Genomic DNA, 48405 nt, shown 5'->3' on the forward strand with positions numbered 1-48405 from the left:
GCGGCGGCGTGGTGACCACTGTGGACGGTCGGACCGGTGTTGTCGGGTTGTACGCGGCCGGCGAGGTCGCGCGGACCGGGTTGCACGGCGCGAACCGGTTGGCGTCCAACAGCTTGTTGGAGGGACTGGTCATGGGGGCGCGGGCGGCCGAGTCGGTGGCCGCCGACCTTGCGCTCGGGGCGCTCGCCGACCCGCGTGGGCCGTGGGAGGTCGCCGTGCCGGTGGCGCCCGTGGCCGACCGGGACGCGTTGCAGCGGGTGATGAGCCGGTATGCGGCGATCGGGCGGGATGCCGAGGGTCTCGCGGTGGTCGGGTCGGTGCTCGATCTGTCCACTGTGGACAAGGCGTTGGAGACGCGCGAACTGGTCGAGAACGCGGCGCTCACGTTGGCAGCGCGGGCGTTGATCGGTGCGGCGGCCGAGCGGACCGAGTCGCGCGGTTGTCACGTGCGGACCGACTACACGACGGTCGACGACAGTGTGTGGCGGCGCAGCCAGTTGGTGCGCCTCAATCCGTCCGGCCAGCCGGTGCTGGCGGACGCCGGAGCATTGAGGGGTGTGGCATGAGTTTCTCCCCGGAGACGGTGGCCGCGTTGCGTGCGGCCGGCCTCGAGGTGGCGGACGTGCAGCGGGTGGTGACGACCGCGCTGGCCGAGGACCTGCGGTACGGCTCGGACGCGACCACCCAGGCGACGGTCCCGGCAAGCGCGATCGCCGCCGCGGAGATCACGCCGCGCGTGCCCGGCACGCTGGCGGGGATTCCCGTTGCGCTTGCGGTGTTCGACGAGGTGCTCGGCGCCGAGTACGAGGTGCTGGAGCGGAGGGCGGACGGCGACAAGGCCGTGCCCGGCGAGCCGGCCGTGGTGTTGCGGGGGCCGGTGCGCGGGCTGCTGACGGCGGAACGGACCGCGTTGAACCTGGTCTGCCACCTGTCCGGGGTGGCGACGTCGACCGCGGCCTGGGTCGACGCGATTCGCGACACCGGGTGCGCGGTGCGGGACTCGCGCAAGACCCTGCCGGGGCTGCGGTTGCTGGAGAAGTACGCGGTGCGGTGCGGCGGCGGGGTCAACCATCGGCTCGGGTTGGGCGACGCGGTGCTGATCAAGGACAACCACGTGCAGGCGGCGGGTTCGGTGACGGCTGCGCTGGCCGCCGTTCGGGCGCACTCTCCGGAACTGGCGTGCGAGGTCGAGGTGGACAGCCTGGCGCAGCTCGACGAGGCCGTTGCGGCGCGGGCGGAACTGGTGCTGCTGGACAACTTCACCGTGGCGGAGTGCGCGGAGGCCGTTCGGCGGGTGCGGGCCGCCGGCGTGCCGGTGCGGCTGGAGGCCTCCGGCGGGTTGACGCTCGACGTGGCTCGGGCCTACGCCGAGACCGGGGTGGACTACCTGGCGGTCGGCGGGTTGACGCATTCCGCCGCGGCGTTGGATCTGGGGCTGGATCTTCGGTAGGGAGCAGGCCGCGCCGCTCCGACGGCAGACCGTCGGAGTGGCGTGCCCTCGCCCGGTTCAGAGCCTGCGGTTCAGAGCCTGCGGTTCGCGAGCACGGGGATCGCCTGCCGCGCCTGTTCGACGACGTCTCCCGAGACGTCTACGAGCAGCATCTCGGGGGCGGCGGCCAGCTGGGCCACCACCCGACCGAACGGGTCGGCGACCGTGCTGTGCCCGATGCCGGTCGGCGCGGTGCCCTGCGGGCGTTCGCCGGACGCGGCCGGGTCCGCCTGGCCGCAGGCGAGCACCCAGCACGTGCTGTCCAGCGCCCTCGCCCTGACCAGCAGCTCCCACTGTTCCCGCTTGCCCTCGCCGGCGCCCCAGGACGCGGGCAGCAGGATCGCCGTGGCGCCGAGGTCGGCCAGCGCGCGGAACAGTTCGGGGAAGCGGACGTCGTAGCAGGTGGCCACGCCGAAGGTGACGCCGTCCAGCTCGATCGTGACCGGCTTGTCGCCCGGCGCCACCGTGCGGGATTCGGCGAAGCCGAACGCGTCGAACAGGTGGATCTTGTCGTAGCCGAGGTGTCGGCCGTCGCCGGTCACCAGGAGGGTGTTGCGGACCCTGCCGTCCTCGGCCGGGGTGAACATGCCGGCGACGACCAGAACGCCGTGCTCCTGCGCGATCTCGCCCACGGCCGTCGCCCACGGGCCGTCCAGGGGCTCGGCGACCGGGCCGAGCGGCACGCCGAACCGGCACATGGTGGCCTCGGGGAACACCACCACCCTGGCCCCTTCGCTCGCCGCGCGCGCTACTCCGTCCCTGACCAGGGCCAGGTTGGCCGCCGGCTCGGCGGTCGAGGTGATCTGGCAGAGGGCTACTCGGATGCTCACCCCGCCATCTTCGTGCCGACCGGGCCTGCCGGCCAAGGCCTGCGGGCGACCGGAAACGTGGCAAGGTCAGTTCGTGTTCGCCAACAGCCGACTTGTTGCCAATGGTTTGCAGCAGTCTCTAGAGTCTCGCTTCGTGTCCCCGCGCCGCGCCCTGGTGGCCGTCCTGCTCGGCTCCGCCGTGCTGGCGACGGCGTGCACGACGACGGCCACCCCCGCCGCGGACGGCGGCAAGGACGGCACCTCGATGGTGCTCGCCGCCGCTCAGGAGCCGAGCACCCTCAACCCGCTCCTCGGCTACGGCGAGCAGGGCGCGTCGAAGATCTACGACGGGCTGGTCGAGCACCAGGCCGACCGTTCGCTGCGCCCGCTGCTCGCCGCCGAGCTTCCCGAGCCGTCGGCGGACGGGAAGTCCTGGACGGTGAAGCTGCGCGGCAACGTCAAGTTCAGCGACGGCAGCCCGTTCGGCGCGGAGGACGTCGTGGCGACCTATCGGGCGCTGCTCGATCCCGCATTCGCCTCGCCGCTGCGCGACTCCTTCGGGATGCTCGCCTCGGTCGACCAGGTCGACGCCACGACCGTGCGGTTCACGCTCGCCTATCCCTACGCGCCGTTCCCCGACAAGCTCGTGCTCGGCATCGCGCCCCGCGCGGCCCTCGCGAAGCCGGCCCCGCTAGCGGGCAACGAGCTCGGCACGAAGCCCGTCGGCACCGGGCCATACAAGCTCGCCGACTGGCACAAGGGCGAGCAACTGGTGTTGCAGGCCAACGACTCCTACTTCGACGGCGCGCCGAAGATCAAGAAGATCACGGTGATCTTCGCCGGCGCGGACAGCGCACGGGCGCAGCGCATGCAGGCCGGTGAGTTCGACGGGACGATGCTGCCGCCGACGTTGGCCAAGAACTTCGACAAGGCCACCGGCATGCGGGTGATCAGCCAGCGCAGCGCCGAGTACCAGACGGTCGAACTGCCAACCAAGAACGCGGTCACCGGGGACAAGGCCGTGCGGCTCGCGCTCAACTACGCGGTGAATCGGCAGAGCATGGTGGACGGCGCGTTGGCCGGACACGGTTCGCCCGCCTACACGCCGATCCCGGAGGCCATGCCGGAGTTCTTCGAGCCGACCGCGAAGTTCCGCTACGACAAGGCGGAGGCGGCTCGGCTGCTCGACCAGGGCGGGTGGGCGCTCGGTCAGGACGGGGTGCGGGCGCGCGGTGGCGTCCCGGCCAGGTTCACGCTGATGTACCCGGTCGACGACACCGTGCGGCAGGGCCTGGCCACCTCGTTCGTCGCGGACGCCAAGGCCGTTGGCATCGACGTGCAGCTGGCCGGGCTCGCGTGGCCCGCGATCAAGCCGAGGCTCGCCGACGACGCGCTGCTGTTGGCCGGCGGCACCCCGTTCGATCCCGACCTGACGGCGTACGAACTGCTGCATTCCTCCTTTGCCGGCAAGGGGTTCGCCAATCCTGGCTCCTACGCCGACCCGCAGGTCGACGCCGCGCTGGACGCCGGGCGCAGGACCACCGACCCCGCGCAGCGGGCCGCCGCCTACAAGCAGGCCCAGCGCGCCTACGTCGCCGACCCCGGCATGGTGTTCCTCGCCTTTCCCGACCACACGTCCGTGGTGCGCGACAACTGGACCGGCTACCAGGACGTGGTCGACCCGCACACGCACGGCCTGACCTGGGGACCGTGGTGGAACGTGCAGAAATGGAGCAACAAGTGATCGACCTGGACGCCGTCCGTGCCGACACACCCGCCGCGCAGCGGCACATCTTCCTGGACAGCGCGGGCTCCTCGCTGCCGCCGACCCAGGTGCTCGACGCCGTCGTCGACCACCTGCGCACCGAGGCCGAGATCGGCGGCTACCGCGCGGAGGACGACCGCGCCGACGATCTCGCGGCTGGCTACGCGACCCTGGCCGAGCTGCTCGGCTGCGAGGCCGACGAGGTGGCGTTCAGCGACAGCGCGACCAGGTCGTGGCTCAGCGCGTTCGACGCCGTCCCGCTCGGCGGCGGCGACCGCGTGCTGATCACCGAGGTCGAGTACGCGGGCAACGCCGTTCCGTTGCTGCGCAGGGCCGAGGAGGTCGGGGCGAGCGTCGAGGTGATCCCCTCCGACGAGACCGGCGCGGTGTCCGTCGAGGCGCTGCGTGAGCTGCTGGACGAGCGGGTCAGGCTCGTGTCGTTGGTGCACGTGCCGACCAACGGCGGCCTGGTGAATCCCGTTCGCGAGGTGGCCGACGCGGCGCACGAGGTCGGTGCGCTGGTGCTGCTGGACGCCTGCCAGTCGGTCGGCCAGCTGCCCGTGCGCGCGGACGAGCTCGGCGTGGACATGCTGTCCTTCACCGGTCGCAAGTGGCTGCGGGGGCCGCGCGGCACCGGCGTCCTGGTGGTGCGGCGCGCGGCGGCGGCGCGGTTACGGCCCCGGCTCGTCGACCTGCACAGCGGCGCCTGGACGGGTCCGCAGGAGTTCTCGCTGCGCGAGGACGCGCGGGTGTTCGAGCTGTGGGAGAACTCGATCGCGGGGCGGCTCGGCCTGATCGCCGCCGCCCGCTACGCCCTCGACCTCGGCATCGAGGCGATCGAGGCGGCGGTGACCGCGCGCGCCGAACGACTGCGGGCCGGCCTGGCGGACGTGCCGGGAGTGACGGTGCACGACCTCGGCGCCAGGCGCTGCGGCACCGTGACCTTCGGCGTCGCAGGGCTTTCCGCGACGCGGGTGTGGGAACTGTTGCGGGCCAAGGACATCACGGTCACCGTGAGCCGGGCTTCCTCGACGCTGCTCGACATGGGCAAGCGGGGGTTGGCGGAGGTGGTGCGTGCCTCGCCGCACTACTTCGTGTCCGACGACCAGCTCGACGCGTTCGTCGACACGGTGCGCACGATCGCCGCAGGCTAGGCGTTCCATCCCGTGAGGTGCGGCTGGCGGCTGGCCGGCCTGCGAGTGCGGTGCGGCCGCGCCTCCGGTGCCCGCAGGTAGGTCAGTCGTGTCCGGATGTCGGACGGTGAGGCGGCCAACCGGCGGCGGAGGTTACGCCTCGGCGTGCACGGCCTATTCTTGGGTCAGCGAAATACTCCCCGCCACCAGCAGAGGACCTCTTCATGCTGAGCCGTACCGACCTGCGTGGTCGCGTCCCGTCCCCGGCCGAGCTGCGGGCGGCGTTGCCGCGCGCCGAGGTGGACGTGGACGCCGTGCTGCATCAGGTGCGGCCGGTGGTCGAGGCGGTGGCCGAGCGCGGGGTGGACGCCGTGCTGGAGCTGGCCGAGCGGTTCGACCGGGTCCGGCCAAGCAGCGTGCGGGTGCCGGTTGGGGAGCTGCACCAGGCCCTCGCCGACCTGGACCCGCCGGTGCGGGCCGCGCTGGAGGAGAGCATCGCGCGGGCCAGGCTCGTGCACGCCGACCAGCGGCGCGCCGACGTGACCACGCAGGTCGTGGCGGGCGGCACGGTGACCGAGCGGTGGGTGCCGGTGGCCAGGGTCGGCCTGTATGCGCCCGGCGGGCTCGCCGTCTACCCGTCCAGCGTCGTCATGAACGTCGTGCCCGCGCAGACCGCCGGGGTCGAGTCGCTGGTGGTCTGCTCGCCCCCGCAGGCCGAGTTCGGCGGCCGGCCGCACCCGACGATCCTCGCCGCGTGCGCGCTGCTGGACGTCGAGGAGGTGTGGGCGGTCGGCGGTGCGCAAGCCGTTGCTCTGCTCGCCTACGGCGGCGTGGACACCGACGGGGCGGAGCTCGCGCCGGTCGACCTGGTGACCGGGCCGGGCAACATCTACGTCACCGCCGCGAAGCGGTTGCTGCGCGGGCTGATCGGCATCGACTCCGAGGCTGGCCCGACGGAGATCGCCGTGCTCGCGGACGAGACTGCCGACGCGGTGCACGTCGCGGCCGATCTGATCAGCCAGGCCGAGCACGACCCGCTCGCGGCGAGCGTGCTCGTGACGACCTCGGCCGAGCTGGCGGACGCCGTCGACGCCGAGCTCGACCGGCAGGTCGCGGCGACCAAGCACAGTGAGCGGATCCGGACCTCGTTGCGCGGCAGGCAGTCCGGCTGCGTGCTGGTGTCCACTGTGGACGACGGACTGCGCGTGGTGAACGCCTACGCCGCCGAGCACCTGGAGATCCAGACCGCCGACGCCCGCGCGGTGGCGGCCAGGGTGCGCAGCGCTGGCGCGGTGTTCGTCGGTGCGTACGCGCCGGTCTCGCTCGGCGACTACTGCGCGGGCTCCAACCACGTGCTGCCGACGGGCGGCTGCGCGCGGCACTCGTCCGGCCTGTCGGTGCAGACCTTCCTGCGCGGGATCCACGTGATCGACTACAGCGAGGACGCGCTGCGCGAGGTCGCCGACAAGGTCGTCGCGCTCGCCAACGCCGAGGACCTGCCGGCGCACGGCCAGGCCGTCACCGCCCGCTTCGCGGCAGGCGGTCGGGCATGAGCGAGGACTCGTCGGCAGGGGAGGCCGTGGTCGGGGCGCGGGTCGAGTTGGCCGATCTGCCGCTGCGCGAGGACCTGCGCGGCAGCACGCCCTACGGCGCGCCGCAGCTGGACGTGCCGGTTCGGTTGAACACCAACGAGAACCCGTACCCGCCGCCGCCGGAGCTGGTGGCCGACGTGACGCGCGCCGCCGCCGAGGCCGCCGCGCAGCTGCACCGCTACCCGGACCGGGACGCGGTGGCGCTGCGCGCCGACCTGGCCGGCTACCTGGCCGCGTCGACGGGCGTGCCGCTGACCGTGGCGAACGTCTGGGCGGCCAACGGCTCCAACGAGATCCTGCAACAGATCCTCCAGGCCTTCGGCGGGCCCGGCCGCACCGCGCTGGGGTTCGAGCCCTCCTACTCGATGCACCCGATCATCGCGGCCGGCACCCGCACCGAGTGGGCGCCCGCGCCGAGGCGGGCCGACTTCTCCCTGGACACCGCGGCCGCCGCGGCGCTCCTCGCCGAACGACGCCCCGACATCACGTTCGTGACCAGCCCGAACAACCCGACCGGGCAGTCGATCCCGCCCGTCGAGCTGCGCGAGCTGGTCGCGGCGGCTCCCGGCATCGTGGTGGTGGACGAGGCCTACGCCGAGTTCTCCGGCAGGCCGAGCGCGGTCACGCTGCTCGACGAGTTCGCCGACCGGCTGATCGTCACCCGCACCATGAGCAAGGCGTTCGCGTTCGCGGGCGGCCGGCTTGGCTACCTCGCCGCCGCGCCCGCCGTGGTGGACGCGTTGCAGCTGGTCCGGTTGCCCTATCACCTTTCCGCGCTCACCCAGGCGGCGGCGCGGGCGGCGCTGCGGCATGCCGACGCCACGCTCGGCTCGGTCGCGGCGCTGGTCGCCGAGCGGAACCGGGTGGTGGAGTCGTTGGCGGGCCTGGGTTTCGAGGTCGTGCCGAGCGACGCGAACTTCGTGCTGTTCGGGCGGTTCGAGGACGCGCGCGCGGCGTGGCAGGGCTATCTCGACCACGGCGTGCTGATCCGTGACGTCGGCATCGCGGGACATCTGCGAGTCACCGTCGGCACTCCCGATGAGAACGACGCTTTTCTCGCCGCGAGCAAGGAGATCAGCAGGTGAATCGCGTAGCCAAGGTGGAGCGGAGCACCAAGGAGTCCTCGGTCTACGTCGAGGTCGACCTCGACGGCGCCGGCAAGGTGGACATCAGCACCGGTGTGCCGTTCTACGACCACATGCTGACCGCGCTGGGTGTGCACGGCGCGCTCGACCTCGTGGTCAGGGCGACCGGTGACGTCGAGATCGACGCGCACCACACGGTCGAGGACGTGGCGATCGTGCTCGGTCAGGCGATTCACGAGGCGCTCGGCGACAAGACCGGGATCCGGCGGTTCGGCGACGCGTGGATCCCGATGGACGAGACGCTGGCGCACGCCGCGATCGACGTGTCGGGGCGGCCTTACTGCGTGCACGTCGGCGAGCCGGAGGCGTTCAACACCTTCACGATCGGCGGCAACTACCCGTTCGTGCTGAACCGGCACGTGTTCGACTCGCTGGCCTTCCACGCGCAGCTCGCGCTGCACGTGCGGGTGGTGCACGGCAGGGATCCGCACCACATCGCCGAGGCGCAGTACAAGGCGGTCGCGCGGGCGCTGCGGGCGGCCGTCGAGCCGGACCCGAGGCTGGTCGGCGTGCCGTCCACCAAGGGTGTTCTGTAGGAAAACCGTTGTAGGGAAGGCATTTCGTGTCGAAGGACTGGGTCTGGGTTGCCCTGCTCGCGCTGTCGGGGTTTCTGATCGGCGGGGTCTACACGACCTGGAAGACCGCGAAGTTCATGGCGACGGTGCTCGCCGTCTGCGCCCTGCTGGCCGCGGGCGGCGCCGTCGCGTGGATGCTCTCCTAGGCTGCGCCGCGCTGTATTTGACCTAGCGGTACAGAATTCTGCTAGGGTTGGCTCATGGGCAGGCCGAAGCAGTTCGATCCGGACGTCGCGGTGGAACAGGCGATGGCGACGTTCTGGCGAAAGGGCTACGCCTCGACCACGCCGCAGGATCTCGTTGCCGCGCTCGGCATCGGCAAGGGGAGTCTCTACAACACGTTCGAGAGCAAGCACGCGCTCTTCGAACGGGCGCTGCGGCGCTACCGGGACACCGCCGCCGCCGAGCTGGTCGAGATGCTGGGGCGGCCCGGTCCGGTGAAGGAGCGGCTGCGCGCGGCGATGGAGGCCATCGTCGAGTTCGACCTGGCCGACCCGGACCGCAAGGGCTGCTTCGCGGTGAACACCGCGGCCGAGCTGGCCGGCGTCGATCCGGAGGCGACCGGGCTGGTCGCCAGGATGTTCGCCCGCACGGAGAGTGCGCTCCTGGCGGTCATCGAGGAGGGGCAGCGCTCCGGCGAGCTGGACCCCGGCCGGGACGCCGAGGCGATCGCCAGCATGTTGCTCGCCGTGGTGATCGGGATGCGGGTCCTGGCGAAGACGGCGGACGGCCCCGCGCAGTTGCGCCGGACCGTCGACGCGGCCCTCGACGCCTGCTGACCCTCGTTTCTGCTGCCTGCTGACACTCGATTTTGCTGTCACAGCAGGGTTCTGGGCTGCCCATAATTTGTACTCATAGGTCAAAAACGGAGATCACCAAGGAGCACAGCATGGACCTCCACCTTTCGGAGAAGACCGCCGTCGTGACCGGCGCCAGCCGGGGCATCGGGCTGGCCGTCGTCCGCAGGCTGGTCGAGGAGGGCGTCCGCGTCGTCGGCGCGGCCCGCACGATCACCACCGAGCTGACGGACTCCGGCGCGGTGCCGGTGGCCGTCGACCTCAGCACGCCGGAGGGCGCCGACGTGCTGATCGACCGGGCCACCACCGAGTTCGGCGGGATCGACGTGCTGGTCAACAACGTCGGCGGCGGCGACGCGGTCTCCGGCGGCTTCCGCACCATCGACCCGGACGCCTGGCGGCGCACCTTCGACGTGAACTTCTTCAGCGCCGTGCACGTCACCAGGGCCGCGCTGCCCAGTCTGCTGGCCAGCAAGGGATCCGTGCTCACCGTGTCCTCCGTCGGCGCAAGGCTGCCCGGCGCGGGCCCCGCCGACTACAACGCGGCCAAGGCGGCGCTCACCGCGCTCGGCAAGGCGCTCGCCGAGGAGTTCGGCCCGCAGGGCCTGCGGGTGAACACCGTCTCGCCCGGTCCGGTCCGCACCGCCATCTGGGAGGCCGCCGACGGGTTCGGCGGGACGCTGGCCGCCGCCAACGGCGTCGAGCTCGGTGACTTCCTCACTCAGGTGCCCGCGATGATGGGCATGACGACCGGGCGGCTCATCGAGCCCGAGGAGGTCGCCGCGCTGATCGCCTTCCTCGCCTCGGACCACGCGCGCAGCATCGCCGGGGCCGACCACCTCATCGACGGCGGCCTGTCCAAGTCGGCGTGACAGCGGCTCGTCCCGCGCGCACACCCGACTGACCCGTGGATCGGATGCCGCCTTCGGTGCTCGGCTTGAGTTTGGGGCGTCGGGGCTGACCACCTCATCGACGGCGGCCTGTCCAAGTCGGCGTGACGTTTCACCCCGACAGAAGCGGAGGCACGTGGGTCAGATGCCGCCTTCGGTGCTGGGCTTGAGTTTGGGGGCGCCGGGGCCGTTGGTGGACTGCACGTCGTCGGTGTTGTAGAGGCCGCAGCTGCGCAGGGACAGGCAGCCGCAGCCGATGCAGGAGGTCAGCCGGTCGCGGAGCCGTTGCAGCGCGTCGATCCTGGTGTCCAGCTCGACGCGCCAGTTGTTGGACAGCCGCGCCCAGTCGGACTTGGTCGGCGTGCGGCCCTCGGGCAGGGTCGCCATCGCGGCGCGCACGTCCTCCAGGCTCAGCCCGACGCGTTGCGCGGTGCGGATGAACGCCAGCCGCCGCAACACCGAACGCGGGTACCTGCGCTGGTTCCCGCTGGTCCGGTCGGAGGCGATCAGGCCGCGCTCCTCGTAGAACCGCAGCGCAGTGTGCGGCACCCCGCTCCGGTCGGCGACCTGGCCGATGGTGAGCAACTCCGGCAGTCTCGTCACCCGGACAGCTTAGGGTTCCGAGGCTCAGACCTCTACCCTGGTAGAGGTTCCACGGCGGATGTCACGTGCCGGCGCGGGGATCCGGCGGGGCGAGGTTGTCCGGCGGGTAGTCGGGCGTGGTCCAGCCCAGCGTGCGGAAGGCGAGCCAGGACAGCCCCTCGGCGATCTCCTCGACGGACATGCCCTGGTTGTGCCGCTGGAACTCGTACAGTTCCGGCGCGAGCGGCGCGAGCAGCATGTCCAGCAGCGGTGCCGTGCCTGGCACGCCTGCCGCGTCGAGCAGCACTCGGATGTGCGTCCGCCAGAACCCGTAGACGCCGGTGCGGAACCTGGCCCGCCCGGTCTCGGCGCCGAGCGCCAGGTGCAGGTGTCGCTCGAGCAGCTCGATCATGGCCCGGTAGAACGCGGCGAGGCGTTCTGGCGGGGTCGCGCCGGGACCGAGCGGCGGCACGCCGGTCAGGATGCGTTCCTGGAGTTCGCGCTCGTGCTCGTCGAGCAGGGCCTGCGCGATGGAGGTCGGGTCGGGGTAGCGGCGGTACAGCGTGGCCCTGCCGACCCCGGCCGCGCGCGCGATGTCCTCCATGGTGACGTCCTTGGCGTTGCCGTCGGCGAACAGCTTCTCGGCCGCCTCGAGCACGCGCGCGCGGTTCCTGGCGGCGTCGGCCCGCTCCTGCCTCGGCTGCTCGGCGCTGACCGGGGCGACGGCGCCGAGCACGACCTCGGCGACCGGGATCCGGCCGAGGTTGGCCTGGTGCCCGTTGGCGCGCGGCGGAGGCCTGTCGGTGCTGCTGCGACCTGCCATGGCACCACCTTACGTCTTGCCGGGGAAGTGGACGTGTCGTCCGTCTTCACTTCCAACTATAAGCGGACAAGGTGTCCACTTGTGCGCTATGGTAGCCGCATGTACATCGCTCTCCTCGCCTCGGCCCTGCTGGTCGGCGCCCTCCTGGCCGTCCAGGCGTCGGCAAACTTGCAGCTGAACCGGGCTGTGGGGACTCCGTACGGGGCGTCAACGCTGCAACTGACCGTTGCGGCCGTCCTGTTGGCCGTTCTCGCCGCCGTGGTGGGCGGTCTGGGCGCACTGCACGCGCTGCCGGATGTGACCTGGTGGCACCTGCTTGGCGGCCTGGCCAGCCCGCTCTACATCACCAGCGGAATCCTGTTGTTCCCCAGGCTCGGCGCGCTGACCGCGGTCGGCCTGTTCGTCACCGGGCAGATGTTCGCCTCGCTCGCCCTCGACCTCGGCGGCATCATCGGCGTCAAGCAGGTGCCGCTGAACCTCGGCATCGTGCTCGGCGCGGTCGCCGTGCTCGTCGGCATCACGCTGATCGTCCGAGGCCAGCTCGCCGCGCAGAAGGGCGGGCCGGGCACCGCGGTGGCCGCCGACACCAAGCCGGCCGTCGCGCAGGGCGGCTGGATCGTCCTCGGCATCATCGCCGGTGGCGTGCTGCCGTTCCAGGGCGCGATCAACGCCCAGCTCAGGGCGGACCTGCACGCGCCGATCACGGCGGCGATGCTCAGCTTCATCGTGGCCGTCGTCGCCATCACGATCGTGCTGCTGGTGCTGCGGGCCACCAACCGCACGCCGGCGCCGAAGTTCGCCCCGCTCAAGCAGATGCCGTGGTGGGGGTGGCTCGGCGGCGCGTGCGCGGCCGCGTACGTCACCGTCACCTTCCTGCTCATCCCGGTCATCGGCGCGGCGACCACGGTGGCCTTCACCGTGACCGGCCAGCAGGTCGCCTCGGCGGTCATCGACCAGAACGGCTTCTTCCGGCTGCCCAAGCGGAAGTTGACCGGGCCGCGCGTCGGCGGCGTCGTGCTGCTCGTGCTCGGCTCGTTCCTCGTCCAACTGGCGAGGTAGCCCGACGCGACCGAACTGACCGGGGCCGTCACCCCGGTCAGTTCGGTTTCTGCTTTCGCCCCAACCGATCCTCGCTCCCGGCCCGTTCGACGAGTCGACGCGCGCCGAAGGAGATGGTCCGCAAGTCCCTGACCACTGGTCCCCACCAGAAGCGAGACACATCATGCTCAAGCCCTACCTCGCCGCGCCGGACACCTACGCCTTACCGTCCGCGTTGCCCATCGTCGGCGCCGGCGTGCTTCCCGTGCACGCCTACGTGATCCGCGCCGAGGAGCCGGTGCTCATCGACGCGGGCCTGCCCATCGACAAGGGCGCGTTCGAGGCCGAGCTGTGGAACCTGATCGACCCGGCCGACCTGCGCTGGATCTTCGTCACCCACGACGACCGGGACCACATCGGCAGCCTGACCGAGATCCTGGCCGCGGCGCCGAAGGCCACCCTGGTCACCAACCAGCTCTCGGTCGACCGGATCGCCGAGTACTGGAACGTGCCGGCGCACCGGGTCCGCACCGTGAACACCGGCCGCTCGCTCGACCTCGGCGACCGGCGGATCACCGTGGTGCGCCCGCCCGCCTACGACTCGCCGTCCACCCTCGCGGTCTACGACCACAAGCTGGACACGCTGTTCAGCGCGGACAGCTTCGGCACCGTGCTGCCGGAGTTCGCCGAGAGCGCGCAGGACGTCAGCGAGTCCGACTACTTCGACGGCCTCGCGCTGTTCACCAGGGCGAACGCGCCGTGGACCGCGCTGGTCGACCAGAACAAGTTCGACCGGGTGATCGACGACATCCGCAAGCTCAACCCCGGCCGGATCCTCAGCTCGCACGGCCCGATCGCGGCAGGCCGCACCGACGCGCTGCTCACCGCGATGCGGTCCATTCCCTCGATGACCCCCTGGCTGCCGCCGGAGGACGTCGAGGTCGAGGCCGTGCTGGAGCGGCACGAGGCCGAGCTGGCCGCGCTCCGCGACGTCGCGGCTCCCTGACCAACCCGCACGCTCGACAAGGCCCAACCCGGAAGGAAGATTCCATGGCAGCGCAGACCGAGGTCGACCTGACCCCCCAGCCGGGGGTGATCGTCGTGTTCTCCGACATCTGGTGCTCGTTCGCGCACGTGACCGTGTACCGGCTGCACGAGACCCGCCGCAGGCTCGGGCTGGAGGACAAGGTGGCCTTTGACCACCGCGCCTTCCCGTTGGAGCTGCTGAACAACAAGCCAAGCCCGAGGACCGGCACCGACAGCGAGGTCGGCAGGATGGGCAGCCTCGAACCGGGCGCGGGCTGGCAGCTGTGGCAGGACAAGGACTGGCTGTTCCCGTCGACGACGCTGCCGGCGCTCGAGGCCATCCAGGCGGCGAAGGCGCAGAGTTTCGCCGCGTCCGAGCAGCTGGATCTGGCGCTGCGCAAGGCGTTCTGGGCCGAGTCGCGCTGCATCGCCAACCGCAGGGTCATCCTCGACGTCGCGGAGAGCACTGGGGTCGTCGACGTGCCGGCGCTGACCGAGGCGCTCGACGACGGCAGGGCCCGGCGCCAGTTGTCGGACCAGGCGGCGATCTCGGCGACCGACCAGATCAACTGTAGCCCGCACCTGTTCCTGCCGGACGGCACCGACTACGCCAACCCCGGCATCGAGTCGACCTGGGTCGGCGACTACGGCGTCGGCTGGCCGGTCATCACCTCCGACGACCCCTCGGTGCTGGAGGACATGCTCAAGCGCGCGGCTGGCTAGTGCGGACACCGCGCTAGCCGGCAGCGGGGAGGTCGGCCCGGTTCGTACGCGTCACGAATCGGGCCAATCGCCCGATTTGTCCCGGAGTCGATCGATCGCCCGAACCGACCGCCATAACTACCCGAACTGGCCGTCAGAACTACCGGCAGCCGGATGGAACAACGGAGAGGCATTACTCCGAACCAATCGAATGGGCTGATCGCCAATGTTTTCCGTATAGTTCCGATCAATTAGCCAACAAATCAACTTTCCAGGCGTCACCAAGAGATGGGCGGTGACGCCATATTGGCGTGCGCACGTCCTCCTCTTCCGGTGGTTAAACGATTTCATGCATGTAATCTTTGTGAGTCAAGATCATTAACTACGCAGCGTGTGATTCTCCCGAAAATCGAACGTAATCTGTTTGTTACATTGCGAACCGGAGTCGCTGGGTTACTCTTGGCCACGTCGCGAGGCATGGAAGCGTCGAATCCGATCGGTTTGACCGTTGTTGGTTCAAACCAATCAAACAACGCGCCGAACGACGTCGTTGGTCGACTGCACGAGACCGTTTGATCTCTATGACTGTCGGACTGCTCGAACTTACTGGGGGTATTCCCTTATGCATGGAGAAGCTGACACCCGCGAGAACCCGCTGCTCACCGCGTCCGGTCAGGACGGCGCCGTGATCCCGGACGTCGCTGGGTTCGTCGACCTCACCCAGCACGAGATCCAGGCGTTGAAGACCCGGTTCAACCTCGCGGACGCGCACACGCACCAGCACCAGTCGGCGAGCCAGGACAAGATCGTGTCCAAGTTACCCGATTTGTGGTACGAAGCGGAGAACGGCCAGCAGGCCTACTACGAACAGCGGTTCATCAAGGCGTTCTTCCGGCTGCACGAGCAGCCGACCGCAGCCGGCCTGAACAAAACGATGCTCTCCTATGCGGCGAGCATCTCCACGATGGTCGCCGCGATGTTCCTCAGCCAGCGGAACATGTCGGTGACCCTGGTCGAGCCGTGCTTCGACAACCTCGTGGACCTGCTGCGCAACATGCAGGTCGAGCTGAACGCCGTCGACGAGAGCCACCTCGCCGACCCGGCGTCCATCTACGACAACCTCGTCCGCGAGGTGAAGACCGACGCGTTGTTCCTGGTCGACCCGAACAACCCGACCGGCTTCAGCCTGCTCAAGGACGGCCGCCGCGGCTTCGAGGAGGTCGTGCGCTTCTGCGTCGACCACAACAAGGTGCTGGTGATCGACCAGTGCTTCGCCGCGTTCGCGCTGGCCGACCGCGCGGTCGGCCGATTCGACATCTACCAGTTGCTGGAAAGCTCCGGCGTCACGTACATGGCGATGGAGGACACCGGCAAGACCTGGCCGGTGCAGGACGCGAAGTGCGCGATGATCACCGCGAGCGATGACATCCAGGGCGAGGTCTACAACCTGCACACGAGCGTCCTGCTCAATGTGTCGCCATTCGTGCTGAACTTCCTCGCGCACTACATCGAGGACTCGATCGAGGACGGTTTCGCCTCGGTTCGCGATGTCATCACCGAGAACCGCAAGCTGTGCCGCGAGAGCCTCGACGGTGACGTGCTCGAATACCAGGAGCCGTCGGTCAACGTGAGTGTCGCGTGGTTCCGCATCAAGCCGGCCGGCCTCACCGCGACCAAGTTGCAGGAGGAGCTGCTGCAGAACGAGGTTTACGTTCTGCCGGGCACCTACTTCTACTGGAACGACAAGAGCCGGGGCGAGAGCTTCATTCGGCTGGCGCTGGCCCGGGACCCGCAGGAGTTCGCCGGCGCGATGAACGCGATGCGCGAGATTCTGGCCCGCCATGAGCGGTGAGGCATTTATCGACGCCAGCCTGTTCATGGGGATGCACAGCAGCGACGACCGCATCCGGCGATCCTGCAAACGGTTCTTCGTGGAACGCCTGGAAACCGGCGCCGTGATGAGCCTCGAACAGGTCGGGCGTTGCGACGATCTGGTGTGGGGATTCCCCAGGGAGGTCCAGGACGCCTACTACCCGTTCATGGACGTCCTGCACACCGACATGAAGATCGACCGCATCGGCTACGCGGACGCGGACCTCGCGCTGGCCGCCGCGCCGGGCCAGGAACTGACCGGCCTGCCCGTGACGGACCGGCTCACCCTGGCGATGGTACTCAACCGGGGCGCGCGGCTGCACACCGTCAACCCCCGGTTGGTCGGCAGGGCGGGCCTGCCGCTCGACCCGCTGCCCGAGGACGCGGAGTCGGTGTTCCCGCCGGAGCTGGAGCAGCTCTACCAGGACTCCCTGGTGCTGTCCGTCGCTCCGGACGACGTGTGAGGTGGGGGAAGTGACCTACAAGGGAACGATCGTTCCGCTGGTGACGCCGCTGGACGCGGGCGGCGCGGTGTCGGAGAAGAGCGTCGACCGGCTGATCGAGGAGATCGGCGACGAGGTCACCGGCCTGATGCCCGCGCTCAGCTCCGGCGAGGGCTGGAAGCTGACCGAGCAGCAGTGGATCGACGTGGTGTCCTACACGATCCGGCACTCGCGCGGCCTGCCGGTGCTCGCCGGCGTCCAGCTGCCCGACACCGCCTCGGTGATCGCCAGGGCGCGCACGGCGGTGGACCTCGGCGTCGACGCCATCGTCGTGTCCACCCCGTTCGGTGGGGACGTCACCCAGGACGAGATCGTCGAGCACTACCGCGCGGTGCGCGAGGCGGTCGGCGTCGGGATCTTCGTCTACAACGAGGAAGCGGTGTCCGGCAACAGGGCCGAGCTGGACACGCTGCTGCGGGTGTGCCGGCTGCCCGGCATCGTCGGCATCAAGGAGTCCAGCGGCTCGACCGAGTTCACCCGCGCCCTGCTCGCCGCCGAGCCGGGGGTCCCGGTGTTCGAGGGCTGGGAGAACCTGCTCATCGACACGGTCGGCGTGCAGGGCTTCATCGGCCCGCTGGCCAACCTGGAACCCGCGGTGTGCAACGCGATGCTCGCCGAGCCGACCAAGCAGCGGCAGGAGGAGATCGACGACCTCTGCCGGCGGTTCGGCATCTTCGAGGACACCTGGTACAAGCCGGTCAAGGCCGAGCTGGTGCGGCGCGGGGTCATCGAGACCGACCTGACCGCCGGCGAGGAGCAGGGGGCAACGCCATGACGGCGACCGTGCAGAGCGCCGAGCAGGACACCGCGCGGCGCGACCAGGTGCGGCTGTTCCGGCTCAACCGCTCGGTGCCCGACGCCGACGGCTACCGGGAGATCCTTGAGCTGGAAGAGAAGCTGTTTCTCGGCAGGGCCAAGGAGATCGAGGCGGCCGCGCCGAAGTTCGGCTCGCGCGGCGAGCTGATCAAGGCGCTCGGCGAGTTCCTGGCGACCGAGCAGGCCGCCCCGAGCGACAGCGACCGCTACCTCGCCGAGGAGACCTCGCTCGCCGAGTTCAAGGAGGTCGTCGCCCAGTTCGCGGTCGACGGGCTGATCGAGTCGCAGTCGCTGCTCGCGGTCATCCCGAGGCTGCCGGCGAGGTCGCGAATGGCCGTGTTCCGCGTGCTGATCGACGAGTTCGGCTGCGGCAACGACGACCAGGAGCACGCCAAGCTGTACCGGAACCTGTTGGCGGAGCTGGACATGCCGACCGACCTGGACAGCTACGTCGAGCGGGCGACCGACGGCGTGCTCGCCTTCGTCAACCTGTTCTACTGGCTCGCGGCGAGGGCGCCTGCACCTGACTACTTCCTCGGCGCGTACTCGTACTTCGAGTCCAGCGTGCTCTACGCCTTCCGCAGCTTCGAGGCGGCGAGCAAGCGGCTCGGGATCGGCAGCGGCCAGTACTACAGCGAACACCTCTATATCGACGCGTTCCACAGCAAGCAGATGCAGACCGCGATTCGGGAGCTGGACACCGAACGCGGCGTGGACTACGCGAAGGTGTGGGCCGGGATCGAGCTGACCAGTGCCATCGTCGCCGAGGCCGTCGACGCGGCTGTCGCGCGGGCGAGGAGCGTCGCATGACGCAGGTCAGTCCGACCGAGAACACCATGGGGGAGCGCGTCTCCGGCGACGGCGACGCGGTGCTCCGGCAGCTCAACGAGGATCTGCTGCTCGTCGAGGTCGGCGGGCAGCGCATCCTCACCCAGGCGTACTGCCCGCACCGCAGGGGACGGCTGCTGTTCGGCTACGTCAACGAGCGCAAGCTGCGCATCACCTGTCCGCTGCACCACTCGACCTTCGACCTCACCACAGGTGAGCAGGTCTCCGGGCCGCCCTGCGCTCCTCTGCGGGTGGCCGTGTTGTCCGGTGAACCCCCCTATCCGGTCTCCGACCGCACCGGCTGACACCTCCCAGGGGCCACCACCCGGCCACACACGGCGGAACCTCCTTCCTTCCGCCGGCCGGTGTGGGTGGCCCGCTCCCGGGGTCGGCCCCGCCCGCGCGACGGGCGGGGCCGACCCCGGTTCCCGCGTAGCCGAGACTGCCAACGGAGGCGCTCGTGACGACCACCCAACCCACCTCCACGGTCGACGCGGTCGCGTCGGCGAGCGCCGACGGGGCCGAGCTGCTCGTACCTGTCGAGGAACGCACCTCCCCGGCCCGCGAGTTCATGTGGATCTGGCACTCCGCGCAGTTCTCCTTCGGCGTCGTCGTGCTCGGCTCCGTCCCGGTGACCTTCGGCCTGAGCTGGTGGGGCAGCGTCAGCGCGGTGCTCGTCGGCCTGCTGATCGGCACCTTCGCGTTCGCCCCGCTCGCGCGCTTCGGCATGCGGACCGGCGCGACCGACGCGGTGTCCAGCGCGGCGCACTTCGGCGTGCGCGGCAGGCTGATCACCAACCTGATCACCCTGTGCGTGGCCATCGGCTTCTTCGCCATCGCGGTGTGGACCGGCTCGACGGCCGTGCTCGCCGCGGGCAAGCGGCTGATCGGCACGCCGACCGGACCCGGCGCGCTCGCGGTGGTCATCCCGCTGGTGGCCGCCGCCGTCGTCGCGGTCGCCGTGTTCGGCTACGGGGTGCTGCTGGCCACCTACAAGATCGTCACGGTGGTCGGCGGGCTGGTGCTGCTGGCGATGGTCGTGGTGCTCGCCCCGCACTTCGACGCCGGCTACCACGGCGGGCAGCTCGCGCTCGGCGGGTTCTGGCAGACCTGGCTGCTCGGCGTCACGTTCGCCGCCACCATCCCGCTCAGCTACGCCACCCTCCAGGGCGAGTACTCCTCGCACGTCGCGCCGAAGGTCAGCGACCGGTCCGCCGTGCTGTGGAACGGCGTCGGCATGTATCTCAGCAACGCGATCGCGCTGTCCGTCGGGATCTTCGCCACCACCATGTTCGCCGGCTCGACCGCGCCGTGGGTGATCGCGCTGACCGACACCGTGCCGGCCTGGTTCGCCGTGTTCGTGGTGGTGTTCGGCTTCGTCGGCACGCTGCCGCAGGGCGCGCTGTGCATCTACGCGGCCGGCATCACCGCCAACACCATCGCGCGGCGCGCCTCCAGGGTCGCCTGCACGCTGGTGATGTCCGTCGTCGGCGTCGGCGTCCTCTATCTCGGCGCGGTGGCCTACAACGCGATCGACTCGATCTCCACCTTCGTGCTGCTGTTGCTGGCGCTGATCGCGCCGTGGGCCGCGATCATGCTCGTCGGCTTCGGGCTGCGCCGAGGCAGGTACGCGCCGGAGGAGCTGCTGACCCCGCACGGGCGGTACTGGTTCAGCGGCGGGGTGAACCTGCGCGCGGTCGCCGCGTTCCTGCCGGCCGTCGCGCTCGGCCTGCTGCTGACCAGCAACACCATCTACACCGGACCGTTGGCGAACCTGGCCGGCGGCATCGACCTCAGCTCGGTCGTCCCGTTCCTGGTGGCCGGCGGGCTGTACTACCTGCTGTGCCGGATCTCCCCGGAACGGGCGGCGGCGCACGACCTGGTGTGACGCGGCCCGGTGTGACGCGGTCCGGGGCAACGCGGCGGCCCGGCAGGGACGGATCCGTTAGCCTTGCCGGGTGCCTCGGGTCGTCGTGCTGGACTACGGATTCGGAAACATACGTTCCGCCGAACGCGCCCTGCGGCGCGTCGGCGCCGACGTCGAGGTGACCGCGGACCATCGCGCGGCGCTGGCGGCCGACGGCCTGGTCGTGCCGGGTGTCGGCGCGTTCGCGGCCTGCATGGACGGCCTGCGCGCGGTGCGCGGCGACCGGATCATCGGCGAGCGGCTGGCCGGCGGCCGACCGGTGATCGGGATCTGCGTCGGCATGCAGATCCTGTTCGAGCGCGGCATCGAGCACGGCGTCGAGGCGAAGGGCTGCGGGGAGTGGCCCGGCACCGTGGAGCGGCTGGCCGCCCCGGTCGTCCCGCACATGGGTTGGAACACCGTGCGCGCGCCGGAGGGCTCCCGGCTGTTCGCCGGGCTGGACGCGGACACCAGGTTCTACTTCGTGCACTCCTACGGCGTGCGCGACTGGGAGCTGACGCCGTCGGAGACGATCCGGCCGCCGCTGGTGACCTGGGCAACGCACGGCGAGGACTTCGTCGCCGCCGTCGAGAACGGCGCGCTGTGGGCCACCCAGTTCCACCCGGAGAAGTCCGGCGACGCCGGCGCGCAGCTGCTGGAGAACTGGCTCGCCACGACCGTCGACTGAGACGGCGCGGCGGCCGGGGACACCGCCCCGGCACGGTCGCTGGCCGAGGCCGACGTCACGCCAGGCGAGTCTGTGGCGGCACCTCTAGTACGGTGTGCCCGTGACGTTTACGCTGCTCCCGGCCGTTGATGTGGCCGATGGCAAGGCCGTCCGCCTGGTTCAGGGCGAGGCCGGCACCGAGACCTCCTACGGCGATCCGCGCGACGCCGCGCTAGCCTGGCAGCAGGACGGCGCCGAGTGGGTCCATCTGGTCGACCTGGACGCCGCCTTCGGCCGTGGGTCCAACCGCGAACTGCTGGCGAGGGTCGTCGGCGAGCTGGACGTCAAGGTGGAGCTGTCGGGCGGCATCCGCGACGACGAGTCGCTGGTCGCCGCGCTCGCCACCGGCTGCGCCAGGGTGAACCTCGGCACCGCCGCGTTGGAGGACCCGGCCTGGTGCGCCAAGGCGATCGCCGAGTACGGCGACCGGATCGCGGTCGGCCTCGACGTCCGGATCAGCGAGAAGGGGCACCGGCTGGCCGCGCGCGGCTGGACCGAGGACGGCGGCGACCTGTGGGAGGTGCTCGACCGGCTGGACCGGGACGGCTGCGCCAGGTACGTGGTCACCGACGTCAGCAAGGACGGCACGCTCAAGGGCCCGAACATCGAGCTGCTGCACGAGGTCTGCGCCCGCACGGACGCGCCGGTGATCGCCTCCGGCGGGGTGTCCAGCGTGGCCGACCTGGTCCAGCTCGCCGAGCTGGTGCCGGACGGCCTCGAAGGGTCCATCGTCGGCAAGGCGCTCTACGCCGGCGCGTTCACGCTGCCCGAGGCGCTGGCCGCCGTCCGAGGCTGATTTCCTTACGTTCCTTACTTTCCTTACACACCAATGCCAACGTGACGCCGGGCGGCCGTCCCGGCGTCACGTTGGTCCGTCATGGACGATGCTCGGTCAGCTCAGCTGCTTCAGGATCTCCGCGAGCTGCGCGAGGATCAGCGGCTCCACGACCTCCTTGGTGACGCCGAGCCGCACGAGCGTCCCGGCGGCGAGCTCGTCGCCCTCGGCGAGCACGCCCAACAGCAGGTGCTCGGTGCCGATGTAGTTGTGTTGCAGCAGCAGGGCCTCCCGCAGGGTCAGTTCGAGCGCCTTCTTCGCCTGCGGCGTGAACGGGAGGTGCCCCGGCAGGGTGTCCTGTGGCTCGGGCAGTTGCTCGACGATCGCCTTCCTGACGTCGGCCAGCGACGCGCCGAGCGCCTCCATCGTCCGTGCCGCAACGGCTTCCGGCTCGCCGAGCAGGGCGAGCACCAGGTGCTCCGGACCGATCTGCGGGCTGCCGGCGTTCCTGGCCTCCTCCTGCGCGAGGACGATCACGTGCCTGGCGCGGTCGGTGTACCGGCCGAAGGGGTGCTGCGCGCCGGACGCCGTCACGTCGGGCGGATCCTTTGGCACGAAGCGTTTCTGCGCGGCCTGTTTGCTCACGCCCATGCTCTGGCCGATCTCGGTCCAGGACGCGCCCGCGCGCCTGGCCTGGTCGACGAAGTGCCCGATGAGGTGGTCGGCCACCTCGCCGAGGTGATCCGCGGTGAGCACGGCGTCGCTGAGGTGGTCCAGCGCGCCGCCGTCGGGGTGTTGGTTCTTGACGAGAGTGATGAGGTCGTCCAGTCGGACGGATTCGGCTGCCATGCGTCAACCATAGGTTGACGATGCCGAGTGCGTCAACCTTGGGTTGACGATTGGTCGGTCAGGGTGATCGCGATGCCGACGGTGCCCGTCCTGCCGCGCCGCAGCCTGCTGCCCAGCAGCACCAGCCTGCCGACGATCCCGTACTTCCGTGCGATCAGCGCGCGCACCTGGTCGGAGCCCTCGTCGTCGAGCAGCACGGCGTGGCAGGGCGCCGAATCGCCCGTCGGGTTGCCGCGCACGTCGCACGGGCCGACCTCGGCCGGCACTCCCGCCGCGCCCCCGCGCCGCACCCGCTTGGCCTTCCCTGAGTCCGCCGGCGTCCAGACCACCAGCTCCTCGCCCCGGCCCGCCACCCACACCGGCGTCGGCACCGCCCTGCCGTCCTTGCGGAAGGTGGTCAACAGCACGTACTTGCCCTCGGCAAGCCGCGCGACGGCGCGATCCTCGGAGCTCACCGGGTAACGGTAGCGCCACGCGTCACGACATGCCGAAATGCAACCGTGCAGATCAGCTGTCGCGCTCCGCGTCGAGACCGGTACGGTGAGTGCTCGTTCCCGCTCTCTCCTGATGGGAGTCCGTGAGTCGTGAACGGCCCCGCTGACGCCGGCGGCACCGCCGCCGACGCTCTCGACGCGTGGCGGGTCCCGCTCGCCGTCGAGTGGGCCGCCGCGATCAACGCGACCTGCTACGTGCCGATGTCCCCGAAGAAGCTGGAACGGCGGCTGCGCGCGCTGGCCGGCCAGCTGGCCGACGCGCTCGTCGAGGCGCTGACCTCGACCGACATCGCCGCCGAGGTCGGCAGGGGGCTCATCGACATCGACGGCGTCGGCGAGCGCGCCCTGCGGGACAGCCTCTTGCTGCTGCGCACCGCGCTGCTCGGCCTCGCCGTGGCGCGCGGCGTCGACGACCCGGACGAACACGTCGCCGCCCTGCTCGCCGAACTGGCCACCAGCTTCGCGATCGCCCTGCAACAGCGGACCTTCGAGCAGCAGGAGGCGCTCAAGAGCGCGCTGGTGCGGGCGCGCGAGGCCGCCGAACGCAACCTGCGGGAGAGCGAGTCCCGGTTCGCGGAGGTGTTCGCCTCCGCCGCCGTCGGCATGGCCATCACCGACCTGGACGGCCGGATCGTGCGGACCAACGACGCCCTCACCGAGATCCTCGGCTACACCGCGGAACAGCTCACCGGGCAGCTGCTCTCGGGCTTCTTCCACGGCGAGGACGTGGAGAACCTGTTGCAGGAGTACGACATGCTCGCGCACCTGCCGGTGAAGCGGTTCCGCAAGCAGTGCCGGCTGATCCGCAACGACACCGAGCCAGCGTGGACCTACCTGGCCGTGTCGCTGCTGACCGACCTGGACGACACGCCGACGCACTTCGTCACCTCGGTCGAGGACATCACCGACCTGTACCTGATCAAGGAGCGGTTCAAGCACCAGACGATGTTCGACTCGCTCACCGGCCTGGCCAACCGGGCCTACTTCACCTCACACCTCCAGGGCGTCGTCGAACGGCCGAGCCTCAGCAACCGCGTGCAGCTGTACTACTTCGACCTCGACGGCCTCACCGCCATCAACACCGGCCTCGACCGGCGGGTGGGCGACCGCGTCCTGCAACTGTTCGCGGACAAGCTCAGCGCGGTCTTCGCGCACCTCGACGCGATGGTCGCCAGGCTGGAGGGCACCAAGTTCGCGGTGCTCGCCCAGTACCAGGAGCAGACGCCCGACGTGGTCACCCTCGTCGAGGCGGTCCGCGAGGAGGTGGCCGAGCCGATCTACGTGGGCGGCCACGGCGTCCTGGTCACCGTCAACATCGCCGTCGTCGACCGGGCCACCGGCGAGAGCGGCGCTGACGAGCTGCTCGTCGCGGCCGACCTCACGCTGCGCCAGGTCAAGCGGGGCGGCAAGTCGCAGTGGGGCCTGTTCGACGACGCCAGGTACGAGGCCGACCGGGCCCGCTACGAACGCGCCGCCGCGTTCCCCGAGGCCTGGGAGAGCGGCGAGGTGGCGATCCGCTGCCGCGCCGTCGCGGGGCCTGCTGGCGTCGTCGCCGGCGTGCTGCTCGAAGTGGCCTGGGACAGCCCCGAGTACGGGCTCGTGCCGCACGGCGAGTGCGTGCGGCTGGCCGAGGAGGTCGGCATCGACCTGCCGCTTGGCGAGTGGCTGCTGCGCGGCGCGGCCGAGCAGGCCGCGGACTGGCGGCGGCGGTTCGGCGACGTGAGCCCGTTCGTGCTGGTCGGCCTCCTCGGCGGGCACGCGACGGACCAGGACCTCGTCGCCCTGCTCAGGAAGGTGCTCGACGACTCGGGGCTCGCGCCGGGCGACCTCGGCATCGCACTGCCGGCGTCCTGCCTGCGCGACGGGATCGACGGCGGGGACGACTTCGTCGCGGGCGACAACGCCGAGGTGCTGCTCGACCTCGGCGTGCCGACCTGGCTGTCCGGGTTCGGCGACGGGCACCGCGACCTCGCGCTGCTTGAGCGGTACCCGGTGCGGGGCGTGCTGCTCGGCGACTGGGTGACCGAACGGCTGGCCGTGTCGCACGACCCGTTCGTCGGGCCAGCGCTGGCCGGGCTCCTCGCGCTGACCGCCGACCGGGGCGTGCGGATCGTCGCGGGCGGCGCCGCGCCGGCCGAGCGGCTGCACGGCCTCGGCGTCGACCTCGTGCACGCGGACCTGCCGACCGACCCGGACGACCTCGCCGAGGTCGTCGAGGCGCAGCGCCCACCAGGGGCTCCTGGCGCGACGACCGGCACGTAGGCTCGGGGCATGCCCGTCGCGGTCCGAGTGATCCCCTGCCTAGACGTCGATCGCGGCAGGGTGGTGAAGGGCGTCAACTTCACCAACCTCGTCGACGCCGGCGACCCCGTCGAGCTGGCCAGCGCCTACGACGCGGCTGGCGCGGACGAGCTGACCTTCCTCGACGTCACCGCGTCCTCCGGCGACCGCGAGACGACCTTCGACGTGGTGCGGCGCACCGCCGAGCAGGTGTTCATCCCGCTCACCGTCGGCGGCGGCGTGCGCAGCACCGAGGACATCGACAAGCTGCTGCGCGCCGGGGCGGACAAGGTCAGCGTCAACACGGCCGCGATCGCCCGCCCCGAGCTGCTCGGCGAGGCATCCCGGCGGTTCGGCGCGCAGTGCGTCGTGCTGTCGGTCGACGCGCGCCGGGTGCCCGACGGCGGGCAGCCGACCCCGTCCGGGTTCGAGGTCACCACGCACGGCGGTCGGCGCGGCACCGGCATCGACGCCGTGGAGTGGGCGGCGCGCGGCCAGGAGCTCGGCGTCGGCGAGATCCTGCTCAACTCGATGGACGCCGACGGCACCAAGGCCGGGTTCGACCTCGACCTGCTGCGGCGGGTGCGGGCCGTGGTGGACGTGCCGCTGATCGCCAGCGGCGGCGCAGGCGCGGTCGAGCACTTCGCCCCCGCCGTCGCCGCGGGAGCGGACGCGGTGCTGGCCGCCAGCGTGTTCCACTTCGGACAGTTGCGGATCAGTGAGGTCAAAGAAGCGTTGCGTGCCAAAGGAGTAGAGGTCCGATGATGCCCAAGGTTCCTTTCGCAGGCCGCACGCAGACACCCACCGAGGTGCGGGTGGCCGCGATGATCTCGCTCGGCACCGGCCTCGCCTTCATCCTGCTCGCGCTGCTGCGCTGGCAGGTCGAGGGTGGCGCGCTGCGCGGCTTCGTGCAGCTGCCCGGTTTCGTGGCGCTGCTGGAGATCCTGGTGGCGCTTGGCCTTGCCCTCGGGTTCCGGCCCGCGCGGCTGTTGGGCATCACCGTGCTGATCGTGATCACCCTGCTCCAGCTGGTGTTGGCGCTCAGCGACGTGCAGTGGTGGTCGCGGGTGGTGTCGGTGGCGATCGCCGCCGCCCTCGTCTACGCCATCGTGCTGCTGAACACCGCGCCCGCGCGCGACTACCTCGGCGGCGCTCGATGACCAGTCCGCTCGACCCGATGATCGCCGCGCGGCTCAAGCGCACCCCGGACGGGCTGGTCTGCGCCGTGGCGCAGCAGCGCGGGACCGGCGAGGTGCTGATGGTCGCCTGGATGGACGACGAGGCGTTGCACCGCACGCTGACCACCCGGCGGGGCACCTACTACTCGCGCAGCCGCCAGCAGCTCTGGGTCAAGGGGGAGACCTCGGGCCACACCCAGTACGTGCACGAGGTGCGCCTCGACTGCGACGGCGACACGCTGCTGCTCGTGGTCGACCAGGCGGGCGCCGCCTGCCACACCGGCGACCGCACCTGCTTCGACGCCACGCTCCTGCTCGCCGACGAATCGGACACCGACGACGTGGCCGCAGGTGGATCGGACGCCGCCGACCAGGCCACGCCGGTCTAGGAACCCCTAACCGGCGGCCGGGGCGATCGGCTCGGTCAGGTAGCGCTGGAGTGTCGGCGCGATGGCGGCGACGACCGTGTCGACATCGCTGCTGGCCAGCGGCTCGAACCGCAGCACGTACCTGACCAGGCCGAGGCCGAGCAGCTGCGAGGCGCACAGGCTGGCGCGCAGGTCGGACTGGTCGATGCCGAGCTGGCCGATGATCCGCTCGAAGATCATGTGCTGGAAGAAGTTCCTGAGCGCCTGCGCGGCCGCGTCGTGGCTGGTCATGCTGCGGACCAGGGCGGTGAACCTGCCGCCCTCGTTGGTGTCCCAGATGGTCAGGAACGTGCGCACGATCCGTTCGGCCAGGTCGGCCCGGTCGCCGGCCAGCAGCGCGGCCACGGTCTGCTGCGGGTCGAACGGGAGCTGGAGCACCGCCTTGGCGAACAGGCCCTCCTTGCCGCCGAACCAATGGTTGACCATGGCGGCGTCCACGCCGGCCCTGGTGGCGATGGCCCGCACGGTCGCCCCGTCGTAACCCTGCTCGACGAACACCTCGCCGGCCGCGGCCAGCAGCGCCGACCTGGTGTCCTCGCCGGCCGGTCGGCGGCCCCTGCGGCGGGCAGGCGGGGTGGCCTGCGGTTCGGTGCTCGTCACCCAGCCATCATGACTGCTTTCAACGCCCGATGAACAACAGGGCGGCTGCGGCTCGTCGACCGCGCCACGGCACAATGCTCGGCATGGTCAGCGTGATCGGACGCCCTGTTGGAACCGGTGCCGGCACGGGCATGGGTGGCATCAGCCCGTCCCGCGAGGAGTTTCGCGCGCTGGCGGCCGACCGCCGCGTCATCCCGGTGGTGCGCAGGCTGCTGGCCGACGCCGAGACGCCCGTCGGCGTGTACCGCAAGCTCGCCGCCGACCGGCCGGGCACGTTCCTGTTCGAGTCGGCCGAGAACGGCCGTTCCTGGTCGCGCTGGTCCTTTGTCGGCGTGCGCAGCTCGGCGACGCTGACCGCCACCGGCGGCGAGGCGAGCTGGACGGGCACCCCGCCCGTCGGCCTGCCAGACGGCGGCGACCCGCTGGTCGCGTTGCGCGAGACCGTGCAGGCCCTGCGCACCGACCCGCTGCCCGACCTGCCGCCGCTGACCGGCGGGATGGTCGGCTTCATCGGCTACGACGCCGTGCGCCGCCTCGAACGGCTGCCCTCGCTGGCCGAGGACGACCTCGGCACGCCGGAGCTGGTGATGCTGCTGGCCACCGACCTCGCCGCGCTGGACCACCACGAGGGCACCGTCACGCTCATCGCGAACGCGGTGAACTGGGACGACTCCCCGGAGCGAGTGGACGCCGCCTACGACGACGCGGTCGCCAGGCTGGAGGAGATGACCGTCCGGCTGCACACCCCGGCCCCGCCGACCGCGGCCGTGTTCTCCCGGCCCAAGCCCGAGTTCCTGCGCCGCCGCACGCCCGCCGAGCACCACGCCGCCGTGGAGACCGCCAAGGCGGCCATCCGGGCGGGCGAGGCGTTCCAGGTGGTGCTGTCCCAGCGGTTCGAGATGTCCACCACCGCCGACGCGCTCGACGTGTACCGGGTGCTGCGGACCTCCAACCCCAGCCCGTACATGTACCTGCTGCGGCTGGACGGCTTCGACATCGTCGGCTCCAGCCCCGAGGCGCTGGTGACCGTGCGGGACGGCAAGGCGACCACGCACCCGATCGCCGGCACGCGCTGGCGCGGCGTGGACGCCGAGGAGGACGCGCTGCTGGAGAAGGACCTCCTGGCCGACGCCAAGGAGCGGGCCGAACACCTGATGCTGGTCGACCTCGGCCGCAACGACCTCGGCCGGGTCTGCAAGCCGGGCTCCGTGCACGTGGTGGACTTCTTCAAGGTCGAGCGCTACAGCCACGTCATGCACATCGTGTCCACGGTCACCGGCGACCTGGCCGACGGCCGCACCGCGTTCGACGCCGTGGCCGCCTGCTTCCCGGCCGGCACGCTGTCCGGCGCGCCGAAGCCGAGGGCGATGGAGCTGATCGAGGAGCTGGAGCCGACCAGGCGCGGCCTGTACGGCGGCGTCGTGGGCTACCTGGACTTCGCCGGGGACGCCGACACCGCGATCGCCATCCGCACCGCGCTGATCCGCGACGGCGTCGCCTACGTGCAGGCGGGCGGCGGCATCGTGGCCGACTCCGACCCGGTGGCCGAGGACAACGAGTGCCTGAACAAGGCGGGCGCGGTGCTCGCGGCGATCGCCACCGCGCAGACCATGGCTCCGGCCGTGCGGGACAGCGGTGTCTGACGTGTCCGAACAGGCGCCACCCGACCAGTCGACCCCACGTCCGTCCCGTCGTCCACTGTGGACGGTGGTGCTGCTGCTTCTCCTTGGCGCGGCGGCACTGTGGGGCTCGTCGAAGCTGACCTGGTCGTGGACCGTGGACTCGATCCCCGCGCACGGCGCGGTGGTGCGCGAGGTGGACGGCGCGGGGACGACCCCGGCGCTCGTGCCGCTTGCGCTGCTCGCGCTGGCCGCCGTCGCGGCCGTGGTGGCGATGGGCGGCTGGCTGCGCAGGGTGCTCGGCGCGGTGCTGGTGCTGCTGGCCTGCGCGCTCGGTTGGGTCGCGGTCACCGCGGCGGCCGGGTCGGGGCTGGTGTTCCTCTCGGCGGCGCAGTACGAGCAGGCGCACCACGCGATGGTGGTCGGCTACGTCGGGCGCGGCCTGGCCGGCCTCGCCGCCGTGATCCTGCTCACCGCCGGTGTCGTGCTGGTGCTGCGGGGTCACCGGCTGCCCAGGCTGGGCGGCAGCTACCAGACGCCGGGGGCGGCCAGGAAGGCCATCGACCCGGACAAGGAACTCTGGAACGCCCTGGATCAGGGCGACGACCCCACGGCCGACGCCGGGGCCGCCGATTCCGGCTCCTCCCGCGACGGCGCACGTCTGCGCACGTCGGATCCGGACGGCCCTGCCGAGCAGCACTGATCGGGCGACCCGGTGGCCGGCGGCGTCCGCCTGCGGGGTTAGCATCCTGTAGGCGGGAAGGGGAGCATGACGTGCGGGAGCTTGCGACCGAAGTAGGGAAAAACGCGGTAGTTCGGACGATGCGGACGAGCACGGGCGAGGTGGCCCGATGACTGTTCTCGAGTCGATTATCGAAGGCGTCCGCGAGGACCTGGCCGCCCGTGAGGCGGCGCTGTCCTTCGAGCAGGTCAAGGAGGGCGCGGCCAAGGCCACTCCGCCGCTGGACGCGCGGTCGGCGCTGCGCGGTGCCGGGATCGGCGTGATCGCCGAGGTGAAGCGGCGCAGCCCGTCGAAGGGTGCCCTCGCGGACATCCCCGAGCCGGCCGACCTGGCCAGGCAGTACGAGGCTGGCGGGGCCGCGGTGATCAGCGTGCTGACCGAGCAGCGCCGGTTCGGCGGATCGCTCGCCGACTTCGACGCCGTGCGCGCCGCGGTGCAGGTTCCCTTGCTGCGCAAGGACTTCGTGGTCAGTCCTTATCAGGTGCACGAGGCGCGGATGCACGGAGCCGACCTGGTGCTGCTGATCGTGGCCGCGCTGGAGCAGAACGCCCTGGCGTCGCTGCTCGACCGGGTCGAGTCGCTCGGCATGACCGCGCTGGTCGAGGTGCACACGGCCGAGGAGGCCGACCGCGCGCTGGAGGCGGGCGCGAGCGTGATCGGCGTCAACGCGCGGAACCTGCACACGCTCGAAGTGGATCGCGACACGTTCGGCCGGATCGCCCCCGGGCTGCCCTTCGAGGTCATCAAGGTGGCCGAGTCGGGTGTGCGGGGTCCCGGCGACCTGATGGCCTACGCGGGCGTCGGCGCGGACTCCGTGCTGGTCGGTGAGGGCCTGGTGACCAGCGGGGATCCGAAGGCGGCGGTGAACCAGCTCGTCACGGCCGGTTCGCACCCGGCGTGCCCGCGTCCCAGCCGATAGACGAGGAGAACGCAGTGGTGGGTTCCGAAGGCGGGAGCGCGGGTCTGCTGCCCACGTCGCACGACCCGGACGCCAAGGGGCACTTCGGGCCGTGGGGCGGCCGGTTCATGCCCGAGGCGCTGATCGCGGCCCTCGACGAGCTGAGCGCCGCGTACGAGAAGGCCAGGGTCGACCCCGAGTTCCTCAACGAGTTCGACCGGCTGCTGCGGGACTACGCCGGCAGGCCGTCGCTGCTCACCGAGGCGCCAAGGTTCGCCAAGCACGCTGGCGGGGCGCGGATCCTGCTCAAGCGTGAGGACCTCAACCACACCGGCTCACACAAGATCAACAACGTGCTTGGTCAGGCGTTGCTGACCAAGCGCATGGGCAAGCGCAGGGTGATCGCGGAGACCGGTGCGGGCCAGCACGGCGTGGCCACCGCGACCGCCTGCGCGCTGATGGGCCTGGACTGCGTCGTCTACATGGGCGAGGTGGACACCGAGCGGCAGGCGCTCAACGTCGCCAGGATGAAGCTGCTCGGCGCCGAGGTCGTGCCGGTGAAGACCGGTTCGCGCACGCTCAAGGACGCCATCAACGAGGCGCTGCGCGACTGGGTAGCCAACGTGGACGACACCCACTACCTGCTGGGCACGGCGGCCGGCGCGCACCCGTTCCCGATGCTGGTGCGGGACTTCCACCGGGTGATCGGCATCGAGGCGCGCCGTCAGGTGCTCGAACTCATCGGCAGGCTGCCCGACGTCGTGGCCGCCTGCGTCGGCGGCGGCTCCAACGCGATCGGCATCTTCCACGGGTTCATCGACGACCCCGAGGTCCGGCTGGTCGGCCTCGAGCCGGGCGGCGACGGCGTGTCCACCGGCCGGCACGGCGCGACCCTCACCGCGGGGTCGCCCGGCATGCTGCACGGCGCGTACTCGTACCTGTTGCAGGACGACGACGGCCAGATCGCCGAGGCGCACTCGATCTCGGCCGGGCTGGACTACCCCGGCGTCGGGCCGGAGCACTCCTGGCTCAAGGACACCGGCCGCGCCGAGTACCGGCCGATCACCGACGCCGAGGCGATGGAGGCGTTCTCGCTGCTGTCCCGCACCGAGGGCATCATCCCGGCGATCGAGTCCGCGCACGCCCTCGCCGGGGCCATCAAGCTCGGGAAGGAACTCGGCGAGGAAGCGGTCATCCTGGTGAACCTGTCCGGTCGTGGCGACAAGGACGTGGACACGGCCGCCAAGTACTTCAACCTCGCCCCCCAGGAGTAGTCGTGAGCAAGCTTGCCGGGATGTTCGAGGCGTGCAGGGCCGAGCGCCGGGCCGCGCTGATCGGCTACCTGCCCGCCGGCTACCCGACCGTGCCCGGCTCCAAGGAGCTGCTCGGCGCGATGGTGGCGTCCGGCTGCGACCTGGTCGAGGTCGGCGTGCCGTTCTCCGACCCGGTGATGGACGGCCCCACCATCCAGGCGGCGGCCGAGGAGGCGCTGCGCGCAGGCTTCCGGCTCAGCGAGCTGTTCGGCGTGGTCGACTCGATCGCGTCGGCCGGTGGCCGGGCCGTCGTGATGACCTACTGGAACCCGGTGCACCGCTACGGCGTCGACGCGTTCGCCCGCGACCTCGCCTCGGCGGGCGGGCTCGGCGTGATCACCCCCGATCTGGTGCCGGACGAGGCCGAGCAGTGGCTCGAGGCGTCGGAGCGGCACGGGCTGGACCGGATCTTCCTGGTTGCGCCGTCGTCAACCGAGGAGCGCATCGCCAGCACGGCCAAGGCCAGCAGCGGCTTCCTGTACGCGACGTCGGTGATGGGCGTCACCGGCGCGCGGGACGTGGTCAGCAACGCCGCGCCCGAGCTGGTCCGGCGCGTCCGCGAGCACACCGACCTGCCGGTCGGCGTCGGCCTCGGCGTCCGCTCCGGTGCTCAGGCCGCCGAACTGGCCGGCTTCGCCGACGGCGTCATCGTCGGCTCGGCCTTCGTCACCCGCGCCGCCGAGGGCGGCGAGCGCGCCGTCCGCGAGCTGACCGAGGAACTGGCCGAGGGCGTCCGCAACCCGGTCGCCACGATCGGCTGACCTTCTCGGCGGCGGCTCGAGCGGCCGTTCCCGATAACAATCGGGTTGACCGGCTAGCACCCAACACGACCCGAACGGAGCACCGGCTACGGTGTTCCCGTGCTGACCCACGCGACGAGCGTCGTGCTCGCCAACATCCCGAGCCCCGACCGAGGGGTGTGGCAGCTCGGCCCGATTCCGCTCAGGGCCTACGCGCTGTTCATCATTCTCGGCATCGTCGTCGCGATCTGGCTTGGCGAGCGACGCTTCGTCGCCCGCGGCGGCGAGTCCGGCACCGTCGTAGACATGGCCGTGTTCGCCGTGCCGTTCGGGCTGGTCGGCGGCCGGCTCTACCACGTGATCACGGACAACCAGAAGTACTTCGGCCCCGGCAAGAACCCGCTCGACGCGCTGAAGATCTGGAACGGCGGCCTCGGCATCTGGGGCGCCATCGCGCTCGGCGGCGTCGGCGCGCTGATCGCCTGCCGCCGTCGCGGCATCCCGCTGCCGGCGCTCGCCGACGCCATCGCGCCGGGAATCGTGCTGGCCCAGGCGATCGGGCGGCTCGGCAACTACTTCAACCAGGAGCTCTACGGCGGCCCGACCACGCTGCCCTGGGGCCTGGAGATCTACCAGCGCGTCGACCCGTCCACCGGGCTGCCCGACGCGCTCAACGGCGTCGCCGTGAACCACACCCCGATCGAGGTCGTGCACCCCACGTTCCTCTACGAGCTGGTGGCCAACGTGGCCATCGCGCTGCTGGTGATCTGGGCGGACCGCAGGTTCCGGCTGGGCCACGGCAGGGCGTTCGCGCTGTATGTCGCCGGCTACACGTTCTTCCGGTTCTGGATCGAGCTGATGCGCGAGGACGAGGCGACGCTCGTCTTCGGGGTGCGGGTCAACGTGTGGGTCGCGGCGCTGGTGTTCATCGGCTCCATCGTCTACCTGGTGCTGGCCGCCAAGCGCGGCCCGAGGGAGGACCTCGTCGCGATCCGTGCCGCACGGGAGGGCACGGCCGACGCCGAGGCCGTACCAGAGTTCGAGGCGCCGGCGTCCGAGGCGCCGAAGGACCCGGAGCAGGGGTCCGCCGTGCAGGTCGGCGCCGAGCACCCGGCCGCGGATGGCGGCAGCAAGGCCGACGCGGAAGGCGACGCCCCGAAAGCGACCTAGGGCTCCCAACGATGCGAATTCTTGTCGTCGAGGACGACGACCGCGTGGCCAGGGGCCTGGTGATCGCGTTGCGGCACGCCGGCTACGAGGTCACCAGGGCGGCGACGGCCGCGGCCGCGCTGGACGCCGCTCCCGCCGACGTCGTGCTGCTCGACCTCGGCCTGCCCGACGCCGACGGCCTTGACGTGCTGCGCGAACTGCGGCGCAGCGCGGGCACCGCCGTGATCGCGGTGACGGCCAGGGGCGAGGAGCGCGAGCGCGTGCTCGGCCTGCGGTCCGGGGCCGACGACTACGTCGTGAAACCGTTCGGCACGGCTGAGCTGCTGGCCAGGATCGAGGCCGTGCTGCGGCGCACCAGGGCGGCGCGGGCCTCGGCCGGCGAGGACGCGCCCGTCCACGCCGGCCCGCTGGCGCTGGACCTGTCGGCGCGCACCGCCACCATCGGCGGCGAGCCGATCTCGTTGACCCGCAAGGAGTTCGACCTGCTCGCGCTGCTGGCCGCCCGCGCCGGCACGGTGGTCAGCCGCGACCTCATCGTGGACCAGGTGTGGCAGGCGAGCTGGGAGGCGCCGTCCCGCACGCTGGACACGCACATCGCCGCGCTGCGCGGCAAGCTCGGCCCCCAGGTGCGCATCGAGACGGTCCGTGGCGTTGGCTACCGCCTCGCGGAGGGCTGAGGTGGTGTCTGTGCTGGTCGTGTGCCGCGCGGGCTGCCGCCTCGCCGGGGACTGACCGTGGTGCGGCTGTTCCCATCGATATCGGGCGAGGATTGACCGGTGCTGCGTCGACTGCTCGCCGTCCTGGTGCCGTTGCTCGTCGCGCTGGTGTGCGCGCTTGGCGTGCCGCTCGGCACCGCCGTGGTGCAGCGGGAGACCCAGCTCACCTACCTGGACCGGCTCGGCGACGCAGGCCGGTTCGCCTCGCTGGCCGAGAACGCGCTGGCCTCGGGCCACACAGGTGCGCTGCGCGAGGAGCTGGCCCGCTACGACGACCTGTACGGCGTGCCGGCCGCGCTGGTGTCCCCGGACAAGCGGGTGCTGCTCGCCTCGCGGTCGAACGTCGACCTGTCCGACCCAGCCGTCGGCAGCGGCCTGGCCGCCGCGTTCTCCGGCTACCGGGCCGACGCGACCAACGCGGTGTGGCCGTGGCAGAGCGCGCCGCTCGTGGTGGTCGAGCCGGTCGGCCGGGACAGTCAGGTGGTCGCCGCCGTGGTCACCATCTCGCCGACCGACCGGCTGCGCGGCGACATCCTCGGCGAGTGGGGGTGGCTGGCGCTGATCGGGCTGGTGCCGCTGCTGGCGGTGGTCGCGGTGGCGTGGCCGGTGTCGCGGTGGGTGCTGCGGCCGGTGCGGCGGCTCGACGAGGCGACCGCGGCCGTGGCGGGCGGCGACCTGGACTCGCGGGCCGACGAGGTGGCCGGGCCGCCGGAGCTGCGACGGCTCGCGGCGTCCTTCAACACGATGATGGACGCGGTCGGCACGGCGTTGCGGCGGCAGCGGGCGTTCGTGTCCGACGCCTCGCACCAGCTGCGCAACCCGCTGGCGAGCCTGCGCCTCGCGGTGGAGAACCTGGCCCCGCACGTGCGCGGCGCGGACGGCGAGGAGGCGCAGCGGATCGCCGTCGAGGAGGCCGAGGAGATGGGCAGGGTCCTCGACGCGCTGCTCGCCGCGACCCGGCTGGACAGCGTCGCGGCGGCCGAGCCGGTGGCGCTGGACGGGCTGCTCGCCACGCGCGAGCCGGGCTGGCTGGCCTCGGCGCAGCGGGCCGGCCTGCGACTGCGCGTTGAGGTGCCGGGTTGTCTGCGGGTGCTCGCGTCGCCGGGCGGGCTCGGCAGCGTGCTGGACGAACTGGTCAGCAACGCCGTCCGGCTGTCCGGCGGCACGGAGGTGCTGGTGCGCGCCGAGGTCGGGCCGTCGGACATCCGGCTGCACGTGGTCGACGACGGCACCGGCCTGTCGGAGCAGGAGCGCGCGGCGGCGCTGCGGCGGTTCTGGCGGGCGCCCCGGCACCAGAACGTGCCCGGCACCGGTCTCGGCCTGGCGATCTGCGCGGAGCTGGTCGAGTCGGCCGGCGGCACCCTGCGGTTGGTGGCCGCGGAGCCGAAGGGGCTCGACGTGGTGATCACGCTGCCTGGCGAGGCCTGATGGCAGCGGGTTGTGGACAGCGAACGTCTCGACGTGGTGATCACGCTGCCCGCCGAGGCCTGACTACAGCAGGTTGTGGACAGCGAACGCAGTGGTCACAGCCGGCCGCCGCGAGTTGTCCACAGCCGACCGCGACTCGCGCCTCGTTGCGTCATGGGTGCCGATAGCCTGGTCAAGGGCACGGCCCCCTAGGGAAGGGCGGGGTCTACCTGGGCCATTCCGTCGGTCGAAGATCTAAGATGAGTGGCGTGCGATTGATCAAGTACAGCCACGCTTGTGTCCGGTTGGAGCAGGACGATCGGGTGCTGGTCATCGATCCCGGCGTCTGGTCGGAGGCGGAGGCCCTGATCGGCGTGACCGATGTGCTCATCACCCATGAGCACGCCGACCATGTCGACCTCGACAGGCTCAAGGCCGCCGAGGGGGTGCGGATCTTCGCGCCGGCCGAGGCGGCAGCGCAGGCGACCGAGTTGGGCGAGCGCGTCGTGACCGTCGCCGCCGGCGAGGACTTCACCGCTGGCGGGTTCTCGGTTCGTGCCGTCGGCGGGCTGCACGCGGAGATCTTCGACGGGCTGCCGGGCTGCGCCAACCTCGGCTACATCGTCGAAGGCGTCTACCACCCCGGCGACTCGTTCTTCGTCCCGGACGAAGAGGTCGACACGCTGCTCGTGCCCGCGGCGGGGCCGTGGTTCAAGCTCGGCGAGGCGCTCGAGTTCACGCGCGCGGTCAAGCCCGCCCGCGCCTTCCCGATCCACGACGCTCCCCTGAACGATCTCGGCAAGAGCAACGTCGACGGGTGGATGGACTTCAAGGGCGACACGCAGTACGCGCGCCTTGGCACGGGCGAGTCGACGACGTGGTGACCGGGCGGGCCCTGCGACGCGGGGCCCGTCTCACCTCTTCGCGTTGCGGAACCAGCGTTGCGCGCCGGGGTGCAGCGGCACCGGGCCGGTGGCGATGCCCGTCCGCACGTTGATCCGGCTCGCCTCGGGGTGCCCCGCGGCGATCCGCGCCGACTCGGTGAAGACCGTGCCGGTCACCACCTCGACCACGTCGTCCGGCAGGTCGGCGCGCACCAGCAGCAGGTTCGGCACGGCGACGGTCGGGCACGGCGGCAGGTCGCCGTACGTGGTGGTCGGGATCGTCGCCGGCAGATACGGCCCCGAGACGGCACCGGCCAGCGTCTCCGCCTCGTGCGACAGCGGCACGAGCCGCACCGGGAACCTGTCGAGCAGCCCGGTAATCGCCGGGGTCGGGATGCCGGTGAGGGTCAGGAACGCCTCGATCCGGCCGGCCTCCAGCGCGGCCGAGGAGTCGGCCTGGTTCAGCCGCACCCCGTTGACCTGGACGCCGAGCAGCCGCAGCAGCCGCGTGCCGGTGAACTCCGTGCCGGACCCGGTGGCGCCCAACGACACCGTGCGGCCGGCCAGGTCGGCGAGCGCGCGGATCGGCGAACCTGCCGGCACCACCAGGTGCAGGAAGCTGTCGTAGAGCCTGGCAACGGCCCGAATCCCCGGGTCGGGGCTGCTGTTGTCGGTGTTGAGGACCGCGTCCAGGGACGAGAGGGCCAGCTGGACCGCGCCGGAGACGAGCAGCTGCTGGTTCTGCACCGACGCGCTGCTCGGCCTGGCGCGCACCCTGGTGTCCGGCAGGTGCCGGGCCAGCGCGTCCGCCAGCGCGGCGCCGATCTCGCGGAACACCGCGCCCTCCGGCCCGGTGGCCAGGACCAGTTCGGCCGGACCCGGCTGCCGGCCGAGCGTGCACCCGCTCAGTGCGGCGGCTGCCGCGCCGAGCAGCACCGCGCGGCGGCTCACCGGGTGACGGAACACCGGCGCAGGTTAACCCGACCGTCACCCCGTGGCCGATTCGTGACCACTCTTTTCGTCAGGGCAGCCCCAAGTTTCCGCGAGGTGACTTGCACGTTGCGCGCAACGTGCCGAGGATCACCGCCCAGCCCCTTGTGTGACGTCAACTCTAGGAGGACGCGGTGGCCGCCACCGACCTCGGGAACCCGAGCCGGGTTCGCAAGCCGCTCTACCGGCACCTGTACTTCTGGGTGCTGGCCGCGATCGTGCTCGGCGTGGTCGTCGGCCTCGTCTTCCCCGCGCAGGCCAGCCAGCTCAAGTGGCTGGCGGACCTGTTCGTGAACCTGGTGAAGATGGTGATCGCGCCGACCATCTTCTGCACGATCGTCGTCGGCATCGCGGGCCTCGGGAACCTGGCCAAGGCCGGCGGCCTCGCGCTGCGCACGATCCTCTACTTCACCGCGATGACGACCCTGGCCCTGACCATCGGGCTGATCGTGGTGAACGTGCTCAAGCCGGGGCACGGCCTCGGCATCAAGGTCAACGAGAAGACGGCGGCAGCCACCCTCGACCAGGCCAAGGCGAGCAGCGAGGGTGTCACGGACTTCATCCTCAGCCTGGTGCCGAAGTCGTTCGTCAGCGCGTTCACCGACGGCCAGCTGATCCAGGTGCTGGTGGTGGCCGTGCTGGTGGCCGTCGCGTTGGCGTCGATGGGCGAGCGTGGCGCGAAGGTCGTCTCCGCGCTGGACACCGTCGCGAAGGTGATGTTCGGCGTCATCAAGGTCATCATGTATGCGGCGCCGATCGGCGCGTTCGGCGGAATCGCCTACACCGTCGGCAAGTTCGGCAGCCAGGTGCTGACCGGCCTCGCCTTCCTGATGGGCGCGTTTTACCTGACCTGCGCGCTGTTCATCGTGGTGGTGCTTGGCGTGATCTGCCGGCTGTGCGGGTTCAGCGTGTTCAAGTTCCTGCGCTACATCAAGGACGAGATCCTGATCGTGCTCGGCACCTCCTCCAGCGAGTCGGTGCTGCCGAGGATGCTGGTCAAGCTGGAGGCGGCCGGCGCGAAGAAGTCCGTGGTGGGACTGACGATTCCGACCGGCTACTCGTTCAACCTCGACGGCACCTGCATCTACCTGACGATGGGCGCGATCTTCATCGCGCAGGCCACCGGGCACGACATCTCGCTCGGCACGCAGATCGGGCTGCTGCTGTTCATGTTGTTGTCCAGCAAGGGCGCGGCGGGCGTGACGGGCGCCGGCCTGGTCACGCTGGCGGCGTCGCTCCAGGCGTTCGGCGGGGTGATTCCCGCCGTCGGCATCGCGCTGATCGTCGGTATCGACCGGTTCATGTCCGAGGCGCGGGCGATCACCAACGTGATCGGCAACGGCATCGGCACGCTGGTCGTGGCGCGCTGGCAGAACGAGCTGGACCGCGAGCGCCTCGCCGAGGTGCTGAACAATCCGTCCACTGTGGACGTTGATGCCCTGATGAAGGCCGCCTGACAAGGTTTCCCGCCGGACTTACGACAGGATCCCGCGAACAGCCGAGAGGCCAGGCTACCGGCGACTGAGTTGCCGGTAGCCTGGCCGTTCCTGTTGCTGCCCACTGGGATGGTGGACCGCACAGTGAACCAACAGGCGTCCAGATTGGACTCGGTGGACGCGGCCTCGTCTATCGTCTCTCGCGGTGCCACCATTGTCGATCAGCCCAGCAGGGCCTACGGAAGCGAGCCAGTCGGTCGAATGAACGCCCTGTTTCTCGTGATCGCGGTCGCACTCATGGTCCGGTCGCTGACGGCGTCACGCCTGGACCGGTGGAATATCGGGGCGCCGCTGATCATGGTGCTGGCCGGAGTCGGAGTCGGCATCGTCAACGAGCACTCGATCGCGGCCTTGCTGAACACCCAGGGAATGCAGCAGGCAGCGGAGATCATCCTTGCTGTACTGCTGTTCACCGACGCCACGGAGGTGCGCGGAGGGCGACTGTGGGGCGGCTCGCCGGGGCCGGTCGCCAGAGTGCTGCTACTGGCGCTCCCGCTGAGCCTCGGGCTGGCGATGGTTCTGGGCTGGCTGCTGTTCCCCGGCCTGCCCTGGCCCGTGCTGCTGTTGATCGCCGGGGTCGTGGTGCCGACCGACTTCGCCCCAGCCGAACGCCTGGTCCGTGATCGCGGGCTGCCCACGCATGTGCGCAGCGTGCTCAATGTGGAGAGTGGCTACAACGATGGAATCGTCTCCCCGCTCTTCCTCTTCGCGTTGATCCTGGCGGGCGATCACGACCAGGCACGCACGCCGCTGGCCGCCCTGGGAACCGCCGTGCCCTTCGCGCTCAAGGCTGTCGGCGTCGGTGTGGTGCTCGGGACCGTCCTGGCGGTGCTGATGGACCGGGCACACCGTGCCGGCTGGATGACAGGCCAGTCCGGACGCATCGCGATTCTGCTGGCTCCGTTGCTGACCTACACGGTGACCGTCGGCATCGACGGCAACGGCTTTGTCGCCTCCTTCGTCTGCGGTATCGCCTTCCGCTATGTACACAGGCTGATCAAGGTGCGTCGCCTCCGCCGTGCGCCGGCCGACCGAGGCATGGACCGCGCGCGTGCCTTGCGTGAGGACTTCCACCTGCTGGAGGACTTCACCACGGTGCTGACCATGACGATGTGGTTCATGGTGGGAGTCGCTGCCGTGCTCGTGGTCACGATCGGGGTGTCGTGGCAGGTGGTCCTGTTCTGCGTGGCGGCGCTCACCGTGGTCCGCCTGGTGCCCGTGCTCATCTCGCTGATCGGCTCGGGATTCTCTCCGCGTGAGCGCTTGCTCGTCGGCGTGCTGGGACCACGTGGCACGACGTCGATCGTGTTCGGGCTGTTGGCGTTCAACCGCCTGCCGGAGGGCACCGTCGCCGACAACATCCTCAACATCACCGTGATGTGCGTCCTCGGAAGCGTGCTGGTGCACGGCCTTGGCGCCAGGCCGGCGACACGACTCCTGATGAGGACACGCAAGCCCGGCCCGGCGACCACGGCCCCGGAACACCCGGCCTGACCTGGTAGCCACAGGCGGGGTGAGGACACCGCGACGGCATGAGCACTGCTCAGTACCGGGTGATCCGCATCCCTGCGGCGCGGATCACCCGTTCGGTACGCTCCCGTCGTGCGTGATCATCCGCTGGGCGCGACCGCGACTGGGATGTCCCCGTTGTGCTGGCACGCCGATGTCGTGATCGTCGGCGGTGCCGTCGCCGGCGCAAGCACTGCTCACGCGCTCGCCGCGCTGGGCGTGTCCTGTGTGCTGCTGGAGCGCACTGTGGATTTCCCTGAACTCAACCGAGGCGACGTCATCCAACCGCTGTCTCTTGGGCTGCTCCGCAAGTGGGGAGTGCTGCCAAGGATTGAGGCGATGGGCGGCTACCCGGTGGTGGCGTCCGGCTACTTCCACCGTCAGCACGGGTTTCTCGGCGAATGGGGATTCGCCGATCTCGACACCGCCCATCCGCACCAGACGGTGTTGCGGCACACGAATCTGCACCGTGCCCTGTACGCCGCGTTCGCCGACCGAGCGAGCCTCGTGACGGTGCGGCGTGGAGCACAGGTGAGCACGCTTCTGCTCGACGGTCCCGGTGACGTCGTGCGCGGTGTCGGCGGCACGATCGACGGCAAACCCTTCCGTGCCACCGGCAGGGTCGTGGTGGCCGCGGACGGAGCGGGGTCGAGGCTGCGCCGGTTCGCCGGGATCGAGGTCGACCAGGCCCACGACTACGTCCACGAGTACCTGATGCCGATGTGCCCCCGTCCGGACGTGCCGGAGCTCGAGCACCGCACGATGCGCTACGTCGGCGCCGAGGGCCTCACGATGATCATCCCGCTCGACGGCGGCGCCGAGGTACGGGTGCCCTTCCAGATCCCGGTGGCCGAGGAGGCGTACTGGAAGTCGCTGACGCCGGGGCAGCTGTGGCAACGGATGGTGGCCCGCGCCCCGGTGCTCGACGGTGCTCCCGGGCCGGTGACCGGCGGCGTGCACACCTACCGGATCCACCTTCGCCACGCGCAGCGTTACGTCGAGGGCCGGATCTGTCTGGTCGGCGACGCCGCGCACGTCGTGCCGCCAACGGTGGCGCAGGGCATGAACATGGCGATGCTCGACGCGGACGTGCTGGCCGCTGTCATCCGGCGCAGCCTCCACGAGGACGACGTCGAACACGGGCTGGGGCTCTACGACCAGCTGCGCCGCCCGGTGAACGCCGCGGTGTTGGCGGCGTCGCACGAGCAGACCCTGGCGCAGGCCGCGACCGGCCCGGCCGTTGACGAGCACGTGCTGCGCGACCACGCGTGGCTGGCCGACCCACAGCGATGCAGGGAGGTGGCCGAGCGCGTCGCAGGCCTGCGTAACCCGACTGCCGAACAACTCGGGATCCTTGACTCACAAGGAGAAACGCTCCCATGACTGATGCCGGCCCACGGAGATCGGAGCGCGGATGCACATGCGAGCCGTCGACCGCGGCCCGGGAAAGGTCCAGCAGGTCGGCGGCCCGCAACTCGGCCAGCAACACCTCATGCAGCTGCTGCCAGACCTCGGCCTCGTTCCAGTCGCGCAGCCGCCGCCAGCACGTCATGCCCGAGCCGAAGCCCAGCTCCTGCGGCAGGAACTCCCACCGGATCCCGGTGTACAGCACGAACAGGATGCCGTTCAGCGCCTTGCGGTCGTCCACACGCGGCCGGCCCGGATACCTCGGATTGCGTTTCACCTGCGGCAACAGCGGCTCGATCCGCTCCCATCGGCCGTCATTGACCTCCCAGGGCCGACGTGTGCTCTTCTTCGTCTCGGCTGCCGCACACCTCCGGCAGCATCAACGATGCCTGACACACACCACATTCCCGCAGGTCAGACAGCCCAATTTTGTTAGGAGTTCTTAGGGCGGAGGCCGGCGCAGGCGATGGCGGCCAGGCTGCCGGCCTGCCTGCCGGCCGGCGCCTGTCGTTCCATGGCCAGGCAGCCGATCATGACTGCCCGCAGGTCCGCGATGTCGACGTCCGTGCGGACCGCGCCCGCGTCCTGGGCGCGGGCCAGCAGCCGGCCGAACGCCGGGCGGAAGCGCGACTCGTGGCCCCACACCGTCGCGGGGCTGATCCCGGCGTCGCCCTCGATGGCGTCGCAGAGCGCCAGGTTGAGCAGCGCCCGTTCGATCATCCTGCCGAAGAAGCCGTAGAACGCGGCGTCGGGATCCGGTGCGTCGGCGGCGGCCTCGGCGTCCGTCGTGAGCTGGTTCAGCCGGTCGGTCATCAGCGCCCCGAACAGCGCGTCCTTGGTGGGGAAGTGCCGGTAGACGGTGCCGACGCCGACGCCAGCCCGCCGGGCGATCTCGTCGAACGAGACGCCGACACCCTCCTCGGCGAACGCGGTTTCGGCGGTCTCCAACACTCGCAAACGATTGCGCGCCGCGTCCGCGCGCAGCGGCTTCTCGGTCGTCACTGGTCGGACCTCCCGGTGGTTGACAAACGGAGAGAGCTCTCCATATCGTCTAAGTGGAGCGCGTTCTCCGATTCTATCGCCCACAGGTTTCCACAGGGAGAGTCCATGGCTGTCAGCGACAAGACCATTCTCGTGACCGGGGCCACCGGCCAGCAGGGCGGCGCGGTCGCCGCCAGGCTGCTCGCGGACGGCTGGCGGGTGCGGGCGCTGGTGCGCGACGCGGCCGCGCCGGCCGCCGAGAAGTTGCGCGCGGCCGGCGCCCAGCTCGTCACCGGCGACCTCGGCGACCGCGGCTCGCTGGACGCCGCCTCGGCCGGCGCGCACGGCGTCTACAGCATGCAGGCCAATCCGCTCGCCAGGCCCGCCGCCGTGCCGGAGGATACCGAGTTGGTGTGGGGCCGCAACATCGCGGACGCGGCGCACGCGGCCGGGGTCCGCCACCTCGTCTACTCCTCGAGCACCGGCGTCGACCGGCCGAACGGGCTCCGCAGCGTGGCCAACAAACTGGCGATCGAGCAGCACATCCGGTCGCTCGGCGTGCCGGCCACGATCTTCCGGCCGGTGTCGTTCATGGAGAACTTCCATGCGCCGTTCTGGTGGCAGGGCGGCAACCTCGCGTCCGGGCTCGACCCGGACAAGCGCAACCAGCTCATCGCCCTCGCCGACATCGGCGCGTTCGTCGGGCTCGCCTTCGCGCGCCCGGAGGACTATCTCGGCGAGACGATCGAGATCGGCGGCGACGAACTGACCCAGCTCCAGATCGCCGCCGCGATCGGTCGGGCGACCGGACTGCCCGTCGAGTACACGCACATCCCGATCGAGACGCTGCGGGCCACGAGCGAGACCCTGGCTCGCGCCTACGAGACGATGAACAGCCACGAGTTCGGCGCGGACGTCCCCGCCCTGCGCGAGCGCCACCCCGGCCTCCTGGACTTCGAGACCTGGCTGCGCGAGGGCGGCGCGGCACGGATCAAGTCCTTCCTGGACGGTGCTCCCGGCGCCTGACAGCTGGTGGTGCGTCAGTCTCCACGGGCGCGAGATGTCCGGGGTCGGGCGGCGGGCGGGGATCCTCGGATCCGATCAACTCCGGCGCCGCCCAACAGAGTCGCCCGACCCTAGGCACGTCCCCTGCGGGCCACCAGGTACTGGAGGGGGATCTCGAGTCGCTCGCCGTCCGGCAGGTGCTCGGTGCTCGGCAGCGTCGACCGCCCGCCGTCGACGACGCTCAGCCCCGCGTCGGCCAGCAGCCGCTCGAACTCGCCGTCGGCCAGCTCGGCCGGCGCGATGCCGTGCGCGAGGACCTCGCGGAGCTTCGGCACCGAGCCGTCGACGCTGAGGACGTCCCGGAACACGCTGCCCGCGTTCGGCGCGAGCTCGATGTCGAACAGGTGGCCGGACTCGCCGGCCAGCCGCGCGAGGGCGGCGGCCGCGGCAGGCCGCGCGCTCGCCGGCAACTGGTGCAGCACGGCCCTGACGTAGACGTTCGCGTCGCCGACCTCGGCGTGCAGGGCCTCGACGGCGGCCGGGTCGAGCAGGTCGAGCCTGCGGAACTCGGCGACGTCGCCGTGCGTCCCCCTGGCCAGCGCGATCGCCGCCTCGGCGACGTCCAGGCCGATCACCCGGTCGTACCGCTCGCCGAGGAACCTGGTCTGCGTTCCGTTGCCGCAGCCGATGTCCAGCACTGGAAGCGTCGGCGCGAAGTGCTCCCCGAACCACGCGTGGTGCCGCGCCACGTTGACCGAGGGGTCGCTGTCCCAGATCGCGGCGCCGGGGGCGGAGGGGAGGTCGAGCCAGTACTGCTCCCAGTTCCTGGCAAGGTCGTTCGACGCGGATTCGTTCACCATGGGTGCAATGCTCTGCCCTGAGTAGTCCTCCGGCGAGGAAAGCGCCCCTAACGGGTGAAGTAGTTCCGCCATCGCGGCGGTGCGGGCCGGTCGGCCACCGTCACGGTGTCGGCGCGCCGGTGGAGCGGACCGGGGTGACCACCCGGCCGCCGTCCGGAGTGGACAGCACCGCGACCGTCGCCGCGTAGTGCCGGGACAGCAGCTCCGGGGTGAGCACCTGCGCCGGGGTCCCGGTCGCCGCGACCCGGCCGCCGTCGAGCAGCAGCAGCCGGTCGGCGTACTGCGCGGCGAGGGTGAGGTCGTGCAGCGTGCTCACCACCGTCGTGCCGTCCTCCTTGCGCAGCCGGTCGATCAGCTCAAGCAACGCCTGCGCGTGCCCGATGTCCAGACCCGTGGTCGGCTCGTCGAGCAGCAGCACGCTGGTCTGCTGCGCCAGCACCCTGGCCAGCACCGCGCGCTGCCGTTCGCCGCCGGACAGCGTCCGCAGCTGGCGGCCGGCCAGCGCGGCGAGATCCAGTCGTGCCAACACATCCGTCACCACGTCGAGGTCGTGCCGGCTCTCCCTGGCCAGCGCGCGCAGGTGCGGCGTCCGCCCGAGCAGGACGTAGTCGGTGACGGTCAGGCCGTCCGGCAGCGCGGGTGTCTGCGGCGAGTAACCGACGGCGCGGGCCCGCTCGCGGTGCCCGAACGAGCCGATCGCCCGATCGTCCAGCAGCACCTCGCCGGTCCGGCCGACCAGCCCCGCGACGGCCTTGAGCAGGGTCGACTTGCCGGCGCCGTTCGGGCCGATCACCGCGAGCCAGCTGCCGGACCCGACCTCGACGCTGACCCGCTCGACCACCGGGCGACCCCGGTAGCCCGCCGCGACGTCCACCAGCCCCAGCTTCACGAGGCCCGCCCCCTGGTGGCGCGGAGCACGACGACGAAGAACGGCGCGCCGGCGAAGGCGGTGACCACGCCGATCGGCAGCTCGGCAGGCGCGAACGCCGTCCTGGCCACCACGTCGGCCGCGATCAGGAAGGTCGCCCCGCCAAGCAGCGACAGCGGCATCAGCACCCGGTAGCTGCCGCCGGCCAGCAACCGCACCGCGTGCGGCACCACGATCCCGACGAAGCCGATCAGCCCGCTCACCGCGACGGCCGCCGCCGTGGCCAGCGATGCGGCCACCAGCACCGCCAGCCGCACCCGCGCGGGCCGGATGCCCAGCGCGGCGGCCTCGTCGTCGCCGAGGGTCAGCACGTCAAGCAGCCGCCCGCACGCGCACAGCACCACCGAGGCCGCGCCGATGTAGGGCAGCACCAGCACCACCTGCTGCCAGCCCGCGGTGCCGAGGCCGCCGAGCATCCACGTGTAGACCTGCCGCAGGGTGTCGGCGTGTAGCTGCTGCACGAAGGTTTGGATGGCCGTCAGGAACGACGCGACGGCCACGCCGGCGAGCAGCAGCGTCGCCGTGCCGTGCCCGGCCGACCTGCCGAGCGCCCAGGTCAGCGTGACGCCGCCGAGCGCGCCAACGAACGCGGCCAGCGGCAGCGGCCCGACCACCCAGTCCTGCGCGGCCGGCACCGTGCCGACCACGAGGGTGGCCCCGAGGCCGGCGCCGGCCGCCGCGCCGAGCAGGTACGGGTCGGCCAGCGGGTTACGGAACACCCCCTGGAAGGCCGCGCCCGACATCGCCAGCGCCGCGCCGACCAGCCCGGCGAGCACCACCCTCGGCACCCGCAGCTGCCACAGGATCGCGGCCTCGCGGTCGGACAGCGGCGACGTGCCGCCCGTGAGCTGCGCGCCGATCTCGGCCAGCACGCGCTGCCAGCCGAGATCGATCGCGCCGAGCAGCACCGCGCCCGTCAGCACGACCGCGAGCACCAGCAGCCCCACCAGGAGCCTCGGCAGGGTCAGCCTGGTGAGCGCGGTCCGCGACATCTCGGGGTTACTTGACCTTGGCGACGGCCGAGGCGACCGCCTGCACCAAGTCGACGACGCGCGGGCCCCAGCGGGAGGCGATGTCGTCGCCAAGCACGACGACCCCGCCGTTGCGCACGGCGTTCAGCGACGCGAAGCCCGGCCGCGCGGCGACGGTCGCGGCGCTCTGCCCGCAGCACGTGCCGTCGGCGAGGAAGATCAGGTCGGGGTTGGCGTTGACGACCTGCTCGGCAGACAGCTGCGGGTAGTCGCTGGTGGCGGCCTTGTCGGCGATGTTGGTCAGCCCGAACAGCGCGTACACCTGGCCGATGAACGTCTTCGACGTCGCGGTGTACAGGGTCGGGTCGAGCTCGTGGTAGTAGCGCAGCTCCCTGGCCGGCTTGCGAGTGTCCTTGACGGCCTTGTCGATGCCGTCGCGGGTCTTGACCGTCAGCTCGTCGGCCTCGCGGACGTGCCCCGTCGCCTTGCCGAGCAGGCCGAACTGCGCGTACACGTCGTCCAGCTTGGCCGCGGCCGGCAGCAACAGCACCGGGATCTTGACCTTGGCCAGGTTCGCGACGAGCTGGTCGGTGTCGTTGGCCGCCACCACCAGGTCGGGGTTCTTGCCGGCGATCGCCTCGACGTTGGGCTTGAAGCCGGACAGCGTGGAGTGCGGCGCGTCGGCCGGGAAGTTCGACTGGTCATCGACGGCCACGACCTGCTTGCCGGCGCCGATCGCGAACAGCGACTCGGTGCTCGACGGCGTCAGCGAGACGATCCGCTCCGGCCGCTTGTCCAGCGTGACCGGCTTCCCGCCGGGCGGGGTCAGCACGACCGGGAACGACGCGGCAGCGGAGTCGGCGGTCGAGGTCGACGCGGCCGGGTCGGCGTCCTTCTCGCGGTTCGCGCAGCCACCCAGGGCGAACGCGCCGACCACGGCGAACAGGGGGACCAGCGCGGCGAGCCGGCGGGGACGACGGGAAATCGGGAGGCTACGCATGTTTCCTCGGGTGTCGGCCCGGCGAAAGGGCGGCCTGACCCCGAGACGAGACGGGCACACACGCTCCACCCCTGCGCCGGAGGCGGGTGACGTCGGGACAGCACGCTACCAGCACCGATGCGGCGTTAGAGCTCCTAACACGATGGC

Annotated in this window: 50 protein-coding genes and 1 pseudogene (1 of these 51 cut by a window edge); 38 read left to right on the forward strand and 13 right to left on the reverse strand. The window is 71.1% G+C overall.

Going from position 1 to position 48405, the window contains the following annotated elements:
• Together F0L68_RS22980 and nadC are read left to right on the forward strand one after the other, a co-directional pair.
• On the forward strand, nucleotides 1-566 hold the end of the coding sequence (locus F0L68_RS22980; protein ID WP_149851702.1) for an L-aspartate oxidase. Its footprint begins 1093 nt before the window's first position; the window shows 566 of its 1659 coding nt (coding positions 1094-1659); its start codon lies beyond the left edge, outside the window; its stop codon occupies nucleotides 564-566.
• Nucleotides 563-1450 carry a carboxylating nicotinate-nucleotide diphosphorylase gene (gene nadC, locus F0L68_RS22985; protein ID WP_149851703.1) on the forward strand — a complete coding sequence of 296 codons (888 nt, stop codon included), beginning with the start codon at nucleotides 563-565 and terminating at the stop codon, nucleotides 1448-1450. Before F0L68_RS22980 ends, nadC begins: the two co-directional genes overlap by 4 nt.
• Before the next feature lie 71 nt (nucleotides 1451-1521).
• Here nadC and F0L68_RS22990 read toward each other — a convergent pair whose 3' ends face one another.
• On the reverse strand, nucleotides 1522-2313 hold the full coding sequence (locus tag F0L68_RS22990) for a carbon-nitrogen hydrolase family protein (protein ID WP_149851937.1): 792 nt from the start codon (nucleotides 2311-2313) through the stop codon (nucleotides 1522-1524).
• A gap of 139 nt (nucleotides 2314-2452) precedes the next feature.
• Between F0L68_RS22990 and F0L68_RS22995 the strand changes: the two genes are divergently transcribed.
• The 8 genes from F0L68_RS22995 to F0L68_RS23025 all read left to right on the forward strand — a co-directional run bounded on the left by F0L68_RS22995 (nucleotide 2453) and on the right by F0L68_RS23025 (nucleotide 10177).
• The gene (locus F0L68_RS22995; RefSeq protein ID WP_223199048.1) at nucleotides 2453-4042 is read left to right on the forward strand and encodes an ABC transporter substrate-binding protein; all 1590 of its coding nucleotides are present in this window, start codon (nucleotides 2453-2455) and stop codon (nucleotides 4040-4042) included.
• Entirely contained in the window at nucleotides 4027-5217 is a 1191-nt protein-coding gene (locus F0L68_RS23000) for an aminotransferase class V-fold PLP-dependent enzyme (RefSeq protein WP_188316753.1), read from the forward strand. Before F0L68_RS22995 ends, F0L68_RS23000 begins: the two co-directional genes overlap by 16 nt.
• A gap of 203 nt (nucleotides 5218-5420) precedes the next feature.
• The gene (gene hisD, locus F0L68_RS23005; RefSeq protein ID WP_149851705.1) at nucleotides 5421-6749 is read left to right on the forward strand and encodes a histidinol dehydrogenase; all 1329 of its coding nucleotides are present in this window, start codon (nucleotides 5421-5423) and stop codon (nucleotides 6747-6749) included.
• Entirely contained in the window at nucleotides 6746-7873 is a 1128-nt protein-coding gene (locus F0L68_RS23010; RefSeq protein ID WP_149851706.1) for a histidinol-phosphate transaminase, read from the forward strand. Before hisD ends, F0L68_RS23010 begins: the two co-directional genes overlap by 4 nt.
• Nucleotides 7870-8469, forward strand: a complete 600-nt coding sequence (gene hisB, locus F0L68_RS23015; protein WP_149851707.1) for an imidazoleglycerol-phosphate dehydratase HisB — start codon at nucleotides 7870-7872, stop codon at nucleotides 8467-8469. Before F0L68_RS23010 ends, hisB begins: the two co-directional genes overlap by 4 nt.
• A gap of 26 nt (nucleotides 8470-8495) precedes the next feature.
• A complete protein-coding gene (locus tag F0L68_RS42560) occupies nucleotides 8496-8654 on the forward strand; it encodes a CG2302 family histidine operon protein (protein ID WP_188316754.1) in 159 nt (52 codons plus the stop codon).
• Between the two features lie 54 nt (nucleotides 8655-8708).
• The gene (locus F0L68_RS23020) at nucleotides 8709-9287 is read left to right on the forward strand and encodes a TetR/AcrR family transcriptional regulator (RefSeq protein ID WP_149851708.1); all 579 of its coding nucleotides are present in this window, start codon (nucleotides 8709-8711) and stop codon (nucleotides 9285-9287) included.
• A 110-nt stretch (nucleotides 9288-9397) separates the two neighbouring features.
• Nucleotides 9398-10177 carry an oxidoreductase gene (locus F0L68_RS23025; protein WP_149851709.1) on the forward strand — a complete coding sequence of 260 codons (780 nt, stop codon included), beginning with the start codon at nucleotides 9398-9400 and terminating at the stop codon, nucleotides 10175-10177.
• Nucleotides 10178-10336: 159 nt separating this feature from the next.
• Here the strand turns inward: F0L68_RS23025 and soxR are convergent, their stop codons facing one another.
• The gene (soxR, locus tag F0L68_RS23030) at nucleotides 10337-10798 is read right to left on the reverse strand and encodes a redox-sensitive transcriptional activator SoxR (RefSeq protein WP_149851710.1); all 462 of its coding nucleotides are present in this window, start codon (nucleotides 10796-10798) and stop codon (nucleotides 10337-10339) included.
• 61 nt (nucleotides 10799-10859) lie between these two features.
• Complete coding sequence (locus tag F0L68_RS23035; protein ID WP_149851711.1) at nucleotides 10860-11600, reverse strand: TetR/AcrR family transcriptional regulator; 741 nt, start codon at nucleotides 11598-11600, stop codon at nucleotides 10860-10862.
• Between the two features lie 99 nt (nucleotides 11601-11699).
• Here F0L68_RS23035 and F0L68_RS23040 point away from each other — a divergent pair, with 99 nt between their 5' ends.
• From F0L68_RS23040 to priA, 11 genes are all read left to right on the forward strand, one after another.
• Nucleotides 11700-12659: a DMT family transporter gene (locus tag F0L68_RS23040; protein WP_149851712.1), complete on the forward strand. Its 960-nt coding sequence runs from the start codon at nucleotides 11700-11702 to the stop codon at nucleotides 12657-12659.
• Between the two features lie 163 nt (nucleotides 12660-12822).
• Nucleotides 12823-13644, forward strand: coding sequence for an oxygen-binding di-iron domain-containing protein (locus tag F0L68_RS23045; RefSeq protein WP_149851713.1), 822 nt, complete (start codon nucleotides 12823-12825; stop codon nucleotides 13642-13644).
• Nucleotides 13645-13688: 44 nt separating this feature from the next.
• Nucleotides 13689-14387 (forward strand): DsbA family oxidoreductase, encoded by a 699-nt coding sequence (locus F0L68_RS23050; protein ID WP_149851714.1) that lies wholly within the window; start codon nucleotides 13689-13691, stop codon nucleotides 14385-14387.
• A 601-nt stretch (nucleotides 14388-14988) separates the two neighbouring features.
• A complete protein-coding gene (locus tag F0L68_RS23055; protein ID WP_149851715.1) occupies nucleotides 14989-16218 on the forward strand; it encodes an aminotransferase class I/II-fold pyridoxal phosphate-dependent enzyme in 1230 nt (409 codons plus the stop codon).
• Nucleotides 16208-16702 (forward strand): DUF6190 family protein, encoded by a 495-nt coding sequence (locus tag F0L68_RS23060; protein WP_149851716.1) that lies wholly within the window; start codon nucleotides 16208-16210, stop codon nucleotides 16700-16702. Before F0L68_RS23055 ends, F0L68_RS23060 begins: the two co-directional genes overlap by 11 nt.
• A gap of 10 nt (nucleotides 16703-16712) precedes the next feature.
• Entirely contained in the window at nucleotides 16713-17516 is an 804-nt protein-coding gene (locus F0L68_RS23065) for a dihydrodipicolinate synthase family protein (RefSeq protein ID WP_149851717.1), read from the forward strand.
• Entirely contained in the window at nucleotides 17513-18367 is an 855-nt protein-coding gene (locus F0L68_RS23070; protein WP_149851718.1) for an iron-containing redox enzyme family protein, read from the forward strand. Before F0L68_RS23065 ends, F0L68_RS23070 begins: the two co-directional genes overlap by 4 nt.
• Nucleotides 18364-18690 carry a Rieske (2Fe-2S) protein gene (locus F0L68_RS23075; protein WP_223199049.1) on the forward strand — a complete coding sequence of 109 codons (327 nt, stop codon included), beginning with the start codon at nucleotides 18364-18366 and terminating at the stop codon, nucleotides 18688-18690. Before F0L68_RS23070 ends, F0L68_RS23075 begins: the two co-directional genes overlap by 4 nt.
• Nucleotides 18691-18845: 155 nt before the next feature.
• Nucleotides 18846-20273 (forward strand): purine-cytosine permease family protein, encoded by a 1428-nt coding sequence (locus tag F0L68_RS23080; protein ID WP_223199050.1) that lies wholly within the window; start codon nucleotides 18846-18848, stop codon nucleotides 20271-20273.
• 70 nt (nucleotides 20274-20343) lie between these two features.
• Nucleotides 20344-20979 (forward strand): imidazole glycerol phosphate synthase subunit HisH, encoded by a 636-nt coding sequence (gene hisH / locus F0L68_RS23085; RefSeq protein ID WP_149851719.1) that lies wholly within the window; start codon nucleotides 20344-20346, stop codon nucleotides 20977-20979.
• 100 nt (nucleotides 20980-21079) lie between these two features.
• Nucleotides 21080-21814, forward strand: a complete 735-nt coding sequence (gene priA / locus F0L68_RS23090; RefSeq protein WP_149851720.1) for a bifunctional 1-(5-phosphoribosyl)-5-((5-phosphoribosylamino)methylideneamino)imidazole-4-carboxamide isomerase/phosphoribosylanthranilate isomerase PriA — start codon at nucleotides 21080-21082, stop codon at nucleotides 21812-21814.
• 96 nt (nucleotides 21815-21910) lie between these two features.
• Here the strand turns inward: priA and F0L68_RS23095 are convergent, their stop codons facing one another.
• Both F0L68_RS23095 and F0L68_RS23100 read right to left on the reverse strand, forming a co-directional pair.
• Entirely contained in the window at nucleotides 21911-22642 is a 732-nt protein-coding gene (locus tag F0L68_RS23095) for a Clp protease N-terminal domain-containing protein (RefSeq protein WP_149851721.1), read from the reverse strand.
• 32 nt (nucleotides 22643-22674) lie between these two features.
• Nucleotides 22675-23097 carry a PPOX class F420-dependent oxidoreductase gene (locus F0L68_RS23100; RefSeq protein WP_149851722.1) on the reverse strand — a complete coding sequence of 141 codons (423 nt, stop codon included), beginning with the start codon at nucleotides 23095-23097 and terminating at the stop codon, nucleotides 22675-22677.
• A gap of 129 nt (nucleotides 23098-23226) precedes the next feature.
• Between F0L68_RS23100 and F0L68_RS23105 the strand changes: the two genes are divergently transcribed.
• Genes F0L68_RS23105 through hisI form a run of 4 tightly spaced genes read left to right on the forward strand, consistent with a single transcriptional unit; the run spans nucleotide 23227 to nucleotide 26983 of the window.
• Complete coding sequence (locus tag F0L68_RS23105) at nucleotides 23227-25398, forward strand: diguanylate cyclase domain-containing protein (RefSeq protein ID WP_149851723.1); 2172 nt, start codon at nucleotides 23227-23229, stop codon at nucleotides 25396-25398.
• Nucleotides 25399-25407: 9 nt separating this feature from the next.
• Nucleotides 25408-26181 carry an imidazole glycerol phosphate synthase subunit HisF gene (hisF, locus tag F0L68_RS23110; protein WP_149851724.1) on the forward strand — a complete coding sequence of 258 codons (774 nt, stop codon included), beginning with the start codon at nucleotides 25408-25410 and terminating at the stop codon, nucleotides 26179-26181.
• A complete protein-coding gene (locus F0L68_RS23115) occupies nucleotides 26181-26576 on the forward strand; it encodes a hypothetical protein (RefSeq protein WP_149851725.1) in 396 nt (131 codons plus the stop codon). Before hisF ends, F0L68_RS23115 begins: the two co-directional genes overlap by 1 nt.
• Complete coding sequence (gene hisI / locus F0L68_RS23120; RefSeq protein ID WP_149851726.1) at nucleotides 26573-26983, forward strand: phosphoribosyl-AMP cyclohydrolase; 411 nt, start codon at nucleotides 26573-26575, stop codon at nucleotides 26981-26983. The genes F0L68_RS23115 and hisI overlap by 4 nt, the downstream gene beginning before the upstream one ends.
• 6 nt (nucleotides 26984-26989) lie before the next feature.
• Here the strand turns inward: hisI and F0L68_RS23125 are convergent, their stop codons facing one another.
• A complete protein-coding gene (locus tag F0L68_RS23125; RefSeq protein ID WP_149851727.1) occupies nucleotides 26990-27622 on the reverse strand; it encodes a TetR/AcrR family transcriptional regulator in 633 nt (210 codons plus the stop codon).
• 83 nt (nucleotides 27623-27705) lie between these two features.
• Between F0L68_RS23125 and F0L68_RS23130 the strand changes: the two genes are divergently transcribed.
• The 9 genes from F0L68_RS23130 to F0L68_RS23170 all read left to right on the forward strand — a co-directional run bounded on the left by F0L68_RS23130 (nucleotide 27706) and on the right by F0L68_RS23170 (nucleotide 37111).
• On the forward strand, nucleotides 27706-29265 hold the full coding sequence (locus tag F0L68_RS23130; RefSeq protein WP_149851728.1) for an anthranilate synthase component I: 1560 nt from the start codon (nucleotides 27706-27708) through the stop codon (nucleotides 29263-29265).
• 64 nt (nucleotides 29266-29329) lie between these two features.
• Nucleotides 29330-29944, forward strand: a complete 615-nt coding sequence (locus tag F0L68_RS23135) for a Trp biosynthesis-associated membrane protein (protein WP_223199051.1) — start codon at nucleotides 29330-29332, stop codon at nucleotides 29942-29944.
• Nucleotides 29945-30092: 148 nt separating this feature from the next.
• Nucleotides 30093-30902 carry an indole-3-glycerol phosphate synthase TrpC gene (trpC, locus tag F0L68_RS23140; RefSeq protein WP_149851729.1) on the forward strand — a complete coding sequence of 270 codons (810 nt, stop codon included), beginning with the start codon at nucleotides 30093-30095 and terminating at the stop codon, nucleotides 30900-30902.
• 14 nt (nucleotides 30903-30916) lie between these two features.
• Nucleotides 30917-32155: a tryptophan synthase subunit beta gene (trpB, locus tag F0L68_RS23145; protein ID WP_223199052.1), complete on the forward strand. Its 1239-nt coding sequence runs from the start codon at nucleotides 30917-30919 to the stop codon at nucleotides 32153-32155.
• Between the two features lie 2 nt (nucleotides 32156-32157).
• Nucleotides 32158-32955: a tryptophan synthase subunit alpha gene (trpA, locus tag F0L68_RS23150; RefSeq protein WP_149851730.1), complete on the forward strand. Its 798-nt coding sequence runs from the start codon at nucleotides 32158-32160 to the stop codon at nucleotides 32953-32955.
• Between the two features lie 102 nt (nucleotides 32956-33057).
• Nucleotides 33058-34104: a prolipoprotein diacylglyceryl transferase gene (gene lgt, locus F0L68_RS23155; protein WP_149851947.1), complete on the forward strand. Its 1047-nt coding sequence runs from the start codon at nucleotides 33058-33060 to the stop codon at nucleotides 34102-34104.
• An 11-nt stretch (nucleotides 34105-34115) separates the two neighbouring features.
• A complete protein-coding gene (locus F0L68_RS23160) occupies nucleotides 34116-34781 on the forward strand; it encodes a response regulator transcription factor (RefSeq protein WP_149851731.1) in 666 nt (221 codons plus the stop codon).
• Nucleotides 34782-34880: 99 nt separating this feature from the next.
• A complete protein-coding gene (locus F0L68_RS23165; protein ID WP_149851732.1) occupies nucleotides 34881-36248 on the forward strand; it encodes a HAMP domain-containing sensor histidine kinase in 1368 nt (455 codons plus the stop codon).
• Nucleotides 36249-36496: 248 nt separating this feature from the next.
• Nucleotides 36497-37111: an MBL fold metallo-hydrolase gene (locus F0L68_RS23170; protein ID WP_149851733.1), complete on the forward strand. Its 615-nt coding sequence runs from the start codon at nucleotides 36497-36499 to the stop codon at nucleotides 37109-37111.
• Between the two features lie 30 nt (nucleotides 37112-37141).
• Here F0L68_RS23170 and F0L68_RS23175 read toward each other — a convergent pair whose 3' ends face one another.
• Nucleotides 37142-38077, reverse strand: coding sequence for a TAXI family TRAP transporter solute-binding subunit (locus F0L68_RS23175; RefSeq protein WP_223199053.1), 936 nt, complete (start codon nucleotides 38075-38077; stop codon nucleotides 37142-37144).
• Nucleotides 38078-38235: 158 nt separating this feature from the next.
• Here F0L68_RS23175 and dctA point away from each other — a divergent pair, with 158 nt between their 5' ends.
• From dctA to F0L68_RS23190, 3 genes are all read left to right on the forward strand, one after another.
• Complete coding sequence (gene dctA / locus F0L68_RS23180) at nucleotides 38236-39558, forward strand: C4-dicarboxylate transporter DctA (RefSeq protein WP_149851734.1); 1323 nt, start codon at nucleotides 38236-38238, stop codon at nucleotides 39556-39558.
• 153 nt (nucleotides 39559-39711) lie between these two features.
• Nucleotides 39712-41091, forward strand: coding sequence for a cation:proton antiporter (locus F0L68_RS23185; protein WP_306463163.1), 1380 nt, complete (start codon nucleotides 39712-39714; stop codon nucleotides 41089-41091).
• A 108-nt stretch (nucleotides 41092-41199) separates the two neighbouring features.
• On the forward strand, nucleotides 41200-42489 hold the full coding sequence (locus F0L68_RS23190; protein WP_149851735.1) for an FAD-dependent oxidoreductase: 1290 nt from the start codon (nucleotides 41200-41202) through the stop codon (nucleotides 42487-42489).
• 34 nt (nucleotides 42490-42523) lie between these two features.
• Here F0L68_RS23190 and F0L68_RS23195 read toward each other — a convergent pair.
• Both F0L68_RS23195 and F0L68_RS23200 read right to left on the reverse strand, forming a co-directional pair.
• Nucleotides 42524-42820 (reverse strand): annotated as a pseudogene (locus tag F0L68_RS23195) (transposase); the annotation flags it as partial.
• Between the two features lie 125 nt (nucleotides 42821-42945).
• Nucleotides 42946-43515 carry a TetR/AcrR family transcriptional regulator gene (locus F0L68_RS23200; RefSeq protein ID WP_149851736.1) on the reverse strand — a complete coding sequence of 190 codons (570 nt, stop codon included), beginning with the start codon at nucleotides 43513-43515 and terminating at the stop codon, nucleotides 42946-42948.
• A 105-nt stretch (nucleotides 43516-43620) separates the two neighbouring features.
• Here F0L68_RS23200 and F0L68_RS23205 point away from each other — a divergent pair, with 105 nt between their 5' ends.
• Nucleotides 43621-44520, forward strand: coding sequence for an NmrA/HSCARG family protein (locus F0L68_RS23205; protein ID WP_149851737.1), 900 nt, complete (start codon nucleotides 43621-43623; stop codon nucleotides 44518-44520).
• A gap of 110 nt (nucleotides 44521-44630) precedes the next feature.
• Here the strand turns inward: F0L68_RS23205 and F0L68_RS23210 are convergent, their stop codons facing one another.
• The 4 genes from F0L68_RS23210 to F0L68_RS23225 all read right to left on the reverse strand — a co-directional run bounded on the left by F0L68_RS23210 (nucleotide 44631) and on the right by F0L68_RS23225 (nucleotide 48258).
• Nucleotides 44631-45359, reverse strand: coding sequence for a class I SAM-dependent methyltransferase (locus tag F0L68_RS23210; RefSeq protein WP_149851738.1), 729 nt, complete (start codon nucleotides 45357-45359; stop codon nucleotides 44631-44633).
• 100 nt (nucleotides 45360-45459) lie between these two features.
• Complete coding sequence (locus F0L68_RS23215) at nucleotides 45460-46248, reverse strand: ABC transporter ATP-binding protein (RefSeq protein ID WP_149851739.1); 789 nt, start codon at nucleotides 46246-46248, stop codon at nucleotides 45460-45462.
• Nucleotides 46245-47279, reverse strand: a complete 1035-nt coding sequence (locus tag F0L68_RS23220) for a FecCD family ABC transporter permease (RefSeq protein ID WP_149851740.1) — start codon at nucleotides 47277-47279, stop codon at nucleotides 46245-46247. Before F0L68_RS23220 ends, F0L68_RS23215 begins: the two co-directional genes overlap by 4 nt.
• Before the next feature lie 7 nt (nucleotides 47280-47286).
• A complete protein-coding gene (locus F0L68_RS23225) occupies nucleotides 47287-48258 on the reverse strand; it encodes an ABC transporter substrate-binding protein (RefSeq protein WP_149851741.1) in 972 nt (323 codons plus the stop codon).
• Nucleotides 48259-48405 lie beyond the last annotated feature (147 nt).

The organism is Solihabitans fulvus (assembly GCF_008386585.1).
GTDB lineage: Bacteria > Actinomycetota > Actinomycetes > Mycobacteriales > Pseudonocardiaceae > Solihabitans > Solihabitans fulvus.

Coding starts and splice junctions, on each gene's coding strand:
- nadC (WP_149851703.1), top strand. CDS start 563: ATGAGTTTCTCCCCGGAGACGGTGGCCGCGTTGCGTGCGGCCGGCCTC.
- F0L68_RS23000 (WP_188316753.1), top strand. CDS start 4,027: ATGGAGCAACAAGTGATCGACCTGGACGCCGTCCGTGCCGACACACCC.
- hisD (WP_149851705.1), top strand. CDS start 5,421: ATGCTGAGCCGTACCGACCTGCGTGGTCGCGTCCCGTCCCCGGCCGAG.
- F0L68_RS23010 (WP_149851706.1), top strand. CDS start 6,746: ATGAGCGAGGACTCGTCGGCAGGGGAGGCCGTGGTCGGGGCGCGGGTC.
- F0L68_RS23020 (WP_149851708.1), top strand. CDS start 8,709: ATGGGCAGGCCGAAGCAGTTCGATCCGGACGTCGCGGTGGAACAGGCG.
- F0L68_RS23025 (WP_149851709.1), top strand. CDS start 9,398: ATGGACCTCCACCTTTCGGAGAAGACCGCCGTCGTGACCGGCGCCAGC.
- F0L68_RS23035 (WP_149851711.1), bottom strand. CDS start 11,600: ATGGCAGGTCGCAGCAGCACCGACAGGCCTCCGCCGCGCGCCAACGGG.
- F0L68_RS23040 (WP_149851712.1), top strand. CDS start 11,700: ATGTACATCGCTCTCCTCGCCTCGGCCCTGCTGGTCGGCGCCCTCCTG.
- F0L68_RS23045 (WP_149851713.1), top strand. CDS start 12,823: ATGCTCAAGCCCTACCTCGCCGCGCCGGACACCTACGCCTTACCGTCC.
- F0L68_RS23050 (WP_149851714.1), top strand. CDS start 13,689: ATGGCAGCGCAGACCGAGGTCGACCTGACCCCCCAGCCGGGGGTGATC.
- F0L68_RS23055 (WP_149851715.1), top strand. CDS start 14,989: ATGCATGGAGAAGCTGACACCCGCGAGAACCCGCTGCTCACCGCGTCC.
- F0L68_RS23060 (WP_149851716.1), top strand. CDS start 16,208: ATGAGCGGTGAGGCATTTATCGACGCCAGCCTGTTCATGGGGATGCAC.
- F0L68_RS23070 (WP_149851718.1), top strand. CDS start 17,513: ATGACGGCGACCGTGCAGAGCGCCGAGCAGGACACCGCGCGGCGCGAC.
- F0L68_RS23075 (WP_223199049.1), top strand. CDS start 18,364: ATGACGCAGGTCAGTCCGACCGAGAACACCATGGGGGAGCGCGTCTCC.
- F0L68_RS23095 (WP_149851721.1), bottom strand. CDS start 22,642: ATGGCAGCCGAATCCGTCCGACTGGACGACCTCATCACTCTCGTCAAG.
- hisF (WP_149851724.1), top strand. CDS start 25,408: ATGCCCGTCGCGGTCCGAGTGATCCCCTGCCTAGACGTCGATCGCGGC.
- F0L68_RS23115 (WP_149851725.1), top strand. CDS start 26,181: ATGCCCAAGGTTCCTTTCGCAGGCCGCACGCAGACACCCACCGAGGTG.
- hisI (WP_149851726.1), top strand. CDS start 26,573: ATGACCAGTCCGCTCGACCCGATGATCGCCGCGCGGCTCAAGCGCACC.
- F0L68_RS23130 (WP_149851728.1), top strand. CDS start 27,706: ATGGTCAGCGTGATCGGACGCCCTGTTGGAACCGGTGCCGGCACGGGC.
- trpC (WP_149851729.1), top strand. CDS start 30,093: ATGACTGTTCTCGAGTCGATTATCGAAGGCGTCCGCGAGGACCTGGCC.
- F0L68_RS23160 (WP_149851731.1), top strand. CDS start 34,116: ATGCGAATTCTTGTCGTCGAGGACGACGACCGCGTGGCCAGGGGCCTG.
- F0L68_RS23205 (WP_149851737.1), top strand. CDS start 43,621: ATGGCTGTCAGCGACAAGACCATTCTCGTGACCGGGGCCACCGGCCAG.
- F0L68_RS23210 (WP_149851738.1), bottom strand. CDS start 45,359: ATGGTGAACGAATCCGCGTCGAACGACCTTGCCAGGAACTGGGAGCAG.
- F0L68_RS23220 (WP_149851740.1), bottom strand. CDS start 47,279: ATGTCGCGGACCGCGCTCACCAGGCTGACCCTGCCGAGGCTCCTGGTG.
- F0L68_RS23225 (WP_149851741.1), bottom strand. CDS start 48,258: ATGCGTAGCCTCCCGATTTCCCGTCGTCCCCGCCGGCTCGCCGCGCTG.